This is a genomic window from Streptomyces sp. NPDC060194 (assembly GCF_042728285.1).
In the GTDB taxonomy this organism is placed as follows: Bacteria; Actinomycetota; Actinomycetes; order Streptomycetales; family Streptomycetaceae; genus Streptomyces.
In genome coordinates, this window is sequence record NZ_JBHWZH010000016.1 from 1 (window position 1) to 55,715 (window position 55,715).

The 55,715-nt window shown below is 73.7% G+C and carries 50 protein-coding genes and 2 pseudogenes (1 of these 52 running past the window's edge); 22 read left to right on the forward strand and 30 right to left on the reverse strand.

Annotated elements, in window-relative coordinates; all coding sequences use genetic code 11:
* Positions 1-68 precede the first annotated feature (68 nt).
* Positions 69-593, reverse strand: coding sequence for a hypothetical protein (locus ACFWEG_RS05510; protein WP_387209496.1), 525 nt, complete (start codon positions 591-593; stop codon positions 69-71).
* 171 nt (positions 594-764) lie between these two features.
* Positions 765-906, reverse strand: a pseudogene (locus ACFWEG_RS05515) (NAD(P)-dependent alcohol dehydrogenase); the annotation flags it as partial.
* 191 nt (positions 907-1,097) lie between these two features.
* Between ACFWEG_RS05515 and ACFWEG_RS05520 the strand changes: the two are divergent.
* Positions 1,098-1,865, forward strand: a complete 768-nt coding sequence (locus ACFWEG_RS05520) for a GntR family transcriptional regulator (RefSeq protein WP_387209498.1) — start codon at positions 1,098-1,100, stop codon at positions 1,863-1,865.
* A gap of 302 nt (positions 1,866-2,167) precedes the next feature.
* Here ACFWEG_RS05520 and ACFWEG_RS05525 read toward each other — a convergent pair whose 3' ends face one another.
* Positions 2,168-3,811, reverse strand: coding sequence for a sigma-70 family RNA polymerase sigma factor (locus ACFWEG_RS05525; RefSeq protein ID WP_387209500.1), 1,644 nt, complete (start codon positions 3,809-3,811; stop codon positions 2,168-2,170).
* Between the two features lie 186 nt (positions 3,812-3,997).
* Entirely contained in the window at positions 3,998-4,774 is a 777-nt protein-coding gene (locus ACFWEG_RS05530) for a class I SAM-dependent methyltransferase (RefSeq protein WP_387209502.1), read from the reverse strand.
* 806 nt (positions 4,775-5,580) lie between these two features.
* Between ACFWEG_RS05530 and ACFWEG_RS05535 the strand changes: the two genes are divergently transcribed.
* Complete coding sequence (locus ACFWEG_RS05535; protein WP_387209504.1) at positions 5,581-8,001, forward strand: ATP-binding cassette domain-containing protein; 2,421 nt, start codon at positions 5,581-5,583, stop codon at positions 7,999-8,001.
* A gap of 113 nt (positions 8,002-8,114) precedes the next feature.
* On the opposite strand, the gene ACFWEG_RS05540 is transcribed toward ACFWEG_RS05535, so the two are convergent.
* Positions 8,115-8,576, reverse strand: a complete 462-nt coding sequence (locus tag ACFWEG_RS05540; protein WP_387209506.1) for a MarR family winged helix-turn-helix transcriptional regulator — start codon at positions 8,574-8,576, stop codon at positions 8,115-8,117.
* A gap of 158 nt (positions 8,577-8,734) precedes the next feature.
* On the opposite strand from ACFWEG_RS05540, the gene ACFWEG_RS05545 reads away from it, so the two are divergent.
* From ACFWEG_RS05545 to ACFWEG_RS05555, 3 genes are read left to right on the forward strand one after another with little or no spacing between them, the layout of a single operon-like run.
* Positions 8,735-9,943, forward strand: coding sequence for an MFS transporter (locus tag ACFWEG_RS05545; protein WP_387209508.1), 1,209 nt, complete (start codon positions 8,735-8,737; stop codon positions 9,941-9,943).
* Between the two features lie 46 nt (positions 9,944-9,989).
* On the forward strand, positions 9,990-10,814 hold the full coding sequence (locus ACFWEG_RS05550; RefSeq protein WP_387209510.1) for an aldo/keto reductase: 825 nt from the start codon (positions 9,990-9,992) through the stop codon (positions 10,812-10,814).
* Between the two features lie 41 nt (positions 10,815-10,855).
* Positions 10,856-11,875: an aldo/keto reductase gene (locus ACFWEG_RS05555; protein ID WP_387209512.1), complete on the forward strand. Its 1,020-nt coding sequence runs from the start codon at positions 10,856-10,858 to the stop codon at positions 11,873-11,875.
* Between the two features lie 100 nt (positions 11,876-11,975).
* On the opposite strand, the gene ACFWEG_RS05560 is transcribed toward ACFWEG_RS05555, so the two are convergent.
* From ACFWEG_RS05560 to ACFWEG_RS05570, 3 genes are all read right to left on the reverse strand, one after another.
* Complete coding sequence (locus tag ACFWEG_RS05560; protein ID WP_387209514.1) at positions 11,976-13,964, reverse strand: SpoIIE family protein phosphatase; 1,989 nt, start codon at positions 13,962-13,964, stop codon at positions 11,976-11,978.
* Between the two features lie 171 nt (positions 13,965-14,135).
* Positions 14,136-15,458, reverse strand: a complete 1,323-nt coding sequence (locus ACFWEG_RS05565) for an amidohydrolase (protein WP_387209516.1) — start codon at positions 15,456-15,458, stop codon at positions 14,136-14,138.
* A 134-nt stretch (positions 15,459-15,592) separates the two neighbouring features.
* Positions 15,593-16,270, reverse strand: coding sequence for a GntR family transcriptional regulator (locus tag ACFWEG_RS05570; protein WP_387209518.1), 678 nt, complete (start codon positions 16,268-16,270; stop codon positions 15,593-15,595).
* A 502-nt stretch (positions 16,271-16,772) separates the two neighbouring features.
* On the opposite strand from ACFWEG_RS05570, the gene ACFWEG_RS05575 reads away from it, so the two are divergent.
* Positions 16,773-17,291, forward strand: coding sequence for a lytic polysaccharide monooxygenase auxiliary activity family 9 protein (locus tag ACFWEG_RS05575; protein WP_387209520.1), 519 nt, complete (start codon positions 16,773-16,775; stop codon positions 17,289-17,291).
* Between the two features lie 48 nt (positions 17,292-17,339).
* Positions 17,340-18,083 (forward strand): chitinase, encoded by a 744-nt coding sequence (locus ACFWEG_RS05580; protein WP_387209522.1) that lies wholly within the window; start codon positions 17,340-17,342, stop codon positions 18,081-18,083.
* Between the two features lie 57 nt (positions 18,084-18,140).
* Here the strand turns inward: ACFWEG_RS05580 and ACFWEG_RS05585 are convergent, their stop codons facing one another.
* A complete protein-coding gene (locus ACFWEG_RS05585; protein WP_387209524.1) occupies positions 18,141-18,716 on the reverse strand; it encodes a TetR/AcrR family transcriptional regulator in 576 nt (191 codons plus the stop codon).
* Positions 18,717-18,770: 54 nt separating this feature from the next.
* Between ACFWEG_RS05585 and ACFWEG_RS05590 the strand changes: the two genes are divergently transcribed.
* A complete protein-coding gene (locus tag ACFWEG_RS05590; protein WP_387209526.1) occupies positions 18,771-20,096 on the forward strand; it encodes a cytochrome P450 in 1,326 nt (441 codons plus the stop codon).
* On the opposite strand, the gene ACFWEG_RS05595 is transcribed toward ACFWEG_RS05590, so the two are convergent.
* Complete coding sequence (locus ACFWEG_RS05595) at positions 20,083-20,583, reverse strand: lamin tail domain-containing protein (protein ID WP_387209528.1); 501 nt, start codon at positions 20,581-20,583, stop codon at positions 20,083-20,085. The genes ACFWEG_RS05590 and ACFWEG_RS05595 overlap by 14 nt on opposite strands.
* 248 nt (positions 20,584-20,831) lie before the next feature.
* Here ACFWEG_RS05595 and ACFWEG_RS05600 point away from each other — a divergent pair, with 248 nt between their 5' ends.
* Entirely contained in the window at positions 20,832-21,998 is a 1,167-nt protein-coding gene (locus ACFWEG_RS05600) for a CapA family protein (RefSeq protein ID WP_387209530.1), read from the forward strand.
* 133 nt (positions 21,999-22,131) lie between these two features.
* The gene (locus ACFWEG_RS05605) at positions 22,132-23,337 is read left to right on the forward strand and encodes a DUF2993 domain-containing protein (protein WP_387209532.1); all 1,206 of its coding nucleotides are present in this window, start codon (positions 22,132-22,134) and stop codon (positions 23,335-23,337) included.
* Positions 23,338-23,521: 184 nt separating this feature from the next.
* On the opposite strand, the gene ACFWEG_RS05610 is transcribed toward ACFWEG_RS05605, so the two are convergent.
* The 3 genes from ACFWEG_RS05610 to ACFWEG_RS05620 all read right to left on the reverse strand — a co-directional run bounded on the left by ACFWEG_RS05610 (position 23,522) and on the right by ACFWEG_RS05620 (position 26,070).
* A complete protein-coding gene (locus ACFWEG_RS05610; RefSeq protein ID WP_387209534.1) occupies positions 23,522-24,646 on the reverse strand; it encodes a hypothetical protein in 1,125 nt (374 codons plus the stop codon).
* Between the two features lie 387 nt (positions 24,647-25,033).
* Positions 25,034-25,489, reverse strand: a complete 456-nt coding sequence (locus ACFWEG_RS05615; protein ID WP_387209536.1) for a hypothetical protein — start codon at positions 25,487-25,489, stop codon at positions 25,034-25,036.
* Between the two features lie 62 nt (positions 25,490-25,551).
* Entirely contained in the window at positions 25,552-26,070 is a 519-nt protein-coding gene (locus ACFWEG_RS05620; RefSeq protein WP_387209538.1) for a hypothetical protein, read from the reverse strand.
* Between the two features lie 217 nt (positions 26,071-26,287).
* On the opposite strand from ACFWEG_RS05620, the pseudogene ACFWEG_RS05625 reads away from it, so the two are divergent.
* Positions 26,288-26,572 (forward strand): annotated as a pseudogene (locus ACFWEG_RS05625) (alpha/beta hydrolase); the annotation flags it as partial.
* Between the two features lie 91 nt (positions 26,573-26,663).
* Here the strand turns inward: ACFWEG_RS05625 and ACFWEG_RS05630 are convergent.
* The 4 genes from ACFWEG_RS05630 to ACFWEG_RS05645 all read right to left on the reverse strand — a co-directional run bounded on the left by ACFWEG_RS05630 (position 26,664) and on the right by ACFWEG_RS05645 (position 30,092).
* The gene (locus tag ACFWEG_RS05630) at positions 26,664-27,350 is read right to left on the reverse strand and encodes a deoxynucleoside kinase (protein ID WP_387209540.1); all 687 of its coding nucleotides are present in this window, start codon (positions 27,348-27,350) and stop codon (positions 26,664-26,666) included.
* A gap of 232 nt (positions 27,351-27,582) precedes the next feature.
* A complete protein-coding gene (locus ACFWEG_RS05635; RefSeq protein WP_387209542.1) occupies positions 27,583-28,323 on the reverse strand; it encodes an SDR family oxidoreductase in 741 nt (246 codons plus the stop codon).
* A 41-nt stretch (positions 28,324-28,364) separates the two neighbouring features.
* The gene (locus tag ACFWEG_RS05640; RefSeq protein ID WP_387209544.1) at positions 28,365-29,045 is read right to left on the reverse strand and encodes a TetR/AcrR family transcriptional regulator; all 681 of its coding nucleotides are present in this window, start codon (positions 29,043-29,045) and stop codon (positions 28,365-28,367) included.
* Positions 29,046-29,150: 105 nt separating this feature from the next.
* Entirely contained in the window at positions 29,151-30,092 is a 942-nt protein-coding gene (locus tag ACFWEG_RS05645; RefSeq protein ID WP_387209546.1) for a phytanoyl-CoA dioxygenase family protein, read from the reverse strand.
* 141 nt (positions 30,093-30,233) lie between these two features.
* Between ACFWEG_RS05645 and ACFWEG_RS05650 the strand changes: the two genes are divergently transcribed.
* A complete protein-coding gene (locus ACFWEG_RS05650; RefSeq protein WP_387209548.1) occupies positions 30,234-31,172 on the forward strand; it encodes a helix-turn-helix domain-containing protein in 939 nt (312 codons plus the stop codon).
* Between the two features lie 185 nt (positions 31,173-31,357).
* On the opposite strand, the gene ACFWEG_RS05655 is transcribed toward ACFWEG_RS05650, so the two are convergent.
* From ACFWEG_RS05655 to rpmG, 3 genes are read right to left on the reverse strand one after another with little or no spacing between them, the layout of a single operon-like run.
* Positions 31,358-32,500: a CobW family GTP-binding protein gene (locus ACFWEG_RS05655; protein ID WP_387209550.1), complete on the reverse strand. Its 1,143-nt coding sequence runs from the start codon at positions 32,498-32,500 to the stop codon at positions 31,358-31,360.
* Positions 32,500-32,745 carry a type B 50S ribosomal protein L31 gene (locus tag ACFWEG_RS05660; protein WP_387209552.1) on the reverse strand — a complete coding sequence of 82 codons (246 nt, stop codon included), beginning with the start codon at positions 32,743-32,745 and terminating at the stop codon, positions 32,500-32,502. The genes ACFWEG_RS05655 and ACFWEG_RS05660 overlap by 1 nt, the downstream gene beginning before the upstream one ends.
* A 46-nt stretch (positions 32,746-32,791) precedes the next feature.
* On the reverse strand, positions 32,792-32,956 hold the full coding sequence (gene rpmG, locus ACFWEG_RS05665; protein ID WP_387209554.1) for a 50S ribosomal protein L33: 165 nt from the start codon (positions 32,954-32,956) through the stop codon (positions 32,792-32,794).
* Positions 32,957-33,030: 74 nt separating this feature from the next.
* Between rpmG and rpmB the strand changes: the two genes are divergently transcribed.
* The 7 genes from rpmB to ACFWEG_RS05700 all read left to right on the forward strand — a co-directional run bounded on the left by rpmB (position 33,031) and on the right by ACFWEG_RS05700 (position 39,949).
* The gene (gene rpmB, locus ACFWEG_RS05670; RefSeq protein ID WP_387209556.1) at positions 33,031-33,267 is read left to right on the forward strand and encodes a 50S ribosomal protein L28; all 237 of its coding nucleotides are present in this window, start codon (positions 33,031-33,033) and stop codon (positions 33,265-33,267) included.
* Positions 33,267-33,572, forward strand: coding sequence for a 30S ribosomal protein S14 (gene rpsN, locus ACFWEG_RS05675; RefSeq protein WP_387209558.1), 306 nt, complete (start codon positions 33,267-33,269; stop codon positions 33,570-33,572). Before rpmB ends, rpsN begins: the two co-directional genes overlap by 1 nt.
* A 452-nt stretch (positions 33,573-34,024) precedes the next feature.
* A complete protein-coding gene (locus ACFWEG_RS05680) occupies positions 34,025-34,798 on the forward strand; it encodes a VOC family protein (protein WP_387209560.1) in 774 nt (257 codons plus the stop codon).
* A gap of 64 nt (positions 34,799-34,862) precedes the next feature.
* Positions 34,863-36,167: a PP2C family protein-serine/threonine phosphatase gene (locus ACFWEG_RS05685; protein WP_387209562.1), complete on the forward strand. Its 1,305-nt coding sequence runs from the start codon at positions 34,863-34,865 to the stop codon at positions 36,165-36,167.
* 75 nt (positions 36,168-36,242) lie between these two features.
* A complete protein-coding gene (locus ACFWEG_RS05690) occupies positions 36,243-36,389 on the forward strand; it encodes a hypothetical protein (protein ID WP_387209563.1) in 147 nt (48 codons plus the stop codon).
* 114 nt (positions 36,390-36,503) lie between these two features.
* Positions 36,504-37,841, forward strand: coding sequence for a glycosyltransferase (locus tag ACFWEG_RS05695; RefSeq protein ID WP_387209565.1), 1,338 nt, complete (start codon positions 36,504-36,506; stop codon positions 37,839-37,841).
* Complete coding sequence (locus tag ACFWEG_RS05700) at positions 37,838-39,949, forward strand: glycosyltransferase (RefSeq protein WP_387209567.1); 2,112 nt, start codon at positions 37,838-37,840, stop codon at positions 39,947-39,949. Before ACFWEG_RS05695 ends, ACFWEG_RS05700 begins: the two co-directional genes overlap by 4 nt.
* Before the next feature lie 102 nt (positions 39,950-40,051).
* Here the strand turns inward: ACFWEG_RS05700 and ACFWEG_RS05705 are convergent, their stop codons facing one another.
* The 5 genes from ACFWEG_RS05705 to ACFWEG_RS05725 all read right to left on the reverse strand — a co-directional run bounded on the left by ACFWEG_RS05705 (position 40,052) and on the right by ACFWEG_RS05725 (position 47,056).
* Positions 40,052-40,534 carry a hypothetical protein gene (locus ACFWEG_RS05705; protein ID WP_387209569.1) on the reverse strand — a complete coding sequence of 161 codons (483 nt, stop codon included), beginning with the start codon at positions 40,532-40,534 and terminating at the stop codon, positions 40,052-40,054.
* A gap of 857 nt (positions 40,535-41,391) precedes the next feature.
* Positions 41,392-43,761, reverse strand: coding sequence for a glycoside hydrolase family 2 protein (locus ACFWEG_RS05710; RefSeq protein ID WP_387209571.1), 2,370 nt, complete (start codon positions 43,759-43,761; stop codon positions 41,392-41,394).
* Between the two features lie 76 nt (positions 43,762-43,837).
* Positions 43,838-44,704 carry a carbohydrate ABC transporter permease gene (locus ACFWEG_RS05715; protein ID WP_387209573.1) on the reverse strand — a complete coding sequence of 289 codons (867 nt, stop codon included), beginning with the start codon at positions 44,702-44,704 and terminating at the stop codon, positions 43,838-43,840.
* Positions 44,701-45,654, reverse strand: coding sequence for a carbohydrate ABC transporter permease (locus ACFWEG_RS05720; RefSeq protein ID WP_387209575.1), 954 nt, complete (start codon positions 45,652-45,654; stop codon positions 44,701-44,703). The genes ACFWEG_RS05715 and ACFWEG_RS05720 overlap by 4 nt, the downstream gene beginning before the upstream one ends.
* 85 nt (positions 45,655-45,739) lie before the next feature.
* Complete coding sequence (locus ACFWEG_RS05725; protein ID WP_387209577.1) at positions 45,740-47,056, reverse strand: extracellular solute-binding protein; 1,317 nt, start codon at positions 47,054-47,056, stop codon at positions 45,740-45,742.
* A 201-nt stretch (positions 47,057-47,257) separates the two neighbouring features.
* Here ACFWEG_RS05725 and ACFWEG_RS05730 point away from each other — a divergent pair, with 201 nt between their 5' ends.
* Together ACFWEG_RS05730 and ACFWEG_RS05735 are read left to right on the forward strand one after the other, a co-directional pair.
* Positions 47,258-48,268 carry a LacI family DNA-binding transcriptional regulator gene (locus tag ACFWEG_RS05730; RefSeq protein WP_387209579.1) on the forward strand — a complete coding sequence of 337 codons (1,011 nt, stop codon included), beginning with the start codon at positions 47,258-47,260 and terminating at the stop codon, positions 48,266-48,268.
* Positions 48,269-48,444: 176 nt separating this feature from the next.
* Entirely contained in the window at positions 48,445-49,518 is a 1,074-nt protein-coding gene (locus ACFWEG_RS05735) for a LacI family DNA-binding transcriptional regulator (protein ID WP_387209581.1), read from the forward strand.
* Positions 49,519-49,538: 20 nt separating this feature from the next.
* On the opposite strand, the gene ACFWEG_RS05740 is transcribed toward ACFWEG_RS05735, so the two are convergent.
* The 5 genes from ACFWEG_RS05740 to ACFWEG_RS05760 form a co-directional block, all read right to left on the reverse strand.
* On the reverse strand, positions 49,539-50,609 hold the full coding sequence (locus tag ACFWEG_RS05740; RefSeq protein WP_387209583.1) for an alpha/beta hydrolase family esterase: 1,071 nt from the start codon (positions 50,607-50,609) through the stop codon (positions 49,539-49,541).
* A 9-nt stretch (positions 50,610-50,618) separates the two neighbouring features.
* A complete protein-coding gene (locus ACFWEG_RS05745) occupies positions 50,619-52,034 on the reverse strand; it encodes a glycosyl hydrolase (protein ID WP_387209585.1) in 1,416 nt (471 codons plus the stop codon).
* A gap of 324 nt (positions 52,035-52,358) precedes the next feature.
* Positions 52,359-53,084: a L,D-transpeptidase family protein gene (locus ACFWEG_RS05750; protein ID WP_387209587.1), complete on the reverse strand. Its 726-nt coding sequence runs from the start codon at positions 53,082-53,084 to the stop codon at positions 52,359-52,361.
* Positions 53,085-53,301: 217 nt separating this feature from the next.
* On the reverse strand, positions 53,302-54,696 hold the full coding sequence (locus ACFWEG_RS05755) for a protein kinase (RefSeq protein WP_387209589.1): 1,395 nt from the start codon (positions 54,694-54,696) through the stop codon (positions 53,302-53,304).
* 117 nt (positions 54,697-54,813) lie between these two features.
* Positions 54,814-55,002: a hypothetical protein gene (locus ACFWEG_RS05760; protein WP_387209591.1), complete on the reverse strand. Its 189-nt coding sequence runs from the start codon at positions 55,000-55,002 to the stop codon at positions 54,814-54,816.
* Positions 55,003-55,235: 233 nt separating this feature from the next.
* Between ACFWEG_RS05760 and ACFWEG_RS05765 the strand changes: the two genes are divergently transcribed.
* A protein-coding gene (locus ACFWEG_RS05765) for a class I SAM-dependent methyltransferase (protein WP_387209593.1) crosses the window boundary here: on the forward strand, positions 55,236-55,715 show its 5' portion. Its footprint extends 384 nt past the window's final position; only the first 480 of its 864 coding nucleotides appear in the window; the start codon lies at positions 55,236-55,238; the stop codon falls past the right edge of the window.

The window sequence follows — 55,715 nt, forward strand, 5'->3', positions numbered from 1 at the left end:
CCGCTGGCCCCCGCCCCGGGCCCGCGGCGCGTGACCCCCCGTGCGGCCCCGCCGACGACGGCGGGGCCTCACGCCACGTCCAGCGCGGCGCGCTCACCCCGCCCGACGGACACGGCCCAGCGCACGGTGGACGGCGCCTGTACGTAGACCCGCCCGGCGGCCTGCACGCCCTCGACATCGACGACGTCGCGCTCGTCCGCCACCTCCTGCCCGGTGCACGGAACCGAGCGGACCATGCCCGTCGGCCGGACCTCCACCGTCAACTCCCCCGGCCCCAGGCACCGGTAGGCGACGATCAGGGCTTCTCCACGCCGTCCTGCGTCGAACGCGAACGCCCCGTCGCCCTGCATGTCGCTCAGCCCCGCGACGAACGTCTCCCCGAGGTCGGGCTCCCCCACCGCGACCGGCGACTCGGCCGGCGGAGCGACCGTCGCGGGACCCGAGGAGGCGGGCCACGGCGAACGCGGGGCCGGAGGCGCGGAGTCCGGCGCCCCGGACGTGCAGGCCGCCAGTGCGAGCGGCAGCAGAGCGGCGGGCAGGAGCCGCGCGGTGAGAGCCGAACGGCGTTGCTGCGTACGGATTTTGCCCCTCATTGATCCCCCCGATGACGTCACGAGCGAGCGTCGTCGGGTGGTCGACCCGACTGCCGCTCGCGGTCATCCGATGGTGCGGGCGCCGCAGCGCGGGGCGCAATCGCAGCGCCGGAACTCAGAGGTGAATCTGATGTTCCGCACGAGGCGCCCCGTCGGGTCACCCCCCGCACACCCGAGCGCACACGCGTCGTCCGCCTTGTCCGCCGTGCGGCTCAGGACGGTGACCCTCCGCACCGAACGCCGCCGGGAACCTCACCGCCAGGTGGCCGAGCCCGCCGAGCCCGGCGGCGACCCGGCTGCCGGGTCCGGCTCCGGTCTCGCACCGCGCCTCCTCGCGGGGGTGGGCGGCGCCCCCACAAGCACTCCAGGTGACGCAGGAGGGCCGGGAGGTTTCAAGCCGATTTCATCCGCCGGTAGCGATAGGAGGTATAGACCAATGATATATATGCCGACAGTGCCCGTCCGGGCGCTCTCCGTCACGAATTCCCGGTGAGGACGAGGGACTTGGCCACTCGAGACGCGGACGCCCCGCGGGTGCCGATCTACCTGCAGGTCGCGCGACGCATCCATGACGACCTGACCGCCGGTCGCGTTCCCCCCGGCGGCAGGCTCCCCGGCGAGCGCGCCCTGGCCGCCGTACACCGGGCCAGCCGGGAGACCGTCCGGCAGGCGCTGCAGCACCTGCGCGAGCAGGGTGCCGTCGCCACCGACAAGAGCGGCACGTACGCCCTGCCGGCCGACGCCCGGCCGCCCGCGCTGCAGGCGGCGGAGTCCGCGCCGGTCTTCCCCGGCGGGGTGACGGCGGAGGTGCTCGCCACGGCGAGCAGCGCGGAGCTGATGTACCGGCCCGCGCCGCCGGACATCGCGGTGCTGCTCGGGCTCGACTCCGGCAGCCGCACCCTGGTGCACCACCAGGAGGTCACCGGACCGGAGGGCGACCTCATCCAGCGGGCGACCACCCACTTCTCGCACACCGCCCTGGAGGAGATCCCCCAACTGGCGCGCCGTGGCCGCAACTTGAGGGCCAGCCTCCAGCCGGATCTCCGGCGCCTCTACCAGTGGATGGACGAGGCCGGCCTCCAGGCCGTCTGCCAGGAGACCCTCACCGTCACCCCGCCCCCTGCCACCGCCGAGGGGACCGCCGACCTCAGAGTCCGCCGCGTCGTCAGCGACCAACGCGAACGCCCCTTGGAGGTCACGGACCTCGCCATCACCGCAGGCGCGGGCACCCTCAAGTACCGCTTCTCCCTGACGGGTTCACCCACGAACTGACCCCGGGTCCGAAGGCCGCCGACCGTATACGGATTCCCGGCCCCCGAGCCGACCACCTCGTCTCCCCCGAACCACCCCCGCTCACCGCCCCCCCGTTCACGGCTCCAACGAGCAGCCGCTCAAAGCGACAAGGCCGCGGGCGCGTCACCGTGCCGGGCGGTTGCCAGGAGTGGCGGGGATTCACCCGTGCCGAGGCGTCGTCGGGGTCACCCGGAACACCTCGACTCGCGTCGACACCCCGCGCACCCGCCCCGCGTCGTCGCCCGCGCACCCGCCCCGCGCGGTCGCCACGCCGCCCCCGCTCAGAGCTTCGTGCCGAAGGCCTGGGTCCACCACGGGCCGCCCTGGGCCTGGTGCACCCCGACTCCGAGCTCCTTGAAGCCGCAGTTCAGGATGTTGGCGCGGTGGCCGGGGCTGTTCATCCACCCCTCCATGACGGACGCCGGGCTCTGCTGGCCGCGGGCGATGTTCTCGCCGTAGGTGCTCCAGCGGTAGCCCGCGGCGGTGATGCGGTCGCCGGGGTCGGTGCCGTCGGGGCTGGAGTGGGAGAAGTAGTCGCGGGCCGCCATGTCGGCGGAGTGGTCGGCCGCCGCCCTCGCCAGCGCGGAGTTGGACGTCACCGGGGCACAACCCGCCTTGCCGCGTTCGGTGTTGACGAGCGCGACCACCTGCTCCTCGAACCCGCCCTGCACGGGCGGCTTCGGGGCCGGCGGCTTCGGCGCGGGGGGCTTGGGCGCGGGCGGGGCCTGCGTCCGCGACGGCCGCGGGGACGGCTTCGCGCTCGACGCGCTGGGCTTCGCCTTCGGCGACGCCGAGCGGCTCGGCGAGGACGAGGGCGACGGCGACGCCTTCGACGGCGACGGTTCGGCCGACGCGGACGCACTCGGGGCGGACGGGGTCGGCGTCGACGCCGCGACGGCCGAGGCGGACGCCTCGTCCCGCGGGTCCGGGCCGTCGAGGAAGAGGTACGCCCCGCCCCCGGCGACGAGCACGGCCACGGCGGCGGTACAGGCGCCGGTGCGGCGACGGCGGCGGGCGCGGTCGAGGCGGGCCTGGACGCGGCTGGTCCCGGCGGCCGTGGTCACCACGGGTGTCGAACCGGTGGCCTCCGCAGGGGAGTCGGCGACGCCGTGGCCGACCACCGTCGTCGCGGGATCCGCCGCTCCCAGGAGACCCGCCACGACCGGGACGAGGCCGAGCCCGACGAGCAGCCCCTCGGCCGGGACCAGCGCGGCCCAACCGCCCCCACACAGCGGGCAGTCACGGGTGTGCCGGGCGAACCGCTTGCGCCACAGCGGCGAGGGGCGACCGTCCCAGAGGTTCGCCGTCCGCTCCAACTGCTCGCAACGCGGGACCGCGGCGAGGGCGCGGACCACGATCCGCGCCGCCTCCAGCTGCGCCTTCATCCGCTGCACGCGGACGGCGGCGTGCTGGGGGGTGAGTTCCAGCGCCTCGGCGACCTCGGCGCGGGTCAGCTCGCCGGTCGACTCCAGCCACCACAGCGAGAGCAGCTCGCGGTCCCCCTCGTCGAGCCACCGGGTGGCCTCCGCGGTCTCGCGGCGCTGGCCGGAGAGTTCGAGGCGGACGATGGTCAGGTCGACGAAGTCCGCGCCCGGGTCGACGGCGTCGAGCGGGTCCGCGGTGCCGGGTATCGCGCCGGCGGGTATCGCCTCGGCGGCGCGGTCCCGCCAGTGGCCGCGTACCTGGTTCATCGCGATGGCCACCAGCCAGCTGCGGAAGTGCGCCGGGTCGCGCAGCCCGTCGAGCCCGCCGAGGGCCCGCAGCATCGTCTCCTGCACCACGTCGTCGGTGTCCGCGTGGCCGTTCAGCGCCCGGCCCACGATGTTGTACACCAGCGGCAGGTACGCGGCGACGAGTTCGTCCTGCGCCCGCTGGTGACCGGCCCGCGCCGCCATGATCACCGAGGTCTCGCGTTCGTTCGTCACGCTGGTGTCCACTTCCTGGGGGGGTACCGCGAAGGTACCGGACGTACGTTCTCCGACACCTGGGAGATACGGGGGCGGGCGCCGGATAACACAAACCCGCGAGATCCGTGCTTGACCTCGAGAAGGCTTAAGGCGGCCACGTCTGGGTCCTCCTCACCCACCTGGAGGACCTCACCCTGGAGGAGGTCATCCGCCGCAAGGGCGATGGCGAGGGTTGAGCACCGGCCGCCGGAACAGCGCGGTCCACAGGAACGGCCGGCCGAAGAGGGCCGAGCCGGCGGGTTGCCCGCGCATGCGGCGCAGCTCGACCACGCGCAGGTCGGAGAAGACGTGCCGCAGCTCGTCGGGGGTGTACGCGAGGCCGCCCTGCAGGGTGCGCGCCCGGTAGAGGTCCGCGTCCGCGAGCTCCGAGCCGACACCGTCCGGGCCGGCCGCGAACACGGTGAGCGCGAGGTGTCCGCCGGGCATGAGGACGCGGTCCAGGAGCGCGAGGTAGCTCACGCGGCGGTGCGGGGGCAGGTGGTGGAAGCAGCCGGAGTCGACGACGAGGTCGTACGGTCCCGGCAACCCGCCCTCGTCCAGGGCGAACACGTCCGCCGCGACGAACCGCGCGTCCACCCCCGCCTCGCGCGCCCGCTCCTCGGCCCAGACGGTCGCGACGGGCGAGAGGTCGACGCCGTCCACGGCGAACCCGCGCGACGCGAGGTACACCGCGTTCCGCCCGGCCCCGCACCCGAGGTCCAGCGCACGTCCGGGCCCGACGCGCCCCTCCTCCACCCAGCCCGCCAGGTTCTCGTCCGGCCCCGCCGCGAAGAACGGCACCGGCCGCGACCGGTCGGCGTAGAACCCGTCCCAGAACCCCCGCCCGTCCCCCGTCGCGGTCCGATCCGCCCCCTCCCCCGCGGCGAAGAGCCCGTCCAGCAGCGCGAGTACGTCCTCGACAGTCCGTACGGTCCGGTCCATACGTCACCCCTTCCGACCGGTGGATCCTAGGGAAGGAGCACGTCACCCGCCTCCCGGCCCCTCCCGCCCCCCGCCCCGACACGCCGCCGGGCGGCCCCCGCCCGGCGAGGGCGGCACCCGGTGCCCTCCACCCGCCGACATCGCACCCGCGCCCCGCCCACGGCCCTGCGCGGACCCGTTCTCCTCCACCCGGGCGGGACTTTCCCGTCGGTGCGGCGGATCATGGCGTCGGGTCCGGGGGAGGGCGAGTGGAGTTCGAAGAAACGCGGGCTGAGGCGAGGCTGGGCGGAGCTGCGGGCCGCACCGCCCTGAGGCGTCCCGGACCGGGGCCCCGGTGGGTGGCGGGGAGCCGGCGCGGCCGGTCGCGCGGGGGCGCCTCCCTCGTGGCGGCGGCGCCTCGCTGGCGCAGCAGCGGCCGACTGCGCGTTCCGGAGACCGTCTCCGACATCGCCTGGGGCGGCCGCAAGCGGAACCGGCTGTTCATCACGGCGGAGACGAGCCTGTACTCGGTGGTCATGGTGGTGACGGGCACCCGTCCCACGGGACGGGGGCGCTGGTCAACTCCGTTGGGTTTCCCGGTCCCTTCGGTCCCTCGGACCGCCTTGCGCGCCCGGGCCCGCCCGCACGCGATCGGCCCCACCGCCGAGCCCACGCGGTGAGGCCGGCGGGTGGGCCCGGGCGGGAGGCCGGGCCCCGGGGCGGCGGGTTCGTGTGGGCAACCTGCGGCGCGTTGTCAGACCCGGGTGGTTGGATCGGGGGAGGTGGAGCCGCGGAGGCGGTTCGAGACGACGGGTGGAGACGACACGATGAGCAAGGGCCCGCAGAGGACCACGGCCGGCGCGCCGGGGAGCACGCCGCACGCCGCCGACAGCCACGAGCTGATCCGGGTGCACGGTGCGCGGGTGAACAACCTGAAGGACATCAGCGTGGTGATCCCCAAGCGCCGGCTGACGGTGTTCACCGGGGTGTCGGGCTCGGGCAAGAGCTCGCTGGTGTTCAGCACGATCGCCGCGGAGTCGCAGCGGCTGATCAACGAGACGTACAGCGCGTTCGTGCAGGGCTTCATGCCGACCCTCGCGCGCCCGGAGGTCGACGTCCTGGAGGGGCTGACGACGGCGATCATCGTCGACCAGCAGCGGATGGGCGCGGACCCCCGGTCCACCGTCGGCACCGCGACCGACGCCAACGCCATGCTGCGCATCCTGTTCAGCCGGCTGGGCGAGCCGCACATCGGCTCCCCCGGCGCGTTCGCGTTCAACGTGCCGTCGGTGAAGGCGAGCGGCGCGATCACCGTCGAGCGCGGGGCGGGGAAGACGAAGACGGAGAAGGCCACGTTCACCCGCACGGGCGGGATGTGCGTGCGCTGCGAGGGCCGGGGCTCGGTGTCCGACATCGACCTCACCCAGCTCTACGACGACTCCAAGTCGCTCAACGAGGGCGCGTTCACGATCCCCGGCTGGAAGTCGGACAGCCAGTGGACGTCGGCGGTCTACGCCCAGTCCGGCTTCGTCGACCCGGACAAGCCGATCCGCCGGTACACGAAGAAGGAGATGCAGGACTTCCTCTACCACGAGCCGGTGAAGGTCAAGGTCAACGGCATCAACCTGACGTACGAAGGCCTGATCCCGAAGATCCAGAAGTCGTTCCTGAGCAAGGACCGCGAGGCGATGCAGCCGCACATCCGCGCCTTCGTGGACCGGGCGGTCACGTTCGCGGCGTGTCCGGAGTGCGAGGGGACCCGGCTCAGCGCGGAGGCGCGGTCCTCGAAGATCGGGAAGGTGAGCATCGCGGACGCGTGCGCGATGCAGATCAGCGACCTGGCGGAGTGGGTGCGGGGGCTGAGCGAGCCGTCGGTGGCCCCCCTGCTCGAGTCCCTGCAGCAGACGCTCGACTCGTTCGTCGAGATCGGCCTCGGGTACCTCTCGCTGGAGCGCTCGGCCGGCACGCTGTCCGGCGGCGAGGCGCAGCGCGTGAAGATGATCCGGCACCTGGGATCGTCGCTCACCGACGTCACCTACGTCTTCGACGAGCCCACCGCGGGCCTCCACCCGCACGACATCCAGCGGATGAACGAGCTGCTCCTGCGCCTGCGCGACAAGGGCAACACCGTGCTCGTCGTCGAGCACAAGCCCGAGGTCATCGCGATCGCCGACCACATCGTCGACCTCGGCCCCGCAGCCGGGTCGGGCGGTGGCGAGGTGTGCTTCGAGGGCACGGTCGAGGGCCTGCGCACCGGCGGGACGCTCACCGGCCGGCACTTCGACGACCGCTCGGCGCTCAAGGACGCCGTCCGGGAGCCGTCGGGGGCGCTGGAGGTGCGCGGCGCGACGACGCACAACCTGCGGGACGTCAGCGTCGACGTGCCGCTCGGGGTGCTCACCGTGATCACCGGTGTGGCGGGCTCGGGCAAGAGCTCGCTGGTGCACGGCTCGCTGATGAAGACGCCGCAGGCCGTCGAGGCGGGGGTGGTGTCCATCGACCAGAGCCCCATCCGCGGCTCGCGGCGCAGCAACCCGGCGACGTACACCGGCCTGTTGGAGCCGATCCGCAAGGCGTTCGCCAAGGCCAACGGGGTGAAGCCGGCGCTGTTCAGCGCGAACTCCGAGGGCGCGTGCCCCACGTGCAACGGCGCCGGCGTCATCTACACCGATCTCGGCATGATGGCCGGGGTCGCCTCGCCGTGCGAGGAGTGCGAGGGCAAGCGGTTCCAACAGGCCGTCCTGGAGCACCGTTTCGGGGGGCGCGACATCAGCGAGGTGCTCGCGATGTCGGTCGCCGAGGCGGAGGAGTTCTTCCGTGCGGGCGAGGCGCACACTCCTGCCGCGCACCGCATCCTGGAGCGGCTGGTGGACGTCGGCCTCGGCTACGTCAAGCTCGGCCAGCCGCTCACCACGCTCTCCGGCGGCGAGCGCCAGCGCCTGAAGCTCGCCACGCACATGGGCGAGAAGGGCGGCGTCTACGTCCTCGACGAGCCCACCACCGGCCTCCACCTGGCCGATGTCGAGCAGCTCCTCGGGCTCCTTGACCGCCTCGTCGACTCCGGCAAGTCCGTCATCGTCGTCGAGCACCACCAGGCCGTCATGGCCCACGCCGACTGGATCATCGACCTCGGCCCCGGGGCCGGCCACGACGGCGGTCACATCGTCTTCGAGGGCACCCCCTCCGACCTCGTCGCCCACCCGAAGACCCTCACCGGCGAACACCTCGCGGAGTACGTCTCCGGCTGACCGGGGCGGGGGGCCACCGGGCCCGGGGCCGCCCCCTCCCGACCGCAGTGGGACCGCCGCGACGCCCCTCCGCGCGTCAGGCCAAGGGCGCCGGCAGCGATATGCGCCGCCCGTCAGGGCGTCGGGGCGGGGGGTTGTTCGAGGACGCGGACGAGCGGCGCCAGTGCGGGGTCGTCCGCGGCGGTGTCGAGCGCCTCGCGCAGGGCCCGGTTGTTGGTGGGCCGGGCCTCCGCCAGCAGGGCGAGGCCCGCGTCGGAGACGTTGGTGTAGATGCCGCGCCGGTCGGTCGGGCACAGGTAGCGGGACAGCAGCCCGCGGTCCTCGAGGCGGGTGACCAGGCGGGTGGTGGCGCTCTGGCTGAGCACGACCGCGTCCGCGACCTGCTTCATCTGCAGGTGGCCGCCCTCGCCGTCGTGCTGCCGGCTGAGGACGTCGAGGAGCGAGTACTCGCGCGCGCTCAGGTCGTGCCCGGCCTGCAGCGCGCGCTCGATGTGCGCCTCGATCCGCCCGTGCAGCAGGGACAGGGCGCACCACCCCTGGGCGAGCGCGGTGAGCGCGGGGTCGGTGGCGGTCATGGGATCACGCGTCCTTCCTGGTGCTCCTCGCCGGCGGGCCGGCCCCGAGAGGCCGATGAGGCATACGCCACCATACCGCGTTTGCACATACCCCGCGTCTGCAATTATTGTTGCCGCTCGTAAGGCGCTATCGCAATGATTGTTTGGGAAGGCACTCCATGCCCCTCGCACTCCTGGCTCTCGCCATCGGGGCCTTCGGTATCGGCACCACCGAGTTCGTCATCATGGGCCTGCTGCCCGACGTCGCCGCCGATTTCGGCGTCTCGGTGCCCACCGCCGGATACCTCGTCACCGGCTACGCGCTCGGCGTCGTCGTCGGCGCCCCGCTGATGACCGTCCTCGGCACCAGGATCCCCCGCCGGACCATGCTGATGCTCCTCATGGGCCTGTTCGTCGTCGGCAACGTCGTCTCGGCGCTCGCCCCCGTGTTCGCGGTCATGCTCGTCGGCCGCGTGGTCGCCTCGCTCGCCCACGGCGCGTTCTTCGGGATCGGCGCGGTCGTCGCCGCCGAGCTGGTCGCCCCCGAGAAGAAGGCCGGCGCCATCTCGATGATGTTCACCGGCCTGACCGTCGCCAACGTCGTCGGCGTGCCCCTCGGCACGTTCCTCGGGCAGAGCGCGGGCTGGCGGACCACCTTCCTCGTCGTCGCCGCGCTCGGCGTCGTCGGCCTCGCCGGGATCCACCGGCTCGTGCCGGACGTGCCCAAGCCGGAGGGCGTGCGGCTGCGTGACGAGGTGGCCGCGTTCCGCAACGTGCAGGTGCTGCTCGCGATGGCGATGACCGTGCTCGGCTTCGGCGGCGTCTTCGCGGCGATCACCTACATCGCGCCGATGATGACCGACGTCGCCGGCTACGCGGACTCGTCCGTGACCTGGCTGCTCGTCCTGTTCGGCCTCGGCATGGTGGGCGGCAACCTGGTCGGCGGGCGGTTCGCCGACCGCCGGCTCATGCCGATGCTGTTCACCGCGCTCGGCGGTCTGGCGCTCGTGCTGGCCCTGTTCACCGCCGGCGCGCACCACAAGGCGACCGCCGCCGTAGCCGTCTTCCTCATCGGCGCGCTCGGCTTCGCCACCGTGCCGCCGCTGCAGAAGCGGGTGCTCGACTTCGCCCACGGGGCGCCGACCCTCGCCTCCGCGGTGAACATCGGCGCGTTCAACCTCGGCAACGCGCTCGCCGCCTGGCTCGGCGGGATCGTCATCGCCGCCGGCTTCGGCTACACCGCGCCCAACTGGGTCGGCGCCGGCCTCGCCGCCGCGGCCCTGCTCCTCGCCGTCGTCTCCGCCGCGCTGGAGCGCCGGGCGCCCGAGCGGCACGCCCCCGTGACCGCACCGGCCCGCGACGAGCGGCCCGTCCCCGTCGCGCACTGACCCCTTCACCGGACCCCCTCCGCACGACTCATCGCAGGAGAACACCATGACCTCCGTCCCCACCGTCACCCTCAACAACGGCGTCACGATGCCGCAGCTCGGCTTCGGCGTCTTCCAGGTCCCCGACGAGGAGACCACCGCCGCCGTCGGCGCCGCCCTGCGGGCCGGCTACCGCAGCATCGACACCGCCGCGGTCTACGGCAACGAGCGCGGCGTCGGCCGGGCCATCGCCGACTCCGGCATCGCCCGCGACGAGCTGTTCGTCACCACCAAGCTGTGGAACGCCGACCAGGGGTACGACGCGGCGCTCGCCGCGTTCGACGCCTCGCTGGACACGCTCGGCCTCGACCACGTCGACCTCTACCTCGTCCACTGGCCGACCCCGGCGCGCGACCTCTACCTCGACACCTGGCGCGCCCTGGAGAAGCTGTACGCCGACGGCCGCACCCGGGCGATCGGGGTCTCCAACTTCCAGCCCGCGCACCTGGAGCGGCTGCTCGACGAGGGCACGGTCGTCCCGGCCGTGAACCAGGTCGAGCTCCACCCGGGCCTGCAGCAGGCCGAGTTGCGCGCCCTGCACGCCCGGCACGGCATCGCGACCGAGGCGTGGAGCCCGCTCGCGCAGGGCGCCGTCCTGGACGACGAGGCGATCACCGCGATCGCCGCCGACCACGGCAGGACCCCCGCCCAGGTCGTGCTGCGCTGGCACCTGCAGACCGGCAACGTCGTCATCCCCAAGTCGGTGACCGAGAGCCGCATCCGCGAGAACCTCGACGTCCTCGACTTCGAACTCGGCGCGCGGGAGATCGACGCCATCACCGCCCTCGACCGCAACCTGCGCACCGGCCCCCACCCCGACACCCTCAACTGACCCTCACCCACTCCCACTTATCTCAGGGACGGAGACCCCCCATGAGCATCCGCTCGCTCCTGCCCGGCCGCATCGGCCTCGGCACCGCGCCCCTCGGAAACATGTACCGCGCGATCCCCGACGACCAGGCCGCCGCCACCGTCCAGGCCGCCTGGGACCAGGGCGTCCGCTACTTCGACACCGCGCCGCTGTACGGCGCGGGCCTCGCGGAGATGCGCCTCGGCGACGTCCTCGCCGACCGGCCGCGCGACGCCTACGTCCTGTCCACCAAGGTCGGCCGCCTGGTCCTCGACGAGACCGAGGACCCCGCGAGCCGCGAACTCGGCGAGAAAGGGGCCCTGTTCGAGCACGGCCGCCCCCACCGGATCGTGAACGACTACAGCGCCGACGCCACCCTGCGCTCCGTCGAGGACAGCCTGCGGCGGCTGCGCACCGACCGCCTCGACATCGTCTGGGTGCACGACGTCGCCCAGGACTTCCACGGTGACGACTGGGTCGGCGTGTACGAGAGCGCCCGCACCGGCGCGTTCCGTGCGCTGACCCGGCTGTGCGAGGAGGGCGTCATCAAGGCCTGGGGCCTCGGCGTCAACCGGGTCGAGCCGCTGGAGATGACCCTCGACCTGGACGAACCGCGTCCCGACGCGCTCCTGCTGGCCGGCCGGTACACGCTCCTGGACCACGACCGCGCCCTGCAGCGGTTGCTGCCCGCGGCCGCCGAACGGGGCGTCGACATCGTGGTCGGCGGCCCGTACAGCTCCGGCGTCCTCGCCGGCGGCAGCCACTTCGAGTACGCCGAGGCGCCCGCCCACATCGTCGACAAGGTCGACCGCATCACGGCGCCGGCCCGGGAGCACGGGATCGCCGTCAAGTCCGCCGCCCTGCAGTTCGTCCTCGCCCACCCGGCCGTCGCCGCGGCCGTCCCCGGCGCGACCCGCCCCGGCCGCATCGCCGAGGACCTCGCCGCCCTCACCGAACCGATCCCCGCCGCCTTCTGGACCGCCCTGCGCGACCGGGGGATCATCGCCCCCGACGCGCCGATCCCCACGGCCCCCGCGGCCTGAGCCGCCGAGTCCGCCGCCCGCGCCGTGGGCCTTGCCGGGGAAGGGCCCGGGTCCGTGGTCATCGGATCGCTGACCCGGTACGTGTCCACGTCGACGCGGATCAGGCGTCCAAGTCGCCGTCGATCAGGGGGGATTCGGGTTCGCCCGGGCCGGGGGAGGACTCGGTGAGGGCGAACCAGGTGGTCTTGCCCTCGGGTTCGGGACGGACGCCCCACTGGTCGGCGAGGATGTCGAGGAGCATCAGACCCCGCCCGGAGGAGGCGAGTTCGCCGGGGGCGCGCTGGTGGGGGAGTTCGTCGCCGCGGTCCATGACCTCCAGGAGGAGGCGGCGGCCGCCGGGGTCGCCGGAGACGTACGCGGTGAGGACGCCGGCCTGGTCGGTGTGGACGAGGACGTTGCCGAGCAGCTCGGTGGCGAGCAGGACGACGGTGTCGACCTGGTCGGGCCGGGCCCAGTCGTGGAGCAGCGCCTTGAGCTCGGCGCGCGCCTCGGCGAGTCCCTCGCCCTGGTCCTGGCCGATGGTGAGGACGAGCCGCCGCTCGGGGACGGCGGCGGGCCGGCGGCCGGAGACCCGGCGGACGAGCAGCAGCGCCATGTCGTCGCCGTCGCGCGGGGCCGCGCCGTCGGGGCCCGGCTCCGTCGGGGTGAGGACCGCCGTCATGACCCGGTCGGCCATGCCCTCCAGGTCGTCCGTCGGCCCCTGCGCCAGCGCGTCGCGGATCCGCGGCCAGCCGCTGTACATGTCGTGGCCGCCGTTCTCGATCAGCCCGTCGGTGCACAGCATCAGGATCTCCTCGTCCTGCAGCCTGATCACGTCGACGGGGTAGTTCTCCTCCCCCGGCAGCACCCCGAGCGGCAGCCCGCCGCTGACGTGTTTGATCATGCAGGTGCCGTCGGCGAGGCGCAGGACGGGGTGCGGGTGGCCGGCGCGGGCGATGTGCAGGTCGCCGGTGACGAGGTCGGCCTCGATGTAGATGCAGGTCGCGAAGCGGTCGTCGTCGAGCGCGGACAGGAAGTGCGAGGCGCGCGCGAGGACGGCGTCGGGCCCGTGCCCCTCGGCGGCGTACGCGTGCACGGCGGTGCGCAGCTGCGCCATGAGCCCCGCGGCGTGCACGTCGTGGCCCTGGACGTCGCCGATGACGAGCGCGAGCTGCCCGTTGGGCAGGTCGATGCTGTCGTACCAGTCGCCGCCGACCATCAGCCCGCCGCCGGTGGGCACGTACCGGGTGGCGACGCTCAGCCCGAGCTGCGCGGGGTCCGCCGAGCGCATGGACTGCCGCAGCCCGCGGGAGAGCGCGAGCTCGGCGCGGCTGCTGCGGGCCCGCTCCAGGGCCTGGCCGATCAGCCGGGCGGTGGTGGTGAGCAGCCCGCGCACCTCGGGCGTGAAGTCGGTCGGCGCGGAGAACGCGGCCAGCCACACGCCCACGACCCGGCCGGCGGAGGTGAGCGGCAGGAACGCCCACGCCTCCTTGGCCTTGCCCATCGAGATGTGCCAGGTGGCCGGGAACCGCTCCCGGTACTCCTGCGTCGAGCCGAGGAACACCGGCCGGCCGGTCCGCGCCACCTCCGCGGCCGGGTACGTGGTCGTCAGCGGCATCCGGAACCTGCGCCGGGTGCCCGGCGGGCGGAACCCGACCTGCGCGGCGACGGTGAGCAGCCGGTCCCGGACGTCGAAGACGACCTGCCCGTCCAGCGGCAGGTCGGGCGCCGACAGCCGCGTCATCAGCTTCAGGACGGCCTCGATCGTGTCGGCCTCGGCGACGGAGTGGCCGGCCGACAGCAGCACGGCGTCCCGGTGGCGGGCGGCGGCGCGGGAGCCGGGAGCCCGGCGCTCGTCCGGCAGCGCGCCGAAGTCGTCGAGGTACGACGCCCTGGACGGCGGCCGTCGCTCACCGGGCCGGGGCGGGTCGTCGTGGTCCTCGCGGATCGCGTTGAGCCCGTCGATCTGCGCCCGCTCGGCGGCCCGGTCGGCCGCACTGCGGTACGGGCCCGTATCGACGGGGGCGGCGTCGGGCCGGGCCTCGTCGGGGGACGGTCGGCCGGGGTCCGGTTCCCTCGGGTCCGGCTCCGGCGGCGGCGTCTCGGACACGGGCCCCCCTCGGTATCGCCTGCCCTCCGTCGTGCGGGCGTACGGCGGAGGGTGCGCGGGTCGCACCACCCCACCGTCACCCGCCCCGGCCGCCCCGGCCAGCCGGGAGCGCCCGGGCGCGGCGTCCGGGGGACCCGGCTGAGCCGTTCGGGGGCGGCGGAGGACCGGTCCTCAGACCAGTTCGCCCGCCCGGGCGACGACGCGGCCCGCGTGGACGACCATGTCGCGCTGCGGCATGTCGACGAGGACCTGCGGGGTGCACTCGCCGCGGACGAGGAGGAAGTCGGCCGGGTCGCCGGGCTCGAACCCGACCCGCGGCAGGCCCATGACGTCCGCGCCGCCGTGTGCGCCGACGGTGTAGCAGTGGGTGAGCTCGTCGTCGAGGCGGACGTCGGTGACCCAGCCGAGGATGTGCGCGCGGTGGAGCATGTCGGCGTTGCCGAACGGGCTCCAGGAGTCGCGGACGCCGTCGGAGCCGAGGCCGACGCGGACGCCGGCCTTCTGCAGCTCGTTGATCGGCAGAACCAGCGACTCGTTGGGGGCGACGGTCGTCAGGGCGATGTCGAGGTCGGCCAAGTCCTGAGCCATGGCAGCGAGTTCAGGTGCGGACAGGAACGGCAGGCAGAAGACGTGACTGACCGTCACCTTGCCGCGCAGGGACAGCGCGCGGGTGCGCTCGATGATGCCCCGCAGCACCTTGACGCCCTTGGCGTCGCGGTCGTGGAGGTGGATGTCGACGCCGACGTCGTAGCGGTCCGCGAGCCGGAAGACCAGGTCGAGCTGCTCGTCGAGCGCGTTGTCGAAGCTGATCGGGTCGATGCCGCCGATCTGGTCGACGAGGCCGCTGCGGGCGGCGTCCTCCAGCAGCTTCGCGGTGCCCGGCGCGCGCACGACGCCGTGCTGCGGGAAGCCGACGATCTGCACGTCGAGTGCGTGCGCGAGCCGGTCGCGCGCCTCGGCTACGCCTTCGAGGCCCTTGAGGCCGTAGGCGGGGGCGACGTCGGCGTGGGCGCGCATCGCGCGGGTGCCGCGGGTGACGGCGTGGGCCATCAGGCCGTACGCCCGCTCCCCCACGTCGCGGCGCTGGCTCTTGAAGAGCTCGACGTCCTGCGCGCAGTAGTCGGCGATGCCGTTCGCGGGCCTGCGGGTGACCCAGTCGCCGCCCCAGGTGGTCTTGTCGGGGTGGATGTGCGCGTCGACCAGGCTCGGCAGGGCGATCCGGCCGCCGCCGTCGATGATGCGCGCGCCCTTGGGGGCCGGGCGGTCGCTGAACGTCCCGTCGACGACGGTCAGGTCCACGGAGCGCTTGGCGCCGAAGGGGCGGACGTCGCGGAAGACGACGGCCGTGCCGCGACCGCGGGCGCGGTCGCCGGCGGGGGCGGAGGGGGCGGCGGCGGAGGCGGGACCGGCGGCGAAGGCCGCGCCCGCGGCACCGGTCCCGGCCAGGGAGGCAGCGGAGGCGAGGACGCCGCGGCGGGAGAGGGGCGGGACCATGGGGGCTCCTTGCGGTGGGGGTCGGGCTGCCGTGGGAGGAGGCTGCCACTTTTGTATACCAACGAGCAAGGAGCGACAAGAGTGCGCAGGTGATAGAGACGTGGAGGGGACCTTCACGGGATCTCGGTATACAACTACGCGTCGCCGAACAGCGAGCGTACGGCGACGGCGCGGCTGTCGCGGACGTGCAGGAACGTGCTCGCCGCGGCCGCGTCCTCGTCGCCGGCGGCGATGTGGCGGAGCATCTCGGCGTGCTGGGCGCGCATGTGGGCGGGCTCCTCGCGCATGCCGAACAGGAGCTGGAGCTGCCAGGAGAGCTGCTCCATGGTGCGCACGAGGAGGGGGTTGCCGGCCAGGGCGATGATCCGCTCGTGGAACGCGGTGTGGGCGGCGACCTCGCGGTCGCCCTCGCCGGTGGCGGCGGCGCGTTCGGCACGGTCGAGGAGGGCGCGGAGGTCGTCGACGGGGCGGGGTTCGGCCATCGCCCGGACGCGGCGGGCGGCGAGGCGGGAGGCCTGGACGGCGAGGGGCTCCCACACCTCGTAGAGGTGCCGTACGTCGTCGCGGTCCAGGCGGCGGACGCGGACGCCGCTGTGGGGGAGGAGTTCGAGGAGGCCCTCCGCGACGAGGGCGCGCATGGCCTCGCGGACGGGGACGCGGGACATGTTCAGTTCCTCGGCGATCTCGCGTTCGACGAGGCGGCTGCCGGGCGGGTAGGCGCGGGTGACGATCCGCTCGCGGATGGCGGCGCGGGCGGTGGCGCTGAGGGGGGTGCGGGGGGTGTCGCCCGTCGTGCGGTCTGCGTTTGCCACCTGCGCGTCTCCTCCGTGCGTCGACCCCGCCGACAATACGCGGCACCTCCACGCGGGGGGCTCCGCCCCCACGCCCCCGTCCGGGGCTCCGCCCCGGGTACCGGCCTCCGGCCGGTGGCCTCAGACGCCGGCCGGGCTAGGGATTTTTGTCGGCTCGCGCCGAGGTCCGTGCCGCTCGGCGGCGACGTCGCCCCCCGCCCACCCCACCCCGCCGTGCCCGGCGCAGCGGCGTTCGCCCCGTTGCTCACCGCACGCACCCGGTTCCTTCACGAGGTCTTCGAGAACTCTCCGGGAACCCTCCCGACCGGACCGGAGGGCCGCATCGTAGGCCGTGCAAGGCACTTGACGGTCGCGGTCGACTGGGTATGGTCTAGGCCAACGGCGGGCGCCGGAAGGGGCGTTGCCGCGTTAGCGGGAGCAACCCGGGGGCGCGCCGCCGCGCATGCACATGTCTCACCCCCCACTACGAGAGGCCCCCCACGGCCTGTCGTGAAGGAGAACCATGCACGCGAAGAGGAAGACCGCGATCGCCCTCGGCACGGCCATCGCCCCGGTGTTGGCGATAGCCCTGCCCGCGGGTCCTGCGAACGCGCACGGGTACGTGAACACCCCGCCGAGCCGCCAGGCGCAGTGCGCCGCCGGCACGGTGAGCTGCGGGTCGATCACGTACGAGCCGCAGAGCGTGGAGGGACCGAAGGGACTGACGAGCTGCAGCGGCGGGAACGCCGGGTACGCGGAGCTGGACGACGACGCGAAGGGCTGGGCGGTGACGCCGGTTCCGAAGAACGCCGAGTTCCAGTGGAAGCTGACGGCTCGTCACTCCACGAGCACGTGGCAGTACTTCGTGAGCGGCCAGAAGATCGCGGAGTTCGACGACAACGGCGCCCAGCCGGGCGCGACGGTCACCCACCAGGTGGACTTCGGGAGCCTGTCGGGCAAGCAGAAGGTGCTCGCGGTGTGGAACGTGGCGGACACCACGAACGCGTTCTACGCGTGCATCGACGTGAACGTCGGCGGCTGACGCGCCGTACCACTCCCCCGTACCCCCCCACACCCAGGAGTGATCATCTTGCGCCACCGCATCAGCGCCGTCCTCGCGGCGACCGCGACCGCGACCGCCGCGGCCGTCGTCGGCACCCTGACGCTCGCGCCCACCGCCTCCGCGGAGAAGGCGGACCGGACGAAGGCCGCGGCCGAATTCGTCGTCAGCGAGGCCCAGTTCGACCAGATGTTCCCGACCAGGAGCGGCTTCTACACCTACGGCGGCCTGACCGCCGCGCTCTCGGCGTACCCCGGTTTCACCGGCACCGGCAGCGACACGGTCCGCAGGCAGGAGGCGGCCGCGTTCCTGGCGAACGTGAGCCACGAGACCGGTGGGCTGGTCCACGTCGTGGAGCAGAACACCGCCAACTACCCGCACTACTGCGACACGTCGCAGCCGTACGGCTGCCCGGCGGGCAACGCGAAGTACTACGGCCGCGGGCCGGTCCAGCTGAGCTGGAACTTCAACTACAAGGCCGCGGGCGACGCCCTCGGCATCGACCTGCTGAACAACCCCGACCTCGTCCAGAACGACTCCGCCGTGGCCTGGAAGACCGGCCTCTGGTACTGGAACACCCAGTCCGGGCCCGGCACGATGACCCCGCACGACGCGATGGTCGACCAGCGCGGCTTCGGCGAGACCATCCGCTCGATCAACGGCAGCATCGAGTGCAACGGCGGCAACCCCGCGCAGGTCCAGAGCCGCGTCGACACCTACCAGCGCTTCACCCGGCTCCTCGGCGTCGAACCGGGCTCGAACCTGAGCTGCTGAGAGGCGGACCCCGCAGCCGCGGGGGCGGACCCGCGACGGCGGTCCGCCCCCGCGCGGTCATGTGCCGAGCACCCGCGCGCACACCTCGTCCACGTGCGGGGCGAGGAAGGCCTCGTCCAGAGGCTGGTGGCTGATCAGGTAGCGGTAGAAGAGCGGGCCCAGCAGCCGGTCGGCGACCTCCTCCGGACCGCCGCGCACTGTCTCGCCCCGCGCGGCGGCGCGCTCCAGCAGGGTGCCGACGTCCCGCACGTACCCGGTCCGGAAGGTGGCGATCACCGCGCGCCGGTCCGGGTCGTCGACGGCGGAGGCGGCCAGTGTGGCCGCCGCGCGCCCCCAGACGTCGGTGAGGCCGCGGGCGAAGACGCGGGTGTAGTGGCGCAGTTCGTCGCACAGCCCGGCTCCGGCGCCCTCGGGTCTGCCGGCCTCGGGGAGCGCGATGAAGGAGAACGCGTCCCGCAGGATCTCGTCCTTGGTGTCCCAGTGCCGGTAGAGGGTGCTGCGGGCGACGCCGGAGCGAGCGCTGATGTCGTCGATGGTGACCTCGCCGAAGCCCAGTTCGAGGAGCAGGTCGTTGGCCGCGGCGAGGACCTTGCTCCGGGTGCGTTCGAGGCGCGGGTCTGTGCGGGGACGCATACCGCGACCCTATGCTCGACTTTCAGAACTGATCAGTTCTGTTACGGTGGAGTCATGGCGACAAAACGGACATCTGCCGAACGGTTCGACCCGCTCTCGCCCACCTTCCCCGCCGAGCGGTTCTCCCTTCTGGACGAGCTGGGGGCCCAGGCGCCGGCGGTGCACCTGCCCGCGATCGGCGCCTGGGCCGTGACCCGGTACGCCGACGTGCGGACCGTGCTCGACGACCCGGAGACGTTCCCCTCGGCCGGGGAGCACACCCGCCGCGCCTACCTCCCGCCGGCGGCGCTGGCCGTCTACCCGCTGGACGCGCCCCTCTTCCGGTACGCGCTCGTCGACGTCGACCGGCCGCTCCAGGCCCGGCTGCGCGGCGCGCTGGCCAAGGCGTTCACGCCGCAGCAGGCGCGCGCACTGGAGCCCGTACTGGCCGAGGACATCGACCGGCTCCTCACCGAAGCCCTCGGCACCGGAGCTCCCGAACCCGGAGCACCCCGCACGGGAGGCCCCGCGGACGGCGAAGTCGTCGACCTGGCGGCCGAGTTCACCCGTACGATGCCCATCCGCACCATCTGCCGGGTCTTCGGACTGCCGCTGTCGATGTCGGACCGGCTGCGGGAGTGGGCCGCCGCGTTCGTCGCGATCAACACCCCGGGCCTCCCCGTCGCCCACCACGTCCGGGCGGCCGAGTCGTTCGCCGACCTCGACGCGTACGTCGGCGGCCTGCTCGACGGCGGCCCCGACGCGCTCGGCGACGGGCTCGTCCGTGACCTCGTGCTCGGCCGGGAACGGGGCGAACACGACCTGACCCGGGCGGAGTTGACGGGCAACATCGGCAACGTGATGTTCGCCGGCCACGAGACCACGGCGAGCACGCTGACCAACGTCCTCGCGCGGCTACTGCGGGAGCGGCGGCTGTGGGCCGGACTCGGGGCCGGCCGGCTCGAACCGGCCGACCTGATCGAGGAGTTGCTGCGGGTGGAGACGTCCGTCATCGGGCTGCACCGCTCGACCCGCCGCCCCACCCGGCTCGGCGGCACCCTGATCCCCGCCGACGCGCTGCTGTGGGTCGCGTTCGCCGCCGCCAACCGCGACCCCGAGGTGTTCCCCGACCCGGACCGGGTCGACCCGGGCCGCGTCCACACCCGCCGCCCGCTGACGTTCGGCCACGGCGTCCACGTCTGCCTGGGCGCCGCCCTCGCCCGGACCCAGCTTCGCCTGACCCTCGCGGACCTCCCCCGCCGCCACCCCGACCTGCGACTCGCCGGCGAGACCCCCGAGATCCCCTTCCACCTCATCCGCAGCCGCCCCGCCCTCCCCGTCACCCTCGGCGGCGGCCGGCGAGGGCGGACGGGCCGCGTCGAAGGCGTCAGTGGAAGGTGATGTACCCGTTGTCGTCGCGGTCGTTGCCGGACTTGGTGTACGCGTGGGTGTCCGCGGGGCTGCCCGAGGGCTTGACCAGGTAGATGGTGTCGCGGTCGTTGTTCCACAGGAAGTTGCAGTTGTCGCGGTAGACGACGTTGGCGCCGTCGGAGTCGTTGCCGTTGCCGCCGCGCAGCTTCACGTGGTCGCCGGGCTGCAGGTAGTGGTTCGCGGTGAAGGTGAAGCGGTTGCCGGCGGCGTCGCGGACGACGTAGCCGCGCAGGTTGACCGTGGCGGTGCGGGAGAAGTTGCGGATGTTCAGGTACTCCTCGCTGGTGTTGCCCGAGGAGCAGCTGTTGCGGTCGGTGCCGGGGGCGTCGTACTGGACGCCCTTGACCTTCAGGGCGGAGGTGTACTCGGCCGCCTGGGCCGGGCCGGCGGTCAGGACGGCGAGCGAGCCGGCCGCGACGACGGCGGCAAGGACGGTGCGGTGGGCGCGGGTGCGCATGGTGAGGTCCCCCCTCGGGAGTGCTGTGGAGCTCGGACGTGCGACGAGCTGATTGAAAGATAAACCTGGGACGGGTGAGGCGGACGGGGACCCGGCGCGCTTGTGACAGACCTGTCACACGGGGTGTCGCCGCACAGGTCACGCACCCGCCGTCACCGGTACGGACGCGCTCACCACCACCCTTCGCGACGGCTCGTGTAGGGATGCAGTGATGTGATTATTCCGACAAAAGGGAAGTCGGTTCCACGATGAATCGCACGCTGTACGGGGTCGCGGCCGTCACCACCGCGCTGCTCGCCGGGGCCACCGCCTGCTCCGAGCCGCCGAAGGCCTCGCTGTCCGCGCCGCCCGCGGCGAAGACGTCGGCGACGCCGAGCCCCGCGCCGAAGGAGCGCGGCTTCACGCTGGTCGCCTCGGGGGACGTGCTGCCGCACGCGTCGATCATCCGGCAGGCGAAGGCGGACGCGGGCGGTGCGGGGCACGACTTCCGGCCGATGCTGGCGGGCGCGCGCCCGGTCGTGGAGAAGGCCGACCTGGCGATCTGCCACATGGAGACGGTGTACGGCCCGAAGGAGGGCCCGTTCAGCGGCTACCCGTCGTTCGTGTCCCCGCCCGAGGTCGCCGCGGCGCTGCGGGCGACCGGGTACGACTCCTGCTCCACCGCCTCCAACCACACCCTGGACGCGGGCGCGGCCGGCATCCGCCGCACCCTCGGCGCGCTCGACGCGGCCGGCATCGCGCACGCCGGCTCGGCCCGTACGGCGGCGGAGTCGAGGACACCCGCGTGGCTGAAGGCCGGCACGGCGAAGGTGGCGCAGCTCGCGTACACCTACGGCACCAACGGCTACCCGACCCCGCCCGGCCAGCCGTGGGCGGTCAACCAGACCGACCGGCGCAAGGTGATCGCCGACGCGAAGGCGGCGCGCAAGGCGGGCGCGGACGTCGTCGTCGTGTCCCTGCACTGGGGCTCGGAGTGGCAGGACGCCCCCGACGACGTCCAGCTGCGGCTCGGCCGCGCGCTGACCGCGTCGACGACGGGCGGCCGCCCCGACATCGACCTCATCCTCGGCACCCACGCCCACGTCCCGCAGGCGTACGAGAAGGTCAACGGGACCTGGATCGTCTACGGGATGGGCGACCAGGTGGCCGGGCTGATGATCAACTACAGCGGCGCGCACGACATGCGCGGCAACCAGAGCAGCATCGGCCGCTTCACCTTCGCGCCGCCGAAGGCGCCGGGGCGGCGGTGGGAGGTGGCGAAGGCGGAGTTCCTGCCGCAGTTCTTCGACCCCGGCACCAACCGGGCGAACGACCTCACCGCGGAGGGGGCGGGCCACGGTGACGTCCGCGACCGCATCAGCAAGGTCGTCCTGAGCCGCGGGGCGGCGGACGACGGGCTGGTCATGGGCCGCTGACCTGCCCTGAGGTGCGGCCGGAGCCCGACGGGGCGCCCGGCCGCCGTTCACCTTCCGTACATTGCGCCGCAAACGGGCGGTTACCGGGAGCCGGAGTTGCGGGCGAGGCGGGGTCGCGTGATGGGATCACTCGATGCGACCCCCCACACGCATAGCGCACCGCACCGCCAACCCGTACGAAGAGCTCGCTCAACTGGCCGACCCGGAAACGGAGTTCGCCGACCCCGCGGCGAACTCGCGCTGGTCGGCCCGCCGTCGGGACGATCGCGACGAACCCGACACCTGGTCGCCGCCGAACCACCGCGCCCGCGGCCGCAGCAGCCTCACCGGCCTCTCGCGGGCCGCGAAGACGGTGCTCCTGTGCGCGCTGGTCGCCGCGCTGCTCCTGGTCGGCGACCGGTTCGCCGTGCTCTACGCGCAGAACGCGGCGGCGGAGAAGATCCGGTCGTCGCTGCACCTGGCGACCGAGCCGCAGGTGGACATCCACGGCTTCCCGTTCCTCACCCAGGTGCTCGACGAGCGGATCGACCGGGTCGACGTCGCCGTCCCCGACGTCTCCGCGAACCGGGTCTCGCTGGCCGAGGTCCGCGCGACCGCCCGCGACGTGCGGATCGTCGGCGACCTGCCGTCCTCGGTGAAGGGGGCGGTCGTCGGGTCCGTGGACGGCGACGTGCTGCTGTCGTTCGACGACCTCAACCGGGAGCTGGGCGCGTCGCAGGTCCGCTTCACCGAGAACGGTCGCGGCTCGGTGGACGTCGCCGGGGCGCTGCCGGTGGCCGGGCACGAGGTGCGGGTGCGGGCCGAGGCGCACGTCCGGCGCGACGGCGACCGGGCCGTCTCCACCACCCTCGACCACATGGAGCTCGACGTCCCCGGCATCGCCGTGTACCGGCCCGGCAAGGACCGCGCCCACTCCGGGCTGCGCCTCCACCCCGAGGCGGCGCGGGCGCTGGCGCGCGAGCAGGAGAAGGTGCGGGCGCTCCTCGAGGTGCCGGCGGTGGTGAAGCGGCTCGGGCTGCCGGAGCGGCGGGTGCGGCAGGCGTTGCGGAGCGAGGAGCAGATGCACGAGCTGACCGGTGCGCCGCGGTTCGCCGACGGTCTGATGAAGGCGAACCTCATCGATGTCGTCGCCGACCATCCGTGGCTTCTGAAGAAGGCGGGCATCGACCCCGGCATGGTCGCCGCGTTGCTCGCGCTGCGGCCGCCGGAGCTCTCCGAGCGGCTGTCGCTGTCCTTCTCGCTGCCGAAGGATCCTGACCGGTTGAAGCTGCGCCACGTCACCGTCGAACGCGACGGTATCCGCGCGGACCTCGCCGGCTCGGGCCTACGACTCGGCTGAGACCCGCCGCACCGGCCATGCGCGGCTCCATCGCGGTCCCCCGGCCGGCGGCATCACACGCCGGCCGGGCCGCATGCCTGGCCGGGCAGGCTGGTGCGGCTCGGTCCCGCCGGCGACGCGCGGTCGACCCGGCATCGACGGGACCTCCTGCCCGTCGTCTACCACGCGCGAAGGGGACGCGGCATCAGCCGTCGGACACCCGCTCACCCGGAGTCGCGCGGCGGGGGGTCGCGATGCCCGCCGCGCGGCCCGGGCGGAGGGTCCAGGGGACCGGCGCGGTGTTGGTGAGCCAGCCCTCGGCGAGGAGCTGAGCGATGACGAGCCCGCGCAGAGGGCGGCCCTTCAACCGCCAACCCGCCGCCTCGCAGAACTGCTTGACCGACGGCCCGTGCCCGTGCTCCGCGCGGAACGCCGCCGCGGTGCGCGCGGCGTGCGGACCGGGCGCGGGGTTCTCCTGCCGCCAGGCCTCGTAGGCGAGCCGCTGCTTCGTCGAGGCCTGCTCGGGGAGCATGACGCCGAGGAACGCCTCCGAGACCCGCGCGAGCGGCATCGCGCACAACGTGCACCCCTCGACCGCCTCGACGTGCCGCCGCAGCGCGGGGCTGACGCCCGCCTTCCACTCCTCGTAGCTCGGCCCGGCGGGCCGCGGGGCCGCCTCCGCGGCGCGCAGCTCCTCCGGCGTGGGGACCCGCCCCGACAGATGCCGTACGACCGGCTGGAGGACGTAGGAGCCGTCCGCCGACTCCGCCACGAACCCCTTCGCGACCAGCTCCGGCAGCGCGGCCAGGCAGTGCGCGGGCAGCTCCGGCGGGAGCGAGCACCGCAGGTCGGACCGGGAGTGCGCCGCGACGAACAGCGCGGCGAGCCGCGCGGCGACCGACGCCTTCCGCACCGGCTTCGCGGTGAGCGTCCGCACCGACCAGCCGGACGCGCGCGACCGCGCCTCCTTGCCGAACCGCAGCGGACGGTCCTCGCGCCCCGGCTCCAGCTCCGGCACCTCGACGGGCACCGGCGTCTCCGGCGCGGCCGTGCGCAGTGTGTCCACGTTCCGCCAGCCGAGCCCGGCGAGCGCGTCGAGCGCGGCGGGGACGTCGTCCAGGCGGAGCATGCGCAGGTCCTGACCGGAGACGTTGCCGACGCCGGCCCGCGCCGCGCGGATGCCGACGGTCAGCGCGAGCAGTTGGGCGTCGGGCGACTCCAGGGGCAGCGCGGCGACCCAGCTCAGCAGCTGTCGGGCGGCCCCGCCCTGCGACGGGGTCATCAGGAACGGCGGCGGCGCGACGGCCGGAGCGGCGGCGGTGGCAGGCATACCCTGCTCAACGCCCGTGCGCCGGGGAAGTCACCCCGCCCGACACACCCGGCCCCGGCCGGTGAGACGGCCGTACCGTCCCCTGGACACCTTCACGTCGGAGACGAGGCGGTGTTCCTCGGGACGGGGGTGGTGGTGCTGAGCGGGGGGGGGCGGGGAGGGTCGTTCTCGACGTTCCCGTCGGGTCGCCGCGGGACGGGGTGGCGAGTCGGCTTCGTGGCTCCGCCACGGGTACCGGGCTCCGCCCGGCGGCCTCAAACGCCGGCCGGGCTATGGATGTCAGGCCTCCGCACGCAGAACGGGCTCAGGTCTTCGGGCCACCACACGCCCGGTGCGCTCAGGCTTTCGGGTCACCGCACGCCCGCCGGGCCGAGGATTCCCCTCTTCTCACAGCCGGATGTCCCCGTGCACCGGGATCACCGTGTGGAAGCCCCAGCGCGTGCTGTACCGCGTCGCGAAGCGGTAGCGCTCGCCGACGTGGAGGAGTTCGTCCCCCTCGGGCAGGTCGACGGCGCGGCCGTCCGCGTCGAGGCCGCCCTGCTGGTTGACCACGATGACGCCCGTCAGGGAACCCTTGAGGGTGTGCTCGACGCGGACGTCGTACTGGGACTCGATGCCGATGCCGCGGTCGGACTGGCCGCGGCGGGCGGTGACGCGGCCGACGAAGAGGTCGTCGGCGGTGCGGGTGAGGGCCGCGGGGTCGGAGAGATCGACGGGGAAGGTGAGGGCGACGCGGGAGGGGGGCTCGGGCGGGGCGGGGGCGCACCCGGCGAGCAGGCCGAGCAGGAGCGCGCCGCACACGTGCCCGCGACGCAGGGCGGACGAGCGGCGCGCAGCGGACACCCGGCCACCACCGTCGGCGGACACCCGACCACCGCGCGCGGTGAAGACCCGGCGCACCGCCGTCAGCCCCAGAGGCGGTGGTAGGCGGCGCGGTCGGTGCGGGTGGGACGGCCGCCGCCGATGTCGACGCGCATGCGGGCGGCCATGAGGGAGCCGGCGCCCAGGTGGCCGATGCCGAGCGCGTGGCCCAGCTCGTGCGCGGCGGTCATGCGGCGCCAGCCGCGGGTGCCGAAGGGCTTGCCGTCACCGAGGAGCGCGGTGTTCATGATGACGGAGTCGGGGCCCGGACCGCCGCGCCAGAGCCCGACCCAGGCGACGTCGGGACGCGACTCGTCGCGCCACTCGAGGTCGGGGTCGACGAGCGCGGGCGCCGCGCCGATCCGCACCCGGTCGAGGCCGCTCTCGGAGTCGTACCAGACGTCGGCCGCCCACTCCCGCGCGTCGTCGAACTGCGTCGCGTCCGACCAGCGGATCTCGCCGTCCCGCACGGAGGAGTCCGCGTGGGCGGGTGCCGCGGCCGCGCAGACGGTGAGCGCCGCCGTGCCGAGGACCGCGCCCCAGCGGTGTCGTCGGTGCCTCACGCGCAGTCCCTCCGGGAAGGTGTCGATCACCCTCGGCGAGCATGTGACGACCTCGGGTGACGATCGGATCTGAACCGTAACAAGCCGCCCGCCCGCTCGCGCGATGACCGGGCCCGGCGCCGTACGCCTTCCGCCGCGGTGATCGGCCCGTGCCCGCGCACGCCTCCGCCGGGTACCCGGCGACCGGTCCCGGCGTCAGCGCGCCGCAGACGGCGGCGCGGTCGCGATCCCGTCGATCGTCGCCGACCACCGCGCCTCCGCGGGCATCGACGTCGAGCAGGACCAGGACGACCTCGACGCCGGCTCGCAGCCGGCCATGCCCGTGGCCGTCCTCCAGCATGACTGGGGCGCGCAGCTCGGCTGCGACGCCGCGGCGGTGTGGCGCGCTTGGGCCCCGGACCTCGACCTCCGCCTCACCGCCCGCGCGGCCGCGGGGCACTTCATGGCCGAGGAGGCGCCCGACGAGGTCACCGCGGCGATTCGGGACCTGCTGACCCGCTGACGGGGTGTGCGGCCCGGCCAGGGAGGCGGGCCCGCCCGTCCGGTCGGGTGCGGGCCCCGGCCGGGACGACCGCGTGCCGACGCCGGGTGCGTCAGGCGGGTTCCAGGTCGGCCCGGGCCGGGCGGAGGCCGGTCGCGGCGAGGGCGTCCCGCACCTCCCGGACGACGCGGGCCGCGTCGTCCGGGTTGTTCACGACGTCGGTGCGGTTCATGTCGATGAGGAGGACGTCGCTGGCCGAGTAGTGGAGGTGGACCCAGTCGTCGTAGCCGGACCACAGGGTCCGGTAGTACGCGACGAGGCCCGCGTCCTGCTCGAAGTCGCGGCCCCGGAGCCCGATGCGGTGCAGGACCGTCTCGAAGTCGGCGCGGAGGTAGACCATGAGGTCGGGCGCCTTGCGGTACGGCAGGCCGTCGATCTCGCGCATCATCTCCTCGAGCAGCCCCTCGTACACCCGCATCTCCAGGCTGCTGATGCGGCCGAGGTCGTGGTTGACCTTGGCGAAGTACCAGTCCTCGTAGATGGAGCGGTCCAGGACGTTGTCGCCCCGCTTGTACGCCTGCTTGATGGCGGCGAACCGCGTCTGCAGGAAGTAGAGCTGCAGCAGGAACGGGTAGCGCTTCGCCTGGATCTCCTCAGGCGTCGCCGTGTAGAAGAGCGGGAGGATCGGGTTGTCGTCCACGCTCTCGTAGAAGACCTCGCTCCCCAGTTCCCTGGCGAGCAGCTCGGCGACGCTCGTCTTACCGATACCGATCATCCCGCCGACGCAGATCACTGCCATTCCTCACTTCTCCCCCGACCGCCCGCAGCCCGCGGGCCCACGAACAACCGGCTCATCACTGACCCCACCGACACCACATGTGGGCAGGTGATCCTCTCACAACCCCAGATGTAGGGGACGACGGGGGCCGGTGGACACCCCGGCCGGAGAGCCCGGCTCGTCGCCGACACCCCCGGAGGTTCACGACGCCCCGCGCAGGGCCGACCGCCTCCGATGCCCCCCGGCGGGTCGTTCAGGCGAGGCCGCCGTTGGTGAAGAGGGTCTGGCCGTTGACCCAGCGCGCGGAGCCGGCGAGGAAGGCGACGGTCTCGGCGATGTCCTCGGGCCGCCCGAGGCGCTCCAGCGGCACCGCATTGGCGAGGCCGTCGACGGTCTGCCGGTCCTTGCCGTCGAGGAAGAGCGGGGTCGCGGTGGGGCCGGGGGCGACGGTGTTGACGGTGACGTCGCGGCCGCGCAGCTCGCGGGCGAGGACGAGGGTCAGCCCCTCGACGGCGGCCTTGGTCGCCACGTACGGGCCGTACTGCGGGAAGGAGGTACGGGTGACGGAGGTCGAGAACGTGACGATCGCGCCGCCCTCGCGGACCCGGCGCGCGGCCTGCTGCGCGACGACGAACGTGCCGCGCAGGTTGGTCCGCACGATCCGGTCGAACTGCTCCAGGTCGAACTCCGCGACCGGCCCGAGGGCCATGATCCCGGCGGTGTGCACGACGGCGTCGAGCCCGCCGAAGGCCCGCTCGACCTGGTCGAACGCGGCCTCCATGGCGCTCTCGTCGGCCACGTCGCCGCCGACGGCGATCGCACGGCCGCCCGCGCCGGTGATCTCCTCGACCACGGCCCGGGCCTTGGCCTCGTTGCCCGAGTAGTGGACCGCGACGGCGTGCCCGTCGGCGGCCAGCCGCAGGGCGGAGGCCCTGCCGATGCCTCCGGAGCCGCCGGTGACGAGGGTGACGCGGGTGGGGGTCGGGGTGGTCATGAGCTTCTCCTTCTGATGGCGGTCGGGCAGCGGCCGGACGGTCACCCGGCCTGCTGCTGGGCTCGTTCGAGCAGTTCGTCCAGGAGCGCGGCCTCGCCGGGGGTGTAGAGGTCCGACGCCCCCAGGTGGGCGCGCAGGGTGGTCGCCGCGACGGCGGCCGCCCGCGGCGCCGGGGACGCGCCGTCCACCAGCACCGCGCGCAGCGCGGCGTCCCGCGCGGCGGTGGACACCGCCGGGTCCGGGTACGTACCCGGGCGCAAAATCAGCCCGAGGGCGATCCCGCTGTTGGCGGCCATGACGAACCGGGCCGCGTCGGCCGGCGCCATCCGCAGCCTCCCCTGCGCGGCGAGGCGTTCCAGGATCCCGGTCAGCAGCCCCATCGCCTCCGCGGCGGCCGCGGGGGGCGTGCTCAGCGTGCTGCCGAACACCAGGCGGTAGGCGTGGGGGTGGGACAGCGCGAACGCGGTGTGGTTGTCCCACCCCCGCCGCAGGTCGTCGACGGGGTCCGCCGAATGCCGCGCGGCGCGCTTCATGGCCAGGTACTCGTCCCACACCTCGTCGACCACGGCGGACAGCAGCCCGTCCTTGTCCCCGAACAGCCGGTACAGCACCGGCTGCCCGACCCCCGCGGCCTCGCACACCGCCCGCGTCGACACGTCCCCGTTCGGCGACGCGGCGAGCAGCTCGGCGGCCCGGGCGAGAATCACTGCTTTCGTGTCCACGTATCGACGATAACAAGCCGTTCGTATCGATGCAACCCGTTAACTGTTATCGTCGATACGCGCGCCCCTCGTGGCCGGGCAGGACCCCTCACCCCGCGCCGGCGCTCACGCGGGGCCGTCCTGCCGGACCGGGACGTCGCCCGCGCTGCAGAAGGAGCCGGGGGTGTGGACGCCGTGGACGACGCGGAGTTCGGTCGCGGTGTCGCCGGAGGTGCGGGGGCGCAGGTCGGGGTCGGCGTTCCAGCGGAAGGCGTCGGCGCCGGGGCGGGCGGCGCGGTGGTGGTCGAGGGCGAGGGGCAGCAGCCGGAGGCGGGCGTCGACGAAGTCGCGGTCCCAGGGGCCCTCGGCGAGGATCTGCTCGGCGGCGCGGAACTCGTAGTAGACCGTCCGGCGCAGCCGGTTGCCGACGACCGGCTCGGAGCCGTGGACCAGCATCACGTCGTGGACGAGCACGTCGCCCGGCTCCATCTCGACGACGACCGCGCCGGGCACGTCCCACCCGTGGGCGTCGGCGAGCGCGCACACGTCCGTCGCACCCCGCTGGGACCCGGGGACGACCCGCAGCGCGCCCTCGCCGTCGCGCGAGGCGTCGAGGTAGACGTCGATGTTGAAGATCCGGTGGTTGCGCGGGTGCACGGCGTCCTGGTGCCAGGGGATGGGGGCTCCGTCGCCCTCGTCCTTGAAGACCAGCGACTCGTACGTGGGCACGAAGTTGCGCCCGGCCAGGCTCTCCGCGATGCCGAGGAGCTCGGGCGCGCCGAGCAGTTCGAGGGAGGCCGGCTCGCCCTTGCCGTGCAGGTAGTTGACGCGGAACAGCCGCCGGCCGCCGGGGCGTTCGGCGAACTCGTAGTCCACCGCCGCGGACGGGTCCCCGGCCGACCGGCGGCCCGCGGCCGTCCAGCGCTCGGACGCCGACGCGAGGCGCTCGACGAGATCGCGCGGGATGCGGTCGCGCAGGACGAGGTACCCCTGCGCGTCGAACGAGGCGATCTCCTCGTCGCTCAGGGCCCACGGGGACGGGGCGGGACGCGTGGCGGTGTCGGTCATCGGGGCTCCTGGGGTCGGATCGGCCCGGGAAGGGGTCGACAGCGGTGGATCCGGGTGGCACAGTTCCCGGCGCCTCCATGGAATCCCACCCGCGGCGGCCGTCTCCTCCCCCATCCACCTCCGACCTTCCCGGATCCTCAGATGCCCGCACCCACCTCCCCGGCGACGGACGACGCCTTCGGCCTGGCCTGCTGGCAGGGCCGCCCCGCGCTGATGGACCATCCGCACCGCCACGACGACATCGAGGTCAACCTCGCCGCCGACGACGAGCTGACGTACCTCTTCGGGGGCCGCGTCGTGACGCTGGGGCCGGGCGAGATGGCCGCCTTCTGGGCGGCCGTCCCCCACCAGCTGGTCGCGGCGGGCGGCTCGGGACCGGTGCACTGGCTCACCGTGCCGCTCTCCGTCTTCCTGGGCTGGCGCACCCCGGGCCTGGCCGTACGGCGCCTGCTCGCCGGGGAGCCGGTGGTCGCCCCGGCCCCCGCCGACCCGCGCGAACGCGACGCGGACGTCCTGCTGCTCCGGCGCTGGGCGGCCGACCTGGCCGCGGACGACGAGGCGCGCGGCATCGCCGTCCTGGAGATCGAGGCGCGGCTGCGCCGGCTGGTGCGGGCGGCGGACGCACGCCGGGCCGGACCCGGCGCGGAGGCCGACGACGGCGTCGGCACCGAGCCGCACGACCGGACCGCCGTCGCCCACGCCGCCCGCATGGTCCGCTTCGTCGCCCTGCACTTCCGGCAGCCGCTCACCGCCGACCGCATCGCCGCGGCGGTCCCCCTGCACCCGCACTACGCGATGACCCTCTTCCGCGAGGTCGTCGGCACCACCCTCACCTCCTACGTCACCCAGTGCCGGGTGGCGGAGGCGCAACGGCTCCTGGTGACGACCGACCTGCCGGTCACCGAGATCGGCACGGTGGCCGGCTTCGGCTCGCAGACCCGCTTCTACACCTGCTTCACCGCCGCCTGCGGCCGCCCTCCGGGCGGCTACCGCGCCCTCCACCGCGACCGCTACCGCACCCTGCACCCGGAGCCGCGGGGCCCGGGCGCGGGCCGGCGGGGGCGGGCGGGGCCCGGCTAGGGGGTGTCCGGCGGATCTTGCCCTGGGTCGCGGGGTCTGGCACGCCGATCTGCGGCGTTGTCGTCGGTCGCCGACGCTCCGCGTCGCTTCCCTCCTCCGCCTTGCACCTCGACGCACCAGACCCCGCTCGGCCCGACGCAGGTGGCGAGGCGAACTCCAGCCGGGCCAGATCCGCCGGACACCCCCTAGAGCAGGGCGTCGAACGCCGCGGGCAGGCGTTTCCAGGACTCGCGGCCCGCGGCGTACTCGGCGTCGGTGAGCAGGCAGGAGTCGAGGAGGCGGACGAGGCCCTCGCGGTCGAGGCCGGGGGAGGTGAAGACGAGGTGCTGGCAGCGGTCGCCGTGCTCCGGGTGCCAGTCGAGCGCGACGGCCGCGCGGCGCACCGGCGGGACCAGTTCCCAGGCCGCGTCCGGCAGCGAGGCGAGCCACGGGCCGGTGCTCTCCACGCACAGCGCGCCGCCGGCGGCGTCCCAGGCGAGCAGGGCGTCGGGGCGGTCGGCGAGCCAGAACCGGCCCCGGCTGCGCGCGGCCGCGCAGCACAGGTCCTCCAGCGCGGCGTGCAGCCGCTCGGGGTGGAAGGGCCGGTAGCGGCGCCAGACGAGGGTGGCGACGCCGGCGGCGTCGGCGTCCTGCGGCAGCAGCGCGCACGCCGGGTGCTGGGCGGCGGCGGCCGCCTCGACGTCGAACCCGGCGAACGCGAGTGCGGCGAGCGCGCCCGAGCCGGCCGCCACCTGGCGGGCCGTCGGGTGGAGTTGGGCGAGCAGCGCCCGGTCCTCGTCGTCCGCGTCCGCGCCGTCGACGAGCGCGAGGACGGGTGCGTACTCCAACTGCCGGGCCCAGGTGTCGCCGACGGTGCGCCGGTCGGTGGGCGCGGCCGCGAGCCCGGCCTCGGCGAGGTCGTCGCCGTCGGCGAGGTACGGCAGCACGAGCGCGGGGTCGACGGCGGTGACCACGTTGGTGAGGACGAACTCCTCTCCCCCGTGCGCCGCGATCACCTCCGCCATCGCCCTCGGCTCGACGGAGTCCCACAACTCGACCACGGCCAGCCGGTGTCGGCCTCCGCTTGCGAGCCGGTCCAGTTCGGGGACGAGGTCCTCGCGCAGGGCGCAGCAGGCGCAGTCGTTCACCAACGGGGCGTCAGCGGAGCCCAGTTCGCCGGCCGCGTCGCGGACCAGCCGGCGTACGGTCCCGGCCGCCGCCCCGCTCAGGTCGTGGTGCAGGGCGACGCTCCCGGGGACGGCCCGCAGGAGCCGGTCGACGACCTCCCGGCGGGCGTCGGCGTGCAGCCCGGCGACGAGGACGACGGGCAGGCGCGCGTCCCGCCCCATCACCGGGCCCCGTAGCGGCGCTCGAAGCGTTCGACGCGGCCCGCGGTGTCCAGGACGCGGGCGGTGCCGGTGTAGAAGGGGTGGCTCACCGAGGAGATCTCGACGTCGACGACGGGGTAGGTGTTGCCGTCCTCCCACTCGATCGTCTTCTCGCTGGTCATCGTCGAGCGGGTGAGGAAGGCGTGGTCGGAGGCGCTGTCGCGGAAGACGACGGGGCCGTAGGCGGGGTGGATGCCGGACTTCATGGCGGGCCTTTCTGTCGGGGGTCGGTTCGGGAGCGTGCCGGCCGGGTCAGCGCTCCTCGCGGAAGTCGACGTGCCGGCGGACGACCGGGTCGAACTTGCGGAGCACCAGCCGGTCGGGGTCGTTGCGCCGGTTCTTGCGGGTGACGTAGGTGAAGCCGGTCCCCGCCGTGGAGCGCAGCTTGATGATCGGGCGCTGTTCGTTGCGTGCCATGCGGGCTAGTATATGCAAATGATTTCCATTACCGACAAGCCGGTGGTGGAGCGACCGGAAGGCAGGCCACACCCATGTCCGCCCACTGCCAACTGACCGGCGCCCGGCCGGGCTTCGGCAACACGATCTCCCACTCGCACCGGCGCACCTCCCGCCGTTTCGACCCGAACATCCAGTCCAAGCGCTACTGGCTCCCCAGCGAGGGCCGCACCGTCCGCCTCACCCTCAGCGCCAAGGGGATCAGGACGATCGACGTCATCGGCGTCGAGGCCGCCGTGGCGCGCATCCGCGCCCGAGGAGGGAAGGTCTGATGGCCAAGAAGAGCAGGATCGCGAAGAACGAGCAGCGCAAGGCGACCGTCGAGCGGTACGCCGCACGGCGCGCCGAGCTCAAGGAGACCGTCCGCCGCCCCTCCACCCCGCCCACCGAACGCGCGACCGCTCAGGCCGAGTTGCGCCGCCAGCCCCGCGACGCGAGCCCCACCCGCATCCGCAACCGCGACTCCGTCGACGGACGCCCCCGCGGCTACCTGCGCGCCTTCGGCCTCTCCCGCGTCAACCTCCGCCGGCACGCCCACGCCGGCCACCTTCCGGGCGTGACCAAGTCCTCCTGGTGACACACCCCCGCAACCCGCCCCACGGGAGCGGCACACACAAGTACCGCCCGCCGAGGGCGGGTTGCACCAACGGCCGGAGGGCCGGTCCCCCGAGCACCATCCGCGTGCAGCCCCCCGCGACGCCACGGCACACTGCGTTGACGCGGACCGGCGGCGGGGAGCGCGCCCGGGGCGTCCGCACCGCTGGGCGGGTGCTCCGCGCTGCCCGGGTGTACCCCGGAGCCCTGCACACCTGACGGCGGGTCCGGTAAGGGGCTCGCGCGCGGCGACCTGCCCTCGCCCGTTCGGGTGAAGGCAGGCCGGGGCGGTCGGGGCAGGTGGGGCCGCCGCGTGCTCCGTACCGCGTCGTGCGCGGGCGTCCGGCTGCAGAGGCGGGGTGGCAGGGCTGGGGTCAGTATGGCCGGAGGGCAGGTCACGCACGGGGTCTGCCGGTCAGCGACGGAGAGGACGCGATGTCATCCGCGAACGACGTGGTGCCCGATCCCGGGGTGCCGTGCTGGGTGAACCTCATGGTGGACGACCTGCAGGCGGCGGAGGCCTTCTACGGCGCCGTCCTCGGCTGGGAGTTCCGGCCGGGTTCGCTGGGCGAGGGGTTCTCGACCGCGTTCTGCAAGGGCCGACCGGTGGCGGGCATCGGGTCCCGGCGGCCGGGCCTCGCGCCGAAGCCGATCTGGACGCCGGTGTTCGGTGTCGCGGACGCCAACGCGGCGGCCGGCAGCATCCGCGAGCGCGGGGCGACCGTCGCCGTCGGCCCCGCGGCGCTGGGGACCGGGCGGGCGGCGCTCGCCGCGGACCGGGAGGGCGCCACCTTCGGCATCTGGGAGGGCCCGACCCAGGTCTGGCCGCACGGCGAGGACGTCGGGGTCCGCCTCGACCTGCAGGCCTGGGACCTGTTCGAGGCGGCCGTGTTCTACGGCGGCGTGTTCGGCTGGGCCCGCGGCGGCCCCACCGGGGTGGAGGTCAGCTTCCGCGACGACCGCGTCGTCGCCGAGCACGCCGGGCACACCGCGGCGACGCTGCGCGGCGGCGCCGACCCCGCGTCCTCGGCCCTCCAGGAGCGCCCCCGCTGGCTGGTGACCTTCGAGGTCGAGGACATGGAGCGGGCCATGGGCGCCGCCGCGTCCGGAGGCGGCAGCAGGTCCGCCCGGCCCGCCGCCCTCACCGGCTTCGCCCGCACCCTGCGCGACCCCGCCGGATGCCTGTTCAACATCGCCCCCGCGGCGTGACGGGCCGCACCCGCCGCCGGGACGGCGGGCATGCCGCAGCGCGCGGCGCACGGAGGAGCGGGCCGTGGACGTAGCGCTGCAGCAGGCGCTGACCCGGCTGCTCCTGCTGGCCAACGCCGGGGACGCGCTCGGCAGCACCCTCGACCTGGCCAAGGGGCTGCGGCGGCTGGGCCGCAGCCTGGTGCCCGGGCTGGCGGACTGGTGCGCGGTCGACCTCCTGGAGGGCGGGCGGCTGCGGCGGGTGGTCGTGGAGCACCGCGACGCGGACGCGCTCGCACCCGGACTGTACGAGGGGCTCCTGCCGCCGCCGGCGGAGTCGTCCGCCTCGCTCCTCGCCCGCGCGCTGCGGGGCGTCGGCCCGATCCTGGAGACGCCGCCTCCGCCCCGCGGCGAGAACGGCGAGGACCCGCTGCTCGACCGCGAGCAGGAGCTGTACGAACGGTTCGGCGCGGCCTCGGTGGTCGTGGCACCGCTGACGGTGCGGCGCCAGGTGGTGGGTGTGCTGACCCTCGCCCGCGCCACCGACACCGGGGCCCTCGACCAGCACGCCATGCCCCTGGTCGCGGAGCTCGCGCACCGCGTCGCCCTGGCCGTCGACAACGCCTCCCTGCACGCGCAGGTGCAGCGGATGGCCGAACGGATGCAGCGCTCGCTGCTGCCGGTGCTGCCTGACGAGGGGCCGCTGCGGATGGCCGCCCGCTACCAGCCGGCGGTCGCCGCGGCGGAGGTCGGCGGCGACTGGTACGACGCGTTCGTCCTTCCCCGGGGCGCCACCACGCTGATCATCGGCGACCTGGCCGGCCACGACCTGAAGGCCGCGGTCGCGATGGGCGAGGTCCGCAACATGCTGCGCGGCATCGCGTGCGACCGGAAGGAGCCGCCGGGGCGGATCCTCGCCCGGCTGGACGCCGCCCACCACCTCCTGCACCCGCAGCGCACCCTGACCTGCATCTACGCCCTGGTCGAGAAGGCCGCACCGGCCGAGCCCTGGACCCTGCAGTACGCGGTCGCCGGCCACCCGCCGCCCCTCGTCGTCACCCCCGACGGCGACACCCGCTACCTGGAGGGCGGGCGCGGCCCGCTGCTCGGCGTCGCGCCCGACCTCCCGCGCCCCGACGCCACCGCCGCACTCCCCCCGGAGTCCACCGTCGTGCTCTACACCGACGGGCTCATCGAGCGCCGCGGCGAGGAGATCGACCGCGGGGCGACCCGGCTTCGCCAGCACGCCGCCGCGCTCGCCCGCGAGGACCTCGACGTCTTCTGCGACGAGCTCATGAGCGGACTGGCGTCCGGCAGCGCCGACGACGTCGCCCTGATCGCCGTCCGCGTCCCGGCCGAGGACGACCCGCCGGCCACGGCACGCACCTGACGCGGCCGGCGCGGCGGTCCTGCGCCCCGTTCCCGCATCACCGGGGCGGCGCCTGGGCTCGGCGGACGGGGCCTCATGCGCATCGTGCACACCCTCTCCCGGCGGGGGAGGGACACGACCTCCACGACGGAGCTGCCCGGGCTCCTCGGCCGCCCGGCCACCACCCTCGGACGGTGGGCCGCCGGCGACCAGCCCGTCTTCGAGTCCCGCTCATGGACCTGAGCCCGCATCCGAACGCGCACGGGGCGGCGAAGAACAGGCGAGTCCGTCCGCGGCGGCGGACACTCGGAGGAGGCCGGTGCGGGCAGCGGCCCGGTGCCGTCAGGAGAGGATCCCGTGGCTCGCATCGTCGTCGTCAGTCCGCCGTTCGCGTCGCACGCCGTCCCGTTGGCGGCCCTGGCGGCCGCGCTCGGCGCGTCGGGGGCCGAGGTCCACTTCGCGTGCGGGCCGCAGTTCGCCGGCCTCGCGCGGGACGCGGGGGTGGCGTTCGTCCCGCTGACCGTGACGCGCAACGCCAACACCGGGATCGCCGAGGCGACGCGCCAGCCGCCCGAGGAGGCGGCCCGGCTGGCGGAGTTCCTGGCCGCCACCCGCGACGGGGCCGTGCCGACCCTGCTCACCCAGGCCCGGCACCGGCGGGCCGACATGCTCGCCGAGCCCGAGGCCGTCCTGGACGAGCTGCGCGGCCTCGACGCGCGGCTGCGGCCCGACTGGTACGTCACCGACCAGCTGAGCTTCGCCGTCACGCTCGCCCTGCACTGCCTGCGCGTCCCGTACGCGACCTTCTGCCCCGGGCACCCCACGTACCTGCCGGCCGGCCCCGACGCCTACTTCGGGATGCCCTACGACTGGCCCGACGCGCTGCGGCCGGACCCGGCGGACGCGGACCGGCTGCGCGCGGCCGTGCGGGAGAACGACCGGGCGTTCACCGAGGCGTTCGGCGACTTCGCGCGCCGCCACGCGCCGGGCGCGCCCTCCCCCGGTCGCGCCTTCGCGCTCAGCTCACCGCACGCCGTCGTCCACGCCTACCCCGAGCTGCCCTGGCTGCCGACGCCGCCGCCCGGCCCCGTACGGCTCTTCGCCGGCCACATGGTCCCGGCGGACCACGCCCCTCCGGACGCCGACTGGTCGCGGCGGATGGAGCGGCTGCGGCGCCACGCGGACCGGATCGTCCTCGTCGCGTTCGGCACGTTCCTCTCGGCCCGCGACGACGTGCTGCGCACCGCGGTCGCGGGGGCGCTCGACGTTCCCGGCACGGGGGTGGTCGTGGCCGCGGGGTCCCGGGCCGGGGCGCTGGCCGACCTCGCCGGCGACCGGGCGGTGGTCGCGGAGACGGTGCCGCAGCGGGCCCTCCTCGACCGGGCGGACGCCATGGTCCACCACGGCGGGGGCAACTCCTTCACCGAGTGCCTGCGGGCGGGGGTCCCGGCGCTGGTGCTGCCCTTCTCCAGCGACCAGTTCGCCGTCGCACGGGACGCCGAGCGCTCCGGCACGGGGGTCGCGGCCGATCCCAACGCCGTCCGCCCGGCGGACGTGCGGGCCGCGCTGGAGGACCTGCGGGGGCCGGCGGGCGAGGCCGCGAAGCGCGCCTCCTCGGCGGTGCGCACCCGCGGCCCGGCCTGGGCCGCGGAGCACCTGCTCCGGGTCATGGCGGAGAGGGCGCCCCGGCGATGAGCGACGACGACCTGATCACCGCGCGGGCGGCGTTCTACCGCGACGAGCCCGACACGGGGCCGCCGTCCTCGGGGCGACACCCCGCGGGCGGTCTGCTCGCCGGGCTGCTCGCCGCCGAGTACGGGCCCGGCCCGCACGACGGGGACGGTGGGGACGGCCCGCGCGACCGGCCCAGCGGGCACGGCCCGTACGGAGGGGACGGCGGGAACGACCCGCACGACGGACTCGGCGGGAACAGCCCGTACGTCGGGCCCGGCCCGCACGACGGGGACGGCCCGGTCGGAGGCCCCACCCCCGACGACCTCGCCACCGCGTCGCTGCGCAGGGCCGTCCGCCTGGGCCTCGCCCCCGCCCCGTACGACCTCCTCGACCGCGCGCTCGACCGCCCGCACGTCGCCGCGCCGGTCCTTGAGCTGTGGCCGCGGGCGGTGCGGCGGCACGGCCCCGGGCCCGCACGCGACGCGCTGCGCGCGCGTCTCCTCGCCCCGGGCCCGCGGCCCGCGGAGGTCTCCGTCCTGCTCGAACTGGCCGCGGGTTCCGCGCTCCACCCGCTGACCGCCGAGGAGGCGGCCGCCCTCGCCGCCGCCGCGACCGACCGCCGGGAGCGGCACGCCCTGTGGCGCTACCTCCACCTGGTCCCCGGCGGCGCTCCCCACCTCCCCGCCCCGTCCGCCGCCGGCGACGTCTACGAACGGCTGCTGCTGAGCCCTCCGACGGCCCTCCCCAAGGTCGTGCCGAAGCCGGACGGCCTCCTCGTCGCCCAGACCATGCTGCTGGGCGGCCTCGACAGCCCGGGCCACGGGCTCAGCGGCGGACTCTCGGTGCTGCTCGGCGGCCTGGGCGACCACCTGGCGTCGACGAGCGCGGCGGCCGGCGTGCTGACCGTCGTGACGGCGGACCACCACGAGCTCGCGCGGGATCCGCGCCCCGTGCGGGAGCGGTCGCCGGGCCACTGGGTGCTCCGCCTGCCCGTCGACGCGCCGGCCGGTGCGCACCGGCAGCACACGCCCGCGCACCGTGCGGCGCTGACCTGGTGGGCGGTGCGCCTCCTGGGCCTGCTGCCCCGGCCGGTCGACGTGCTGCACGTGCGCTACGCCGACGACGCGAGCCTCGCCCTGGCCCGGGCGGCCGAACTCCTCGGCAGCCGGCTGGTGTTCACCGCCACCCCCGACCCGCACCGGCAGTTCTCCGAGCGCCACGCCCGCACCACCTCCGCCGACGGACCCGCGGCGGAGCGGCTGCGGGACGACCTGCACCGGGTCTTCGTCGCCGACCGGCTCGTGCACCGCGCACACGCCGTGCTCGGCATCCCGGGCCGCGGCGGGACCGAGGAGCTCCTGCGCCACTTCCCGCTGCTCAGGACGCACAACTGCGGCAAGGGCCCCGCGGCTCCCCCCGAGGGCATCCCCGCCTACCGCCCCGCCCCCGACGAGGCCGTGCGCCGCGAGGAGACCGTGGGCGCCCTGTTCGCGGGCGGCGACGGCGTCACCACGCTCGCGCCCGAGGACCGGCACCTGCCCCTGCTGCTCTCCGTCGGCCGGCTCCACCCGACGAAGCAGCAGGACCTGCTCGTCGACGCCTGGCTGCACGGGGGGTTGTGGCGGGAGACGACGCTGGTGCTGGTCGGCGGGGCCGTCGAGCACCCCTCGGACACCGAGCAGGACATGCGCGCCCGCGTGCACGCCATGCTGCGCGCGTACCCGGGGGCCGCGCGCCGCCTCGCGCTGATGCCGGCGCTCCCGAACGCCGAGGTCCGGCGTCTGGAGCACGCCCTCGCGGAGACGGCGGGCCTGAACGCCTGGTACGTGTGCCCCAGCCGCAAGGAGGAGTTCGGGCTGGCCGTCCTGGAGGCCATGGAGGCGGGCCTGCCCGTGGGCGCCACCCGGCGCGGCGGCGTCCCGCACTACCTGCGGGACGGCGTGAACGGCGTGCTCCTCGACACCTCCACCCGGCCCTCGCTGGCAAGCGGCCTGCGCCGGCTGGTCGCGGTCGGCGACGGGGAGCGGCGGCGGATGGCGGAGGCGGGCCGGCGGACGGTCCTGCGGCGCTTCTCCGTCGCGGAGATGGCCGACGTGCTCGCCCGCGAGTACGGGGACGTGTGCCTGTGAGCCGCCGCTCGCGGGCCGCTGCCGGGGCGGGCCGGCGCGGGGCGGGGCGGGTTGGGGCGGGGCGGGCCGGGTACGCCGCGTCCCGCCCGGCCCGCCCCCGGCTCAGACGCGCGGCGTCAGGCGGACGACGGAGAGGCGGTAGCGCCGCGCGGCGTCCTCCAGTTCCTCCCGCGTGGGCGGCCGGTCGACGGTGAGCGAGATGCCGAGGCGGTTCGCCTTGCGGTACCCGAGCCGGCCGAGCAACTCGGTGTACACGGCGGCGACGGCGGCGGGGTCCTCCTCCAGCGCGGCGCGCACGGGGCGCCGCTCGCCCCGGTCGGTGACCTCGATGTCTGCTCCCCCGCGGAAGTTGACCCGCCACGCGCTGTTGGTCAGCACGCACACCTCCCCGCCGCCGAGTTCCTGCCGCGCCGCCGGCACCTCGAAGCTCCGTCCCGACCTCCGGCCGGTGAAGTGCAGCAGCAGGAGCTGCTCCGCGGGGCCCTTGCCGCCCCGCGCGATCAGCCGCCGCATGACCGGGTTGACGATCTTCATCAGCACCTCGGGCGGGTGCTTGCGTACGACAGCGGGCCGGTTCGTCGACATCGGGGGCGCCTTTCCGCGCGGGGAAATCCGACCAGGAGGCTACCGCCCCGCCCGGTGGCGCCCGGCCTCCGTCCGGCGCGCGGCCGCGCGCCCCTTCGGCGGGTGGACGGCGGCCACGTCGACTCCATCCTCCCCTGACGGAGGTGGACGTCATCGCCGTCGGCGACGGGGTCGCCCGGCGTCAGGGGGCGGAGAAGTCGGTGCGGCGGACGGAGTCGGCGAAGTCGCGGGGTGCGCGTCCGAGCGCCTCGCGGACGCCGTCCGCGGGCCGGGCACCGCGCTCCTCCCGGCGGTGCCGGAAGAGCAGGACCAGTTCCTCGACGACCTCCTGGCACTCGTGGCGGTCCGCAGCCGCTCCACGATGCCGCCGGCCTCCCCATGTGCGGCCACCAGTGGGAACACCGACGCGCCGCCGGATCGGGCAGCAACGTGCCGAACAGGGCGGCATCGGAGAGGTCGGAGACGATCCTGCAGGCCGTCGCGGCACGGGGCGCGGAGGGCGTGTCGGCCAGCAGCATGGCCGTGCCGATGACGGTGTCCCGGGAACCCATGGCCCGGACGAGCAGCGCGGTGGGGGCGGGGACCGTGCCGTCCGGATCACTCAGGCCGCAGGGCCCGGCCGGCAGGGCCGGCCGGATGACGGTATCGAGGCCGTACGCGGGCGGTGGCCGCGCCCGCCCAACGCACCCATGCGATCCCCACAGCGGCTCCCTCGTCACGACGGCTCGGAGTGCTCCGACTTCCCCACCTGCCGGGCCCCACGCCATCACGCATCCGTTCCCACCACCCGCCCACCCGGACGGTCCCGGGCTTCCGGCGGACGCCGCCCGGCCGTCCCCGGCCGCTCCCACGGTGTGTCAGGGGCGCACCTCGTTGACGCAGCGCAGCACGGGGAAGGTCGTCAGGTCGTGCGGCCGCAGATCCCGTGCGGTGGAGACGCGGAAGGTGACGCTCTCCCCCGGCAGCAGCGTGACCAGCTGGTCGTCGACCGTCGCCTGCGGGTCCAGTCGATCGGGGAACAGCGCCAGTTCGCGCAGGATCGTGTGCGCCGTCACCCGGACCTCCAGACCGTCCGCGCTCGGGCGGGCGGTGGCGGTGAAGCGCGCGGGGGGCAGTTCCGACGCGGGATCCTCGGTGAAGAAGTGCAGGGCTCGCTCCTCGCCGAGCTGTGCGCTCACCAGCTCGCGTGCCGGCGTTCCCGCCTCCATCAGCTCACCGGTGAGGTCGATCCTCCGGACGGATCGGGGTGCGACGTCGACCCCGATGCCGCTCCGGTGGAGGAGGAGGTTGTCGAAGCCGAGCCGCTGCAGGACGAGTTCGCCGGACCAGGAGGTGTCGGTGTCGTTCACGAGCGCGAGTTCCCCTCCGGTGAAGGCGAGGAGGCGGGGTGCGTAGAGGCGCCGCATGGCGTACCAGAGCGGCTTGCGCCGTCCGTCGCCGTCGACGGCGGCCCAGGAACTCACCGGCCAGCAGTCGTTGAGCTGCCAGACGATGGTCCCCATGCAGTAGGGCATCAGGGCGCGGAAGTGCTGGATTCCATGGGTGAGCGCCCGTGCCTGGTTGAGCTGGGTGAGGTAGTGCCAGTCGTCGAAGTCGCGGGGTTGCGGAAGGTGGGCGCCCAGGCCCGCGAGCAGTTTGCGGTCGCCTCCCTCGGCCTTCTGGTGGCCGGCGCCGATGCCGAGCGGATCGTCGGGGCAGGACCGTCGCAGGGTGGCGTACGTCGGCGGGCCCTGGAAGCCGAACTCGGCGACGAAGCGCGGTGTGTAGGAGCTGTAGTGCGCGTAGTCCCTGCGGTTCCACACGTCCCAGATGTGGACGGTTCCGCGCGAGGGCTCCTGGGCGCGGACGTCCGGGGAGCCCGAGTACGGGCTGCCCGGCCAGTAGGGGCGGGAGGGATCGAGCTCGGCGACGATCTTGGGAAGGAGGTCGTAGTAGAACCCGGCTCCCCAGCTGCGGCCGGCCAGCGGTTCGCGCCAGTCCCAGTCCTGTTCGCCCTCGATGTTCTCGTTGTTGCCGCACCACAGGACGAGGGACGGATGACTGGACAGGCGTGTCACCTGGTGGCGGGCCTCGGCCTCGACCTCGCTGCGGAAGGGTTCCTCCTCCGGGTAGGCGGCGCAGGCGAAGGTGAAGTCCTGCCAGACGAGGAGGCCGAGCCGGTCGGCGAGGTGGTAGAACTCCTCCGACTCGTAGCGGCCTCCGCCCCAGACCCGCAGGAGATTGGCGCCGGCTGTGGCGGCCTGGTCGAAGCGCTCGGCCAGGCGCTCCTCGGTCACGCGGTCGGCGAAGCAGTCGTCGGGGATCCAGTTGAAGCCCTTGACGAAGACGGGCTTGCCGTTGATGACGAACCGGAAGGCCTCGGGGTCGACTTCGACGCTTCGGAAGCCGATCTCGCGGGTCCACCGTTCGTCTCCCACCCGCACGGTGAGCGGGTGGAGGGGCTGCTCACCGTACCCACGCGGCCACCACAGGGCCGGGTCGGCGACATCGAGGGAGATCACGGCACTGTCCTCACCGTCGGCGACGGTCACCGAGGCTTCCTTCCCCGCGAGCTCCGCGGTGACGCGGACAGGGGCGTCGCCCGTGCGCTCGACGCCGACGTGGACCTCGACGTGACCGGTCGCGTGATCGTCGGAGAGGGTGACCAGGGGACGCACGCCGGCTATCCGCGCATCCGACCAGCTGTGCAGCCCGATGGGTTGCCAGATGCCGGAGGTGACGAGGGTCGGCCCCCAGTCCCATCCGAAGTTGCAGGCCGTCTTGCGGATGTAGTTGAAGGGCTCGGCGTAGGGCCCGGGCCGGAAACCCATCGCGGCCCGGTGGGTCTCGGCGTACTCGTAGGGGGAGTCGAACCGTACGTGCAGGGTGTTCGTGCCGGCGCGCAGAAGCTCGGCGACGGGCCAGCGGTAGCCGCGGTGCATGTTGGCCGTCGAGCCGAGGACCGTGCCGTTGAGGGTGAGGGTGGCCACCGTGTCCAGGCCCTCGCAGACCAGGTCGGTGTGCGTCTCTCCCGTCGGCTGCCACGTGAAGCGGGTCTCGTAGCTCCAGGGGACGCGGCCGATCCAGTTCAGGCCGGCCTCGTTCTCGGCGAAGTAGGGGTCGTCTATGAGACCGGCGCGCAACAGGTCCGTGTGAACGCATCCGGGAACGGAAGCAGGCAGCTCCCGTATGTCCCGGGCGGAGTCCTCACACCTCAGCGTCCAGCCCGCATGCAGTGCCTGGTACATCTCTGTCTCCTTCGTGCCAAAGGGGCCTGCACGGGTCCTCCACGTGCAGTGGTCTGCTGGGGGGCGTGACCGCCCCTTACTTGATCGCGCCGGCGGCGAGGCCGCGGTAGATGAAGCGCTGGAGCAGGAGGAAGACGACCAGGGTCGGGATGATCACCAGAACCGCCCCGGCGGAGATCACCTCCCACTGCGCGCCGAAGGGCCCCTTGAACCGGAACAGGGACGTCGAGATGGTGCCGAGGTCCCTGGAGGGCATGTAGAGGAACGGGTAGTAGAAGTCGTTGTAGATGAAGACGCCCTTGATGATGACCACGGTGGCGATGGCCGGCCGCAGCAGCGGCATGATGATCCGCCAGTAGATGGTGAAGGTGTTGGCCCCTTCGAGTCGGGCCGCCTCGTCCAGGGAGATCGGAATGCTCCTCATGAACTGCACGAAGATGTAGATCGAGATGATGTCCGTGCCCAGGTAGAGCAGGATCGGCGCCCAGGGCGTGTTGTAGGCACCGAGTTGCTGGATGATCTGGTAGGTGGCGACCTGCGTCGTCACGCCCGGGACGAGGGCGGCGAAGAGGAAGAGGCCCAGGACGGGGCGCTTGAGCCGGAAGGAGAAGCGGTCCAGGGCGTAGGCGGTCATCGAGCCGATGAGGATGGTGCCGATGACCGAGAAGAACAGGATGAAGGTGGTGTTCAGGAGCCCGGTCAGCATCTTGCCGTCTTCGAAGGCGATGACGAAGTTGTCGAAGTTGAGCCAGTCGTCGGGCGGGGACAGAGGACCATCGTTGGCCATCTCACGGCTGGTCTTGAGCGAGCCGAGGACGATCACGCCCAGGGGCAGCAGCACCGCGGCGCATCCCAGCAGCAGCGACAGGTACGTGAGGCCGACGGCCAGTGCGGAGCGTACGGGGTGGAGGGATCGGGCCCTGAGGGCGGACGCGGCGGTCATGACAGCTCCACTCGGTCGTCGGGGACGAGGAGGCGTTGCAGGTAGGTCACCAGGACGACGAGGACGAGCAGGACCACGGCTCCGGCGGAGGCCAGGCCGACCTTGTCGAAGTTGAAGGCGAGCTTCAGGGTCTGGATGACGAAGGTCTCGCTGTTGTTGGCCCCACCGGTCATGATCAGCGGGATCTCGAAGACCGAGAGGGCGCCCGAGACCGCCAGGATGACGCTGATGCTGATGATCGGCTTGATGCTGGGGGCGATCACGTGGCGGAACTGGTGCCAGCGGCTCGCGCCGTCCAGCACGGCGGCCTCGAACAGCGCGGGTGGGATGGACTGGATCGCCCCCGTGAAGAGCACCAGGTTGATCCCCATGTACCGCCACACCGAGACGCCGGCCAGGGAGGAGTTGACCAGATCGGGGTCGCCGAGCCACTGGCGCTCGGAAACCCCGAGGGTGCCGAGCACGGCGTCCAGCGTTCCGCCGGGTTGGAAGAAGTACAGGAAGACGAAGCCGATCGCCACGCCGTTGAGCAGGTAGGGGAAGAAGAGGATCCCCTTGAAGAGGTTGCCGAGGCGGACATCGAAGCAGAGGACGGTGGCGAAGTAGAGGGCCAGGCCGATCTGCAGGAGTGCTCCGGCCAGGTAGTAGAGGCTGACGGTGAAGACGCTGAGGAACTCGGGCCTGGTGAACAGGTCCGCGTAGTTCTCGAATCCGATGTTGTCGCTGCCTCGGCTGAGTCCGTCCCAGTCCGTGAAGCTGTAGCTGATCAGGCTGGCCACCGGGATGTAGGTGAACACGGCGAGGAGCGCCAGCGGGGCGGCGAGGTACGCCCACTGCACTCTCTGGGGCCTCCTGCGCGACGCCTGGCGCGCAGGAGGCCGTTTGTGGGTGCGGAGCCGGCGGGGGGCCGCTTCGCTCGATCGCCGTGTCACGACGGGTTGAATGGTCATCGCGCTCCTCCGTTGCCACTGGGGGCGGTCGTGCGGCTCAGGGCCCGGGGGGGGATCCCGCCCTCGGGCCCTGAGGGAATGGACGTCAGCCGACGGTGGACTTCGCTTCCGACCACTTCTTGTTGAGTTCGGCGAAGATCGAGTCCCGGCTGCCGTCGGCGGCGCCGCGGGCGGCGTCGATGAGGCGCTGGCGGTAGTCCGGTGCGCTCAGCCCGATCTCGGACGCCTTATCGATCTGGTTCAGCTGGGACGTCTTCTTGCTGGCCATGTTGATGAACTCGACGTCCTGGGTCTCGAACTCCTGGAGGGTCTCGGGGAGCGGGGAGCCCTTGACGGTCGAGATGGACAACGCGCTCCGGGCGTCGCCGGACTCGTTCAGGAACCAGTCGATCCAGGCCCGGGCCGCCGCCTTGTGCTCGGAGTTCTTGTTCACCGCGAACTGGTAGTCCGGGCGCACGGGTGTGCACAGCGTCTCGCCGTCCCGGCTCGGGAACGGCATGAAGCCGATGTCCTTCGGGTCGGCGCCGGCCTTCTCCGCGGCCTGCCTCATCTGGATGACGGCCCAGGACCCGAGCTGCATCGTGGCGACCTTGCCCGTGCCGATCAGGTCCTTGGACTTCTCCCAGTTGGTCGTGGTGGGGTCCTCCTCGGACAGGCCTTGGTCGACGATGTCGAACAGCAGGGAGTCGATCGTGGCGAGCTCCTCACCCGACTTCCACAACTCGTCCGTCTCCACCATCCTGTCGGAGGCGTCCGCGTCGCATGTCGTGGCGCCGACGGCGTTCCCCCAGTTCGTCAGCGGCCACATGTCCTTGTAGTTCGTGTAGTACGGCGTCGCGTCCGTCTTGTCCTTGATCGCCTTGAGGGCGACGAGGAACTCCTTCGGGGTGCGCGGCCACTCGGTGACGCCGGCCTTCTCCCAGACGGCCTTGTTGTAGACGAAGCCCTGCGCCGTGGCGATGCCGGCCAGGCCGTACACCTGGTCACCGACCGTGCCGCGGTCGGTGAAGTCGTACTTCTTCGACAGGTCCTCGGGCGATCCCAACGGCGCGAAGAAGTCCGGGTACTTCCCGGCCTCCACCGAGTTCGGGATGAGCAGCACGTCGCCGTAGTCCTCGCCGGTCAGCCGGACCTTCGTCTCGCCCTCGTAGTCGGTGGACCCCTCGAACGCGACCTTCACCTCCGGGTACTTCTCGTTGAAGCGCTTGGCGTAGCCGTCGTAGGTCCCGTTCTCGACCAGGTCCGTGCGGTTGGTCAGCACCGTGATGCTGCCCGAGACCCTGGTTGGATCCGTCGGAGCGATGGCCGCCTCGGAGTCGGAGCCGCCGTTCGAACCGGACTGACAACCGGCCGCCGCGAGCGCGGCCACCGCGATGATCGACGCTGTCCACGGCTTTCGCATGCCGGACCACGTCCTCTCTGAGAGGTCTCCGCCGGAGCTCTCACGGGTCCGGCCGCTGACGTCACTTAACCGAGTAAGTGATAAGGCCTGGATGTTAGGAGGGGGAAACAACCGTGTCAATGGAATGCACTGCAACGATCAGGCCCGACCCTTCGGCACGGTAGGGTGAGCCGTGCACTTAACCGTTAAGTTTGGAGTGCCGTGAAACGCCCCACAGTTGCCGATATCGCCCGTCGGGCCGGAGTGTCCAAGGTGGCCGTCTCGTACGCCCTCAACGGACGCCCGGGGGTCTCCGAGTCGACTCGGAGCAGGATCCTCGCCATCGCCGAGGAGATCGGCTGGCGCCCCAACAGCGCCGCGCGAGCGCTGCGCGGCGCTCGTGCGGGAGCCGTCGGTCTGGTGCTGAGCAGGCCCGCTCGCGTCCTGGGTGTCGAGCCCTTCTTCATGGAGCTGATCAGCGGGATCGAGAGCACCCTTTCCGAGCACTCGTGCGCGTTGACCCTGCAGGTCGTCGGCGACCACCAGCGGGAGATCGAGATCTACCGGCGCTGGTGGGGAGAGAGCCGCATCGACGGGGCGTTCCTGGTCGACCTGCACCGGGCCGACCCCAGGGTCGCGGCCGTCGAGGCCCTGGAGATGCCCGCGGTCGTCATCGGCAACCCGGTCGCCGCCGGCTCACTGCCGGCGGTCTGGTCGGACGACGAGGCGGCGATCCGCGAAACCGTCGCCTATCTCACCGCGCTCGGGCATCGGAACCTGGCGCGGATCGCCGGGCTGCCCGACCTCGTGCACACCACCCTCCGCGACGACGCCTTCACCCGCGCCTGCAGAGGACTTCCGCACCACAGCATCGCGCACACCGACTACACCGGCGAGGAGGGGGCCCGCGCGACGCGGCACCTGCTCAGCGACGCGAACCGACCGACCGCCGTCATCTACGACAACGACATCATGGCGGTGGCGGGTCTCTCCGCGGCTCAGGAGATGGGCCTGGACGTCCCGCGGGACCTGTCGATCGTCGCGTGGGACGACTCCCCCATCGCCCAGGTCACGCGCCCCGCCCTCACCGCGCTCAGCCGCGACATCGCCGCCTACGGCGCCCACGCCGCGGAGACCCTCCTCGCCCGCATCTCCGGGCAGCACGCGCAACCCTTCGAGGACCAGACCGCCCGCCTCACCCCGAGAGGCAGCACGGCCGTCCGGACCACCTGACCGAGAGGGCGATCCACGCCCCTGACCCCTTACGAGCGGTAAGGACATGACAACAGCGGCGGGAGTAGGGTGAGTGCCCGGGCCGGCAGCGACCGGCTTCCGGCCCTCGGTCGGGCAGCGCGTGGGCAGAAGAGTCAGGCCACCGGAACACCGTCGGCCCGGACCGGTGGAGGACGATGACGAAGCGCACGAAGGCGGATGCCGAGGTGGGGGAAGCGGCCCGCGCCCTCGCCGACGGCCGGAAGAGCACCATCAAGGACGTCGCCCGGCTGGCGGGGGTCTCCCCGTCGGCGGTGACGATCGCCATTCACGGCAAGCCAGGCGTCTCCTCCGAGACACGGGACCGTATTCTCCGGGCCGCCCGGGAACTCGACTGGAGCCCGAACAAGGCGGCCCAGTCACTCAAGTGGCGCACTCCGCACACCGTTGGGCTCGCCATAGCCCGACCCGCTCGCATGCTGGGACTCGAGCCCTTCTACATGGAGTTCATCTCCGGCATCGAGAGCGTGCTGAAGCAGCACTCGTGCGCTCTGCTGCTGCGCCTGGTAGAGCCGGACGAGGAGATCGACGTCCACCGCGACTGGTGGCAGGGGAACCGCGTCAGCGGCAGCATTCTCGTCGATCTGCGCGTGGACGATCCCCGCATCTCCGCCCTGCCCGCCCTGGGACTTCCCGCCGTCGCCGTCGGACACCCCTCGCTGGCGGGGCCCTTCACCTCGGTGTGGACCGACGACGCGGCCGCCGTCGTGGAGGCCGTGCGCTATCTTTCCGCGCTCGGCCACCGGCGTATCGCCCGGATCGGCGGACCGGCCGAACTGGGGCACAGTGCGATCCGCACCCAGGCGTTCACCGACACCGCACGCGAACTCGGACTGCGGGCGGAGAGCGTGCCGACCGACTTCTCGGCCGACCAGGGCAGCCGGGCCTGCCGATCCCTGCTGCTGTCCGCCGAGCGCCCCACGGCCATCGTCTTCGACAACGACCTCATGGCGGTGACCGCGCTGGGAGTCGCTGCGGAGTTCGGGTTGTCGGTTCCGCAGGACCTGTCGCTCCTCGCCTGGGACGACTCGCAGTTGTGCCGGCTCACCCGGCCGACGCTGTCGGCGATGCAGCACGACGTCTTCTCCTTCGGTGCGGACGTGGCCGAGACGCTGTTCCAGGTCCTGGGGGGACGACGGCCCGAGTCCCACGCGGTGCCGGTCCCCAGGCTCGTCCCGCGAGCGTCCACGGCCCCGCCGTCCTCCCGATGAGGCTGCCCGAGCGGTCCTGTTCACGGCAGCGTGTGCCGCCGGAAGAACTCCCACATCAGCCGGTTGGCGTCGATCTCACGCGTGACGAGCCCGTTGCCGTTGTCGTGGGGAGTGCCCGGCCAGGTGTGCCCCCCGTCCGAGACCGTGTACAGCTGGGCCTCGGCGCCCGCCCGGCACCCGGTGAACACCGTCTTGCGCACGTGGGCGGAGATCCGCGTGGTCGTGGGCCCGGTGGTGCAGTCGTTCAGGGCCGCCCAGCGCTGCAGGGCCACGGGCACCGAGTAGCGCCAGGCGATGACGTCGCCTCCGCCGCCGTACGGGTTGGTCCCGTCCCGCTGTCCGTGGAAGGCGATCACGGGCACGGGGCGGGACGGAGCACAGGAGGCGGGGTCGGGCGCACTCGCGCCGGAGGGATCGGGGCGACCGGCACGGAGGCCGGCCACCGGAGCGATGGCGGCGATCCGGTCGGACAGCATGCAGCCGAGCGCGGACGCCATCCGTCCCCCGCCGGAGTAGCCCGTGGCGTAGATCCGCGCCGGGTCCAGGCAGGCGCCGACGGTGAGGGTGTCGATGACCTGGCGGATGAAGCCGACGTCGTCCCGCGTGCCGCTGGGGGTGACGTGTGGAACGTTCCAGCTGAACCCGCTGCCGCTGGGCACCACCCCGGTGGGCGCCACGACGACGAAGCCGTTCGCGTCCGCCGTGGGCGCCATGTTGCTGTAGGCCAGCTGGTCCGGGCCGGTGGACCGGCTGCCGTGCAGGTCGAGGACCATGGGCAGCCGGGCCCCGGGGGCGCGGTCCGGTATCCGCACCAGCACCTGGTAGGTGCTGCCGCCGAAGACCACGGGGGTGGTGTACTGCCCGGCGGCCAGGCTCGGCGTGCGGGTGCCGGGCGGCACCGTGCCGTCCGGCGGGCGCCGGGTCTGCCGGGGCTCGGTGTGGCGGTCCCTCAGGTGCACCGCGCTTGCGTTCGCCGTCCCGGCCGGGTGGTGCGAGCGAACGGCGTCGGGCAGGCCGTCGAACCCCTTCGCCGGTCGGGGCAGGCCCGCCCCGTCGGACGGGGCGGGCCTGCGGTCCTCGGAGCACTGCACGGTGCGCCGTCAGCCGGGGAAGGTCCAGCGCTGCCAGGCGTTGGCGTTGGAGTCCCAGATCTGCAGCCGGGTGCCGTTGGCCGTCGCACCGCCGGGCACGTCGAGGTAGCGGCCGGACTGCGGGTTGCGGAACTTGCCGTCCGCACCGTACTGCCACTGCTGGGCGCCCGATCCGTTGCAGTCCCAGAGCTGCACACGGGTGCCGTTGGCCGTGCCCTGGCCGGTCACGTCGAGGCACTTGCCGAGCGCGCGCAGGGTGCCGCCCGCGCCGAGTGCCCAGGTCTGCGCCCCGGAACCGTTGCAGTCCCAGAGCTGGACGGCCGTCCCGTTCGCCGTGCCCGCGCCGGCCACGTCGACGCACTTGCCGCCGACGCCGCGGATCGCTCCGCTGCGGGCGGCCGGGGGCGGGGTGCCGCCTCCGGGGACGGTGAACTCGCCCTGGTTCAGCGTGCGCGGGTGGAAGTAGGCCGCCTGTATCTCGGCGTTGGTGTTGCTGCCGCGCAGTTGCTCGGACCAGACCATGAAGTACGCCCAGCGCGTCTGGGTGTTCAGGAGCGTGGCGTCGGGCACCTTGCCCATCTCGGCGAGGGCGATCGGCTTGGACCCGGCGATGTTCTGCAGCTGCTGGTAGTCACCCTGGCTGGGGTGGTTCTTGTACCAGACGTCGAGGGACGCGACGTCGACGTAGGCGTCGCCGGGGTAGTAACGCGCCCAGTCGGCCGTCGGGTTGTCCTGCACGTTCCAGACCCAGACCAGGTTGTCGAGCCCCTTGCTCGTGAGGTAGTCGCGGGTCTGCCGGAAGAGCCGCGCCCCGCCGTCGGTACCGGGCCGCGCGCCCCACCAGTTCCAGGTCTCGTTCATCTCGTGCAGCGGACGGAACAGTACGGGTACGCCGGCCGCCTTGAGCTGCAGGAGGTAGGGCACGACCTGGTCCATGCGCTGCTTCCAGGTCGTGTTGAGGGCCGTCCCGTCCGTCACGATCTGCCGGAACTGGTCGTCGCTGATCCGGGTCTTGACGCCGCCCTCGAACTCGCAGGTGGCGCCGACGGTCGGGCTGCACATGTGCCAGGTGAGCGCGACCAGGGAGCCGTTGGACCACTCCGTCCTCGCCTGGTCCACGACACGCTGCCGGTTCGCCGCGTCCTCGGCGCGGAACATCAGGTCCCCGCCCCACAGTCCGGGCCACTGGCCGGTGATGTCCCGCACCTGTTGGCTGTACTGGCCCGGAGCACTCGCCGGCTCCTTGTTGTGCTGTCCGGAGACGATGTTCGAACCGGTGACCGAACGCAGGTAGTCGATGACGTCCTGCTTGTTCCGACTCGGGAACGCCTGCGCCTGCGGCGGCGGCGAGACGACCGAGAGGACGACGCCGGCGAGCGCGGCGGCGACGGCGGCGACGAGTCTGTTCCGTGACGGTTTGAGCATGGCTGCAACGCCCTTCCATCGTGGGGGAGTTGAGGGGGCTGCCGCGCGATGACGGCCACACCTCGGTCGGAGTGGCCTGCGGGCACGGCACAACATAGCCAGGCTCCCTGCCGCCGTCCATAGAACGTTCTAGTTCTCTCTCCAGCGGAATGAGTGCGATTAGCCAGACACATCCGTTGAGCGTGACTAAAATTTTACTCAAACAAAAGGAAACATTGACAACGTTGTCTAGGCGGGCAGGGTGCTACCGCGACGAATCCCCGTCACCGCGGCGCGGTGACGGGGATCGCTGATGCGTGGCGCAGGTGGAGGGGGCCGCGGGGGTCAGGTGCCGGGTTTGCGGCCCCAGATGTGGACGTCGTCGCCGTTGCGCAGCAGGCTCCAGTACTTCTTCGCCGCCGTCTTCGTCATGTTGACGCAGCCGCGCGAGCCGGGCGGGTTCCACATGCTGACGGAGGCCTGGTGGAAGGCCTGGCCGCCGTCGAAGAACTGGGCGTACGGCATGGGCACGTTGTAGAGGGTCGAGTAGTGGTCGATGTTGCGCCAGTAGATCTTCTTCGCGCCGGTGCGGGTCTCGTCGCCGTTGCGGCCGGTGCGGACGGGGACGGGGCCGTAGACGAGGGTGCGGCCGTCCTGGATCCAGCTCAACTGGAGGGTGAGGTTCACACACGCGACGCGGCCCTTGTTGACCGGGCAGCGGCCGTCGCGGTTCGGGTTGGTGCCGACCGCCTTCTGCTTGGTCATCAGGTCCATGACGCCCCAGGTGACCGACCCGGCGTACCCGGCGTTCGGGGTGATGCCGTGCTTCGTCTGGAACGCCTTGATCGCGCGGCAGTCGGCCGTCGACTGCCGGCCGTCGACCGGGCGGCCGAGGAACTTCTCGACCTTCTTCTGGTACGGGCCCGTCCCCGCCGTGCACGCGGGCGCGGCCTGCGCGGGCGCGGCGCCCAGCGCGAGCGTCAGCGGGGTGACGAGCCCGGTCACCGCCAGCGCGGCGGTCGTGCTTCTCGATATGCGTCGTGTGGTTCCCGTGGTCCCCGTGCCGCCCATGACGGGCCTCCTCGTCTCGGTCGTGCCGTCCCTGACCTGCTGGACACACGTCGACCGGCCGGGGTTGCACAGTTTTCCGGAACGCGACGCAAACGGTACGCACCGGTGACCCGGACGGCGGCGGTCCGGATGGGCGACGGGCGCGTGAGGAGTGCCGGTGGGCGGGTCTTCGCCGGGTGACGTCCCGGCCGCCGTCCGTCGCGTCGCCGACCGGGCCTCACTTCTTCTTGGGCTTCTTCTGGGCGCTCCTGCCCTTCCCGTTCTCCGCCTTGCCCCCTCGGTCACGGGCCGGCTGCGCGCCGGCGGCCGGGGGTTTGCCGTGGGACAGGGACCGGCCGGGAGGCGCGGCGGGTCGGTCCGGGGACGTCCCCCTTTCCCCCGCGGACCTGGCGGGCGCCGCGTCGACGGGGGCGGCGCCGGGATCGCCCGTGGCCGGCGGCGCCGGGTCGGTGGTCCGGGGGCGGGCGCTGCTCCCGGCACCGGTGTTCGGGGACGAGGGGCTGCCGTCGGGAGGCGCCGCCGCGGTGCGCCGCGCGGCGGGCGTGCCGGTGACGTCGGCGGGCGCGGCGGGCCCGTCGGCGAGGACCAGACCGGTGGCCAGGGCCGCGGTGCCGAGTGCCGCGGCGCCGGCGAGGAGGAGCCGTCCGCGGGCGGTCCGCACGGGTCGCGGGGGTCGCGCGGGCGGTTCGGCGTCCTGAGGCGGCCGGGGGTGCGTGCGCTCGTCCGGCCGCGAAGGGGTTCCGGTGGTGACCGGCAGGGCGGCCGGCGCGGCGACGTCGGCCGTGCTGTCGGCGACGGCGGCCAGGGCGCGGGCACACTCCTCGGCGTCCGGGCGGACCGTCTCGTCCAGGGCCGTCATGTCGCTGATGAGCGAACCGAGTTGACGGGGGAGGCCGGGCGGCAGCTCGGGCGGGCGGTGGAGGCGCGCGATCGCCGCCTCCAGGGGTCCGCCGTCGTACTCGAGCCTCCCTGTGAGGCATTCGAGGACGACCAGGCCCAGGGCGTAGACGTCGGTGGGGCAGCCGACGGGCCGGCCCAGGACCTGCTCGGGCGAGAGGTAGGCGGCGGTGCCGACCAGCGTGCCGGGCGCGGTGCGGGACGTCGCGTCGAGGAGCCGCGAGATCCCGAAGTCGGTCAGGTAGGGGCGGCGGGAGGCGTCCAGGAGGATGTTGGACGGCTTCACGTCCCGGTGCACGATGCCCGCCCCGTGCGCGTGGGCGAGGGCGCGCGCGAGGTCCCGGCCGAGCCCGGCGGTCTCCGCGGGGGTCAGCGGGCCCCGGACGATCAGGCGCCGCAGCGTGGGCCCGTCGACGAGTTCCATGACGAGGAAGGCGCGGCCTCCGTCCTGCCCCGCGTCGAACGCCGTCACGAGACCGGGGTGGCGGAGCCGGGCCAGCAGCACCGCCTCGCGCCGGGCGTCGTGCTCGATGTCCACGCCCGCCTCGGGGCGGAAGACCTTCACCGCGACCGGCCGTCGCAGCCGCAGGTCGAATCCCTCGTGGACGTCCGCGGCTCCCCCCGATCCGATCAGGCGGTCGAGCCGGTACCGGCCGGCCACCACGTCCGCGGAGGCCCGCGACCCCAGTGCCCGAGCCGACTCACGAAGTCCCATCACCGCTCCCACCGCGTCGAGAAGCGCGCCGGTCCGGCGCACCACCGCACGCGTGTACCCCGCAGGAGCTCATCCACCACGGACGAGCCGGGGGGGGGTGGTCCGGGGACGGGCGGTCTAGTCGCGGCCCAGGACGATCGTGGCCGACTCGACGGTCCCGGTCGGCTGCTCCCGGCCCCCGTCCTTCCCGACGCCGATCGGGTCGGGCAGGACGGCGGGCTCGTAGAGGCGCACCGGGTCGCCGTCGAGGTGCAGATGGGTGATCCGGCCGTCGTTGCCCGTTCCGTCATCGCTGGTGGCATGCACGGTGAACTACCTTCTTCCGCCTTCGACTTCGTCCCGCCGTCCTGGTGCGGCGGGCACTGTCCCTGCGGGTACCCCGTTCCGTCCGGGGTTCACCGCCGCCGCGCCCCGAGCTCCTCGGCGGCGACGCGGCGGGTGCGGCCCAGTGCCGTGCGCTGTCGGCGGAACGCGCGCGGCCGGCGGCCCGGGTGTGCTGTGCTGCGGGGAGCGCCGACCGCGACGAGACGAGGACTCCGATGGCTCAGCCCACGCCGCCCGTGCCGCCCGCCCCGAGGAACGTCGGGGAGGTCTTCGACGACGGCGCCGAGGGGTTCGCCGCGTGGACGCCGCTGCTGTGGGACCCGGTCGGGGCGGCGACGGTGGCCGCGGCGGGGCTTGCGCCGGGCGAGCGCGTCCTCGACGCGTGCTGCGGCGCGGGCTCCGCGGCCGTCCCGGCAGGGCACGCGGTCGGCGCGGAGGGGCGGGTCGACGCGGTCGACCTCGCGGCGCGGCTGCTCGCGGACGGCCGCGGGCGGGCGGAGCGCGAGGGCCTGGACCAGGTCGCGTTCCACCACGCGGACGTGACCGCCTGGCAGCCGCCGGACGGCCGCCCGTACGACGCGGTCCTGTGCGTCTTCGGGGTGTTCTTCCTGCCCGACATGGACACCGCCGCGGCCCGGCTGCTGCGGCTGGCCCGGCCCGGCGGGCGGTTCGCGCTCACGGTGTGGGAGCGCGGG

What these genes read in the sequence shown, in the direction of transcription:
- ACFWEG_RS05510 (WP_387209496.1), bottom strand. Translation starts at nt 593, where the DNA reads ATGAGGGGCAAAATCCGTACGCAGCAACGCCGTTCGGCTCTCACCGCG.
- ACFWEG_RS05530 (WP_387209502.1), bottom strand. Translation starts at nt 4,774, where the DNA reads ATGGACCGGACCGTACGGACTGTCGAGGACGTACTCGCGCTGCTGGAC.
- ACFWEG_RS05535 (WP_387209504.1), top strand. Translation starts at nt 5,581, where the DNA reads ATGAGCAAGGGCCCGCAGAGGACCACGGCCGGCGCGCCGGGGAGCACG.
- ACFWEG_RS05540 (WP_387209506.1), bottom strand. Translation starts at nt 8,576, where the DNA reads ATGACCGCCACCGACCCCGCGCTCACCGCGCTCGCCCAGGGGTGGTGC.
- ACFWEG_RS05545 (WP_387209508.1), top strand. Translation starts at nt 8,735, where the DNA reads ATGCCCCTCGCACTCCTGGCTCTCGCCATCGGGGCCTTCGGTATCGGC.
- ACFWEG_RS05550 (WP_387209510.1), top strand. Translation starts at nt 9,990, where the DNA reads ATGACCTCCGTCCCCACCGTCACCCTCAACAACGGCGTCACGATGCCG.
- ACFWEG_RS05555 (WP_387209512.1), top strand. Translation starts at nt 10,856, where the DNA reads ATGAGCATCCGCTCGCTCCTGCCCGGCCGCATCGGCCTCGGCACCGCG.
- ACFWEG_RS05565 (WP_387209516.1), bottom strand. Translation starts at nt 15,458, where the DNA reads ATGGTCCCGCCCCTCTCCCGCCGCGGCGTCCTCGCCTCCGCTGCCTCC.
- ACFWEG_RS05575 (WP_387209520.1), top strand. Translation starts at nt 16,773, where the DNA reads ATGCACGCGAAGAGGAAGACCGCGATCGCCCTCGGCACGGCCATCGCC.
- ACFWEG_RS05585 (WP_387209524.1), bottom strand. Translation starts at nt 18,716, where the DNA reads ATGCGTCCCCGCACAGACCCGCGCCTCGAACGCACCCGGAGCAAGGTC.
- ACFWEG_RS05590 (WP_387209526.1), top strand. Translation starts at nt 18,771, where the DNA reads ATGGCGACAAAACGGACATCTGCCGAACGGTTCGACCCGCTCTCGCCC.
- ACFWEG_RS05595 (WP_387209528.1), bottom strand. Translation starts at nt 20,583, where the DNA reads ATGCGCACCCGCGCCCACCGCACCGTCCTTGCCGCCGTCGTCGCGGCC.
- ACFWEG_RS05600 (WP_387209530.1), top strand. Translation starts at nt 20,832, where the DNA reads ATGAATCGCACGCTGTACGGGGTCGCGGCCGTCACCACCGCGCTGCTC.
- ACFWEG_RS05605 (WP_387209532.1), top strand. Translation starts at nt 22,132, where the DNA reads ATGCGACCCCCCACACGCATAGCGCACCGCACCGCCAACCCGTACGAA.
- ACFWEG_RS05610 (WP_387209534.1), bottom strand. Translation starts at nt 24,646, where the DNA reads ATGCCTGCCACCGCCGCCGCTCCGGCCGTCGCGCCGCCGCCGTTCCTG.
- ACFWEG_RS05630 (WP_387209540.1), bottom strand. Translation starts at nt 27,350, where the DNA reads ATGGCAGTGATCTGCGTCGGCGGGATGATCGGTATCGGTAAGACGAGC.
- ACFWEG_RS05635 (WP_387209542.1), bottom strand. Translation starts at nt 28,323, where the DNA reads ATGACCACCCCGACCCCCACCCGCGTCACCCTCGTCACCGGCGGCTCC.
- ACFWEG_RS05645 (WP_387209546.1), bottom strand. Translation starts at nt 30,092, where the DNA reads ATGACCGACACCGCCACGCGTCCCGCCCCGTCCCCGTGGGCCCTGAGC.
- ACFWEG_RS05650 (WP_387209548.1), top strand. Translation starts at nt 30,234, where the DNA reads ATGCCCGCACCCACCTCCCCGGCGACGGACGACGCCTTCGGCCTGGCC.
- ACFWEG_RS05655 (WP_387209550.1), bottom strand. Translation starts at nt 32,500, where the DNA reads ATGGGGCGGGACGCGCGCCTGCCCGTCGTCCTCGTCGCCGGGCTGCAC.
- ACFWEG_RS05660 (WP_387209552.1), bottom strand. Translation starts at nt 32,745, where the DNA reads ATGAAGTCCGGCATCCACCCCGCCTACGGCCCCGTCGTCTTCCGCGAC.
- rpmG (WP_387209554.1), bottom strand. Translation starts at nt 32,956, where the DNA reads ATGGCACGCAACGAACAGCGCCCGATCATCAAGCTGCGCTCCACGGCG.
- rpmB (WP_387209556.1), top strand. Translation starts at nt 33,031, where the DNA reads ATGTCCGCCCACTGCCAACTGACCGGCGCCCGGCCGGGCTTCGGCAAC.
- rpsN (WP_387209558.1), top strand. Translation starts at nt 33,267, where the DNA reads ATGGCCAAGAAGAGCAGGATCGCGAAGAACGAGCAGCGCAAGGCGACC.
- ACFWEG_RS05680 (WP_387209560.1), top strand. Translation starts at nt 34,025, where the DNA reads ATGTCATCCGCGAACGACGTGGTGCCCGATCCCGGGGTGCCGTGCTGG.
- ACFWEG_RS05690 (WP_387209563.1), top strand. Translation starts at nt 36,243, where the DNA reads ATGCGCATCGTGCACACCCTCTCCCGGCGGGGGAGGGACACGACCTCC.
- ACFWEG_RS05700 (WP_387209567.1), top strand. Translation starts at nt 37,838, where the DNA reads ATGAGCGACGACGACCTGATCACCGCGCGGGCGGCGTTCTACCGCGAC.
- ACFWEG_RS05705 (WP_387209569.1), bottom strand. Translation starts at nt 40,534, where the DNA reads ATGTCGACGAACCGGCCCGCTGTCGTACGCAAGCACCCGCCCGAGGTG.
- ACFWEG_RS05710 (WP_387209571.1), bottom strand. Translation starts at nt 43,761, where the DNA reads ATGTACCAGGCACTGCATGCGGGCTGGACGCTGAGGTGTGAGGACTCC.
- ACFWEG_RS05715 (WP_387209573.1), bottom strand. Translation starts at nt 44,704, where the DNA reads ATGACCGCCGCGTCCGCCCTCAGGGCCCGATCCCTCCACCCCGTACGC.
- ACFWEG_RS05720 (WP_387209575.1), bottom strand. Translation starts at nt 45,654, where the DNA reads ATGACCATTCAACCCGTCGTGACACGGCGATCGAGCGAAGCGGCCCCC.
- ACFWEG_RS05725 (WP_387209577.1), bottom strand. Translation starts at nt 47,056, where the DNA reads ATGCGAAAGCCGTGGACAGCGTCGATCATCGCGGTGGCCGCGCTCGCG.
- ACFWEG_RS05735 (WP_387209581.1), top strand. Translation starts at nt 48,445, where the DNA reads ATGACGAAGCGCACGAAGGCGGATGCCGAGGTGGGGGAAGCGGCCCGC.
- ACFWEG_RS05745 (WP_387209585.1), bottom strand. Translation starts at nt 52,034, where the DNA reads ATGCTCAAACCGTCACGGAACAGACTCGTCGCCGCCGTCGCCGCCGCG.
- ACFWEG_RS05750 (WP_387209587.1), bottom strand. Translation starts at nt 53,084, where the DNA reads ATGGGCGGCACGGGGACCACGGGAACCACACGACGCATATCGAGAAGC.
- ACFWEG_RS05755 (WP_387209589.1), bottom strand. Translation starts at nt 54,696, where the DNA reads ATGGGACTTCGTGAGTCGGCTCGGGCACTGGGGTCGCGGGCCTCCGCG.